Annotated in this window: 59 protein-coding genes, 1 tRNA gene, 1 other RNA gene, 1 pseudogene and 1 riboswitch (2 of these 63 running past the window's edge); of the genes and pseudogenes, 35 read left to right on the plus strand and 27 right to left on the minus strand. The window is 66.9% G+C overall.

The window, feature by feature from the left end:
* From purN to nadC, 6 genes are all read left to right on the plus strand, one after another.
* Positions 1-268, plus strand: the end of a protein-coding gene (gene purN, locus CFB34_RS27565) for a phosphoribosylglycinamide formyltransferase (RefSeq protein ID WP_089440844.1). The gene continues 395 nt to the left of window position 1, outside the view; 268 of the gene's 663 nt are visible here — the last part of the coding sequence; its start codon lies off the left edge, out of view; the stop codon is at positions 266-268.
* The gene (locus tag CFB34_RS27570; protein WP_089440843.1) at positions 265-1,530 is read left to right on the plus strand and encodes an RsmB/NOP family class I SAM-dependent RNA methyltransferase; all 1,266 of its coding nucleotides are present in this window, start codon (positions 265-267) and stop codon (positions 1,528-1,530) included. Before purN ends, CFB34_RS27570 begins: the two co-directional genes overlap by 4 nt.
* An 18-nt stretch (positions 1,531-1,548) precedes the next feature.
* On the plus strand, positions 1,549-2,913 hold the full coding sequence (locus CFB34_RS27575; RefSeq protein ID WP_089440842.1) for a mechanosensitive ion channel domain-containing protein: 1,365 nt from the start codon (positions 1,549-1,551) through the stop codon (positions 2,911-2,913).
* 221 nt (positions 2,914-3,134) lie between these two features.
* On the plus strand, positions 3,135-4,328 hold the full coding sequence (locus tag CFB34_RS27580) for an acyl-CoA desaturase (protein WP_089426146.1): 1,194 nt from the start codon (positions 3,135-3,137) through the stop codon (positions 4,326-4,328).
* A 353-nt stretch (positions 4,329-4,681) separates the two neighbouring features.
* Positions 4,682-5,818, plus strand: coding sequence for a quinolinate synthase NadA (gene nadA, locus CFB34_RS27585; protein ID WP_071334971.1), 1,137 nt, complete (start codon positions 4,682-4,684; stop codon positions 5,816-5,818).
* Positions 5,818-6,783, plus strand: coding sequence for a carboxylating nicotinate-nucleotide diphosphorylase (nadC, locus tag CFB34_RS27590; protein ID WP_242808707.1), 966 nt, complete (start codon positions 5,818-5,820; stop codon positions 6,781-6,783). Before nadA ends, nadC begins: the two co-directional genes overlap by 1 nt.
* Positions 6,784-6,874: 91 nt before the next feature.
* Here the strand turns inward: nadC and nadB are convergent, their stop codons facing one another.
* The 4 genes from nadB to radC form a co-directional block, all read right to left on the minus strand.
* Positions 6,875-8,461: an L-aspartate oxidase gene (nadB, locus tag CFB34_RS27595; protein ID WP_089440841.1), complete on the minus strand. Its 1,587-nt coding sequence runs from the start codon at positions 8,459-8,461 to the stop codon at positions 6,875-6,877.
* 160 nt (positions 8,462-8,621) lie between these two features.
* Positions 8,622-8,789, minus strand: coding sequence for a 50S ribosomal protein L33 (gene rpmG / locus CFB34_RS27600; protein WP_006478046.1), 168 nt, complete (start codon positions 8,787-8,789; stop codon positions 8,622-8,624).
* Positions 8,790-8,806: 17 nt separating this feature from the next.
* Positions 8,807-9,040, minus strand: coding sequence for a 50S ribosomal protein L28 (gene rpmB, locus CFB34_RS27605; RefSeq protein ID WP_004186391.1), 234 nt, complete (start codon positions 9,038-9,040; stop codon positions 8,807-8,809).
* Positions 9,041-9,277: 237 nt separating this feature from the next.
* Positions 9,278-10,051 (minus strand): DNA repair protein RadC, encoded by a 774-nt coding sequence (radC, locus tag CFB34_RS27610; RefSeq protein WP_089440840.1) that lies wholly within the window; start codon positions 10,049-10,051, stop codon positions 9,278-9,280.
* A gap of 136 nt (positions 10,052-10,187) precedes the next feature.
* Between radC and CFB34_RS27615 the strand changes: the two genes are divergently transcribed.
* The 8 genes from CFB34_RS27615 to CFB34_RS27650 all read left to right on the plus strand — a co-directional run bounded on the left by CFB34_RS27615 (position 10,188) and on the right by CFB34_RS27650 (position 17,386).
* Positions 10,188-10,643 carry a peptidylprolyl isomerase gene (locus CFB34_RS27615; protein ID WP_046544593.1) on the plus strand — a complete coding sequence of 152 codons (456 nt, stop codon included), beginning with the start codon at positions 10,188-10,190 and terminating at the stop codon, positions 10,641-10,643.
* A gap of 2 nt (positions 10,644-10,645) precedes the next feature.
* Positions 10,646-11,626 carry a 4-hydroxy-3-methylbut-2-enyl diphosphate reductase gene (ispH, locus tag CFB34_RS27620; protein ID WP_006488968.1) on the plus strand — a complete coding sequence of 327 codons (981 nt, stop codon included), beginning with the start codon at positions 10,646-10,648 and terminating at the stop codon, positions 11,624-11,626.
* Positions 11,627-11,895: 269 nt separating this feature from the next.
* Positions 11,896-12,573 (plus strand): amino acid-binding protein, encoded by a 678-nt coding sequence (locus CFB34_RS27625; RefSeq protein ID WP_089440839.1) that lies wholly within the window; start codon positions 11,896-11,898, stop codon positions 12,571-12,573.
* Positions 12,574-12,784: 211 nt separating this feature from the next.
* A complete protein-coding gene (locus CFB34_RS27630; RefSeq protein WP_006488946.1) occupies positions 12,785-13,735 on the plus strand; it encodes a branched-chain amino acid ABC transporter permease in 951 nt (316 codons plus the stop codon).
* An 18-nt stretch (positions 13,736-13,753) separates the two neighbouring features.
* On the plus strand, positions 13,754-14,923 hold the full coding sequence (locus CFB34_RS27635; RefSeq protein ID WP_089440838.1) for an ABC transporter ATP-binding protein: 1,170 nt from the start codon (positions 13,754-13,756) through the stop codon (positions 14,921-14,923).
* Positions 14,924-14,947: 24 nt separating this feature from the next.
* Positions 14,948-15,724 carry an ABC transporter ATP-binding protein gene (locus CFB34_RS27640; RefSeq protein ID WP_021160760.1) on the plus strand — a complete coding sequence of 259 codons (777 nt, stop codon included), beginning with the start codon at positions 14,948-14,950 and terminating at the stop codon, positions 15,722-15,724.
* Positions 15,724-16,440 carry an ABC transporter ATP-binding protein gene (locus CFB34_RS27645; RefSeq protein WP_089426143.1) on the plus strand — a complete coding sequence of 239 codons (717 nt, stop codon included), beginning with the start codon at positions 15,724-15,726 and terminating at the stop codon, positions 16,438-16,440. The genes CFB34_RS27640 and CFB34_RS27645 overlap by 1 nt, the downstream gene beginning before the upstream one ends.
* 274 nt (positions 16,441-16,714) lie before the next feature.
* Complete coding sequence (locus CFB34_RS27650) at positions 16,715-17,386, plus strand: DUF2278 family protein (protein ID WP_089440837.1); 672 nt, start codon at positions 16,715-16,717, stop codon at positions 17,384-17,386.
* 24 nt (positions 17,387-17,410) lie between these two features.
* On the opposite strand, the gene CFB34_RS27655 is transcribed toward CFB34_RS27650, so the two are convergent.
* The 3 genes from CFB34_RS27655 to CFB34_RS27665 all read right to left on the minus strand — a co-directional run bounded on the left by CFB34_RS27655 (position 17,411) and on the right by CFB34_RS27665 (position 20,389).
* Positions 17,411-17,866, minus strand: coding sequence for a GNAT family acetyltransferase (locus tag CFB34_RS27655; RefSeq protein ID WP_089440836.1), 456 nt, complete (start codon positions 17,864-17,866; stop codon positions 17,411-17,413).
* Between the two features lie 13 nt (positions 17,867-17,879).
* Positions 17,880-19,064, minus strand: a complete 1,185-nt coding sequence (locus CFB34_RS27660) for an acetylornithine transaminase (RefSeq protein WP_069248649.1) — start codon at positions 19,062-19,064, stop codon at positions 17,880-17,882.
* Positions 19,065-19,357: 293 nt separating this feature from the next.
* On the minus strand, positions 19,358-20,389 hold the full coding sequence (locus CFB34_RS27665; protein ID WP_089440835.1) for a CDP-6-deoxy-delta-3,4-glucoseen reductase: 1,032 nt from the start codon (positions 20,387-20,389) through the stop codon (positions 19,358-19,360).
* Between the two features lie 107 nt (positions 20,390-20,496).
* On the opposite strand from CFB34_RS27665, the gene CFB34_RS27670 reads away from it, so the two are divergent.
* On the plus strand, positions 20,497-21,534 hold the full coding sequence (locus CFB34_RS27670; protein ID WP_089440834.1) for an NAD-dependent epimerase/dehydratase family protein: 1,038 nt from the start codon (positions 20,497-20,499) through the stop codon (positions 21,532-21,534).
* Here CFB34_RS27670 and CFB34_RS27675 read toward each other — a convergent pair.
* Together CFB34_RS27675 and CFB34_RS27680 are read right to left on the minus strand one after the other, a co-directional pair.
* Positions 21,517-21,702, minus strand: coding sequence for a hypothetical protein (locus CFB34_RS27675; RefSeq protein ID WP_011352938.1), 186 nt, complete (start codon positions 21,700-21,702; stop codon positions 21,517-21,519). The genes CFB34_RS27670 and CFB34_RS27675 overlap by 18 nt on opposite strands.
* A 105-nt stretch (positions 21,703-21,807) precedes the next feature.
* Positions 21,808-22,524, minus strand: coding sequence for a 16S rRNA pseudouridine(516) synthase (locus tag CFB34_RS27680; protein WP_089440833.1), 717 nt, complete (start codon positions 22,522-22,524; stop codon positions 21,808-21,810).
* A gap of 114 nt (positions 22,525-22,638) precedes the next feature.
* Here CFB34_RS27680 and copC point away from each other — a divergent pair, with 114 nt between their 5' ends.
* From copC to CFB34_RS27700, 4 genes are all read left to right on the plus strand, one after another.
* Entirely contained in the window at positions 22,639-23,013 is a 375-nt protein-coding gene (gene copC / locus CFB34_RS27685) for a copper homeostasis periplasmic binding protein CopC (protein ID WP_089431593.1), read from the plus strand.
* A gap of 63 nt (positions 23,014-23,076) precedes the next feature.
* On the plus strand, positions 23,077-23,577 hold the full coding sequence (locus CFB34_RS27690) for a DinB family protein (protein ID WP_089440832.1): 501 nt from the start codon (positions 23,077-23,079) through the stop codon (positions 23,575-23,577).
* Positions 23,578-23,763: 186 nt separating this feature from the next.
* Positions 23,764-24,537, plus strand: coding sequence for an SDR family oxidoreductase (locus CFB34_RS27695; protein WP_039368119.1), 774 nt, complete (start codon positions 23,764-23,766; stop codon positions 24,535-24,537).
* Between the two features lie 166 nt (positions 24,538-24,703).
* On the plus strand, positions 24,704-25,633 hold the full coding sequence (locus CFB34_RS27700; RefSeq protein ID WP_089440831.1) for a LysR family transcriptional regulator: 930 nt from the start codon (positions 24,704-24,706) through the stop codon (positions 25,631-25,633).
* Positions 25,634-25,672: 39 nt separating this feature from the next.
* Here the strand turns inward: CFB34_RS27700 and CFB34_RS27705 are convergent, their stop codons facing one another.
* Entirely contained in the window at positions 25,673-26,569 is an 897-nt protein-coding gene (locus CFB34_RS27705; RefSeq protein ID WP_089440830.1) for a LysR family transcriptional regulator, read from the minus strand.
* A gap of 106 nt (positions 26,570-26,675) precedes the next feature.
* Here CFB34_RS27705 and CFB34_RS27710 point away from each other — a divergent pair, with 106 nt between their 5' ends.
* Positions 26,676-27,581, plus strand: a complete 906-nt coding sequence (locus tag CFB34_RS27710; RefSeq protein ID WP_089440829.1) for an alpha/beta hydrolase — start codon at positions 26,676-26,678, stop codon at positions 27,579-27,581.
* 15 nt (positions 27,582-27,596) lie between these two features.
* Here the strand turns inward: CFB34_RS27710 and CFB34_RS39095 are convergent, their stop codons facing one another.
* The 3 genes and pseudogenes from CFB34_RS39095 to CFB34_RS27720 all read right to left on the minus strand — a co-directional run bounded on the left by CFB34_RS39095 (position 27,597) and on the right by CFB34_RS27720 (position 28,622).
* The gene (locus CFB34_RS39095; RefSeq protein WP_256979868.1) at positions 27,597-27,719 is read right to left on the minus strand and encodes a hypothetical protein; all 123 of its coding nucleotides are present in this window, start codon (positions 27,717-27,719) and stop codon (positions 27,597-27,599) included.
* Positions 27,720-27,757: 38 nt separating this feature from the next.
* A pseudogene (locus tag CFB34_RS27715) lies at positions 27,758-27,844 on the minus strand (hypothetical protein); the annotation flags it as partial.
* Between the two features lie 40 nt (positions 27,845-27,884).
* Positions 27,885-28,622, minus strand: a complete 738-nt coding sequence (locus tag CFB34_RS27720) for an SDR family oxidoreductase (protein ID WP_089440828.1) — start codon at positions 28,620-28,622, stop codon at positions 27,885-27,887.
* A 117-nt stretch (positions 28,623-28,739) separates the two neighbouring features.
* On the opposite strand from CFB34_RS27720, the gene CFB34_RS27725 reads away from it, so the two are divergent.
* A complete protein-coding gene (locus tag CFB34_RS27725) occupies positions 28,740-29,642 on the plus strand; it encodes a LysR family transcriptional regulator (RefSeq protein WP_089440827.1) in 903 nt (300 codons plus the stop codon).
* Positions 29,643-29,686: 44 nt separating this feature from the next.
* Here CFB34_RS27725 and CFB34_RS27730 read toward each other — a convergent pair whose 3' ends face one another.
* The 4 genes from CFB34_RS27730 to CFB34_RS27745 all read right to left on the minus strand — a co-directional run bounded on the left by CFB34_RS27730 (position 29,687) and on the right by CFB34_RS27745 (position 32,345).
* A complete protein-coding gene (locus CFB34_RS27730; protein ID WP_179243653.1) occupies positions 29,687-29,854 on the minus strand; it encodes a hypothetical protein in 168 nt (55 codons plus the stop codon).
* Positions 29,855-30,000: 146 nt separating this feature from the next.
* Positions 30,001-30,085: transfer RNA gene (locus CFB34_RS27735), tRNA-Leu, on the minus strand.
* Positions 30,086-30,181: 96 nt separating this feature from the next.
* Positions 30,182-31,339: an ABC transporter substrate-binding protein gene (locus CFB34_RS27740; RefSeq protein ID WP_089440826.1), complete on the minus strand. Its 1,158-nt coding sequence runs from the start codon at positions 31,337-31,339 to the stop codon at positions 30,182-30,184.
* Between the two features lie 64 nt (positions 31,340-31,403).
* The gene (locus tag CFB34_RS27745) at positions 31,404-32,345 is read right to left on the minus strand and encodes a CysB family HTH-type transcriptional regulator (RefSeq protein WP_027785173.1); all 942 of its coding nucleotides are present in this window, start codon (positions 32,343-32,345) and stop codon (positions 31,404-31,406) included.
* Between the two features lie 216 nt (positions 32,346-32,561).
* Here CFB34_RS27745 and CFB34_RS27750 point away from each other — a divergent pair, with 216 nt between their 5' ends.
* The 6 genes from CFB34_RS27750 to cobA all read left to right on the plus strand — a co-directional run bounded on the left by CFB34_RS27750 (position 32,562) and on the right by cobA (position 38,756).
* Positions 32,562-34,241, plus strand: a complete 1,680-nt coding sequence (locus tag CFB34_RS27750; protein WP_089440825.1) for a nitrite/sulfite reductase — start codon at positions 32,562-32,564, stop codon at positions 34,239-34,241.
* A 25-nt stretch (positions 34,242-34,266) separates the two neighbouring features.
* Positions 34,267-34,809, plus strand: coding sequence for a DUF934 domain-containing protein (locus tag CFB34_RS27755; RefSeq protein ID WP_089440824.1), 543 nt, complete (start codon positions 34,267-34,269; stop codon positions 34,807-34,809).
* Complete coding sequence (locus tag CFB34_RS27760) at positions 34,806-35,558, plus strand: phosphoadenylyl-sulfate reductase (RefSeq protein WP_089440823.1); 753 nt, start codon at positions 34,806-34,808, stop codon at positions 35,556-35,558. The genes CFB34_RS27755 and CFB34_RS27760 overlap by 4 nt, the downstream gene beginning before the upstream one ends.
* A 76-nt stretch (positions 35,559-35,634) precedes the next feature.
* Entirely contained in the window at positions 35,635-36,597 is a 963-nt protein-coding gene (gene cysD / locus CFB34_RS27765) for a sulfate adenylyltransferase subunit CysD (protein ID WP_034192618.1), read from the plus strand.
* A gap of 22 nt (positions 36,598-36,619) precedes the next feature.
* Positions 36,620-37,936, plus strand: coding sequence for a sulfate adenylyltransferase subunit 1 (locus CFB34_RS27770; RefSeq protein ID WP_089440822.1), 1,317 nt, complete (start codon positions 36,620-36,622; stop codon positions 37,934-37,936).
* A gap of 70 nt (positions 37,937-38,006) precedes the next feature.
* The gene (gene cobA / locus CFB34_RS27775) at positions 38,007-38,756 is read left to right on the plus strand and encodes a uroporphyrinogen-III C-methyltransferase (protein ID WP_089440821.1); all 750 of its coding nucleotides are present in this window, start codon (positions 38,007-38,009) and stop codon (positions 38,754-38,756) included.
* Positions 38,757-38,835: 79 nt separating this feature from the next.
* Here cobA and CFB34_RS27780 read toward each other — a convergent pair whose 3' ends face one another.
* From CFB34_RS27780 to lptF, 3 genes are read right to left on the minus strand one after another with little or no spacing between them, the layout of a single operon-like run.
* On the minus strand, positions 38,836-39,219 hold the full coding sequence (locus CFB34_RS27780) for a CbiX/SirB N-terminal domain-containing protein (protein WP_089440820.1): 384 nt from the start codon (positions 39,217-39,219) through the stop codon (positions 38,836-38,838).
* A gap of 27 nt (positions 39,220-39,246) precedes the next feature.
* A complete protein-coding gene (gene lptG, locus CFB34_RS27785; protein ID WP_089440819.1) occupies positions 39,247-40,395 on the minus strand; it encodes an LPS export ABC transporter permease LptG in 1,149 nt (382 codons plus the stop codon).
* Between the two features lie 3 nt (positions 40,396-40,398).
* On the minus strand, positions 40,399-41,490 hold the full coding sequence (lptF, locus tag CFB34_RS27790) for an LPS export ABC transporter permease LptF (protein WP_089426121.1): 1,092 nt from the start codon (positions 41,488-41,490) through the stop codon (positions 40,399-40,401).
* Between the two features lie 122 nt (positions 41,491-41,612).
* On the opposite strand from lptF, the gene CFB34_RS27795 reads away from it, so the two are divergent.
* The 3 genes from CFB34_RS27795 to CFB34_RS27805 are packed head-to-tail and all read left to right on the plus strand — an operon-like array spanning position 41,613 to position 44,365.
* Complete coding sequence (locus CFB34_RS27795; RefSeq protein WP_089440818.1) at positions 41,613-43,124, plus strand: leucyl aminopeptidase; 1,512 nt, start codon at positions 41,613-41,615, stop codon at positions 43,122-43,124.
* A 34-nt stretch (positions 43,125-43,158) separates the two neighbouring features.
* Positions 43,159-43,575 carry a DNA polymerase III subunit chi gene (locus CFB34_RS27800; RefSeq protein ID WP_039368072.1) on the plus strand — a complete coding sequence of 139 codons (417 nt, stop codon included), beginning with the start codon at positions 43,159-43,161 and terminating at the stop codon, positions 43,573-43,575.
* 25 nt (positions 43,576-43,600) lie between these two features.
* Positions 43,601-44,365, plus strand: a complete 765-nt coding sequence (locus CFB34_RS27805) for a DUF2486 family protein (RefSeq protein WP_089440817.1) — start codon at positions 43,601-43,603, stop codon at positions 44,363-44,365.
* Between the two features lie 142 nt (positions 44,366-44,507).
* On the opposite strand, the gene CFB34_RS27810 is transcribed toward CFB34_RS27805, so the two are convergent.
* Together CFB34_RS27810 and ilvD are read right to left on the minus strand one after the other, a co-directional pair.
* Positions 44,508-44,834, minus strand: coding sequence for a c-type cytochrome (locus CFB34_RS27810; RefSeq protein ID WP_089426118.1), 327 nt, complete (start codon positions 44,832-44,834; stop codon positions 44,508-44,510).
* A gap of 127 nt (positions 44,835-44,961) precedes the next feature.
* The gene (gene ilvD, locus CFB34_RS27815; protein ID WP_089440816.1) at positions 44,962-46,635 is read right to left on the minus strand and encodes a dihydroxy-acid dehydratase; all 1,674 of its coding nucleotides are present in this window, start codon (positions 46,633-46,635) and stop codon (positions 44,962-44,964) included.
* A 135-nt stretch (positions 46,636-46,770) separates the two neighbouring features.
* Between ilvD and CFB34_RS27820 the strand changes: the two genes are divergently transcribed.
* Both CFB34_RS27820 and lgt read left to right on the plus strand, forming a co-directional pair.
* A complete protein-coding gene (locus tag CFB34_RS27820) occupies positions 46,771-47,685 on the plus strand; it encodes a LysR substrate-binding domain-containing protein (protein ID WP_089440815.1) in 915 nt (304 codons plus the stop codon).
* A gap of 89 nt (positions 47,686-47,774) precedes the next feature.
* Positions 47,775-48,665: a prolipoprotein diacylglyceryl transferase gene (gene lgt, locus CFB34_RS27825; RefSeq protein WP_089440814.1), complete on the plus strand. Its 891-nt coding sequence runs from the start codon at positions 47,775-47,777 to the stop codon at positions 48,663-48,665.
* Positions 48,666-48,774: 109 nt separating this feature from the next.
* On the opposite strand, the gene CFB34_RS27830 is transcribed toward lgt, so the two are convergent.
* From CFB34_RS27830 to CFB34_RS27850, 5 genes are all read right to left on the minus strand, one after another.
* Positions 48,775-49,515: an SIMPL domain-containing protein gene (locus CFB34_RS27830; protein ID WP_089426114.1), complete on the minus strand. Its 741-nt coding sequence runs from the start codon at positions 49,513-49,515 to the stop codon at positions 48,775-48,777.
* Positions 49,516-49,696: 181 nt separating this feature from the next.
* The gene (locus CFB34_RS27835) at positions 49,697-50,158 is read right to left on the minus strand and encodes an EVE domain-containing protein (protein WP_089440813.1); all 462 of its coding nucleotides are present in this window, start codon (positions 50,156-50,158) and stop codon (positions 49,697-49,699) included.
* 71 nt (positions 50,159-50,229) lie between these two features.
* Positions 50,230-50,411: non-coding RNA, 6S RNA (gene ssrS / locus CFB34_RS27840), on the minus strand.
* Between the two features lie 81 nt (positions 50,412-50,492).
* Positions 50,493-50,807 carry a cell division protein ZapA gene (locus CFB34_RS27845; protein ID WP_011352906.1) on the minus strand — a complete coding sequence of 105 codons (315 nt, stop codon included), beginning with the start codon at positions 50,805-50,807 and terminating at the stop codon, positions 50,493-50,495.
* A complete protein-coding gene (locus CFB34_RS27850) occupies positions 50,804-51,154 on the minus strand; it encodes an ATPase (RefSeq protein ID WP_089440812.1) in 351 nt (116 codons plus the stop codon). Before CFB34_RS27850 ends, CFB34_RS27845 begins: the two co-directional genes overlap by 4 nt.
* Before the next feature lie 154 nt (positions 51,155-51,308).
* Positions 51,309-51,560, plus strand: a riboswitch (cobalamin riboswitch).
* Positions 51,561-51,601: 41 nt separating this feature from the next.
* Here CFB34_RS27850 and CFB34_RS27855 point away from each other — a divergent pair.
* The 3 genes in view from CFB34_RS27855 to cobT are tightly spaced (at most 52 nt apart) and all read left to right on the plus strand, a layout consistent with a single transcriptional unit that may run on beyond the window.
* The gene (locus CFB34_RS27855) at positions 51,602-52,717 is read left to right on the plus strand and encodes an iron ABC transporter permease (RefSeq protein ID WP_089440811.1); all 1,116 of its coding nucleotides are present in this window, start codon (positions 51,602-51,604) and stop codon (positions 52,715-52,717) included.
* A complete protein-coding gene (locus CFB34_RS27860) occupies positions 52,714-53,529 on the plus strand; it encodes an ABC transporter ATP-binding protein (protein WP_089440810.1) in 816 nt (271 codons plus the stop codon). The genes CFB34_RS27855 and CFB34_RS27860 overlap by 4 nt, the downstream gene beginning before the upstream one ends.
* Positions 53,530-53,581: 52 nt before the next feature.
* Positions 53,582-53,974 carry the 5' end (the start) of a nicotinate-nucleotide--dimethylbenzimidazole phosphoribosyltransferase gene (gene cobT / locus CFB34_RS27865; RefSeq protein WP_089440809.1) on the plus strand. The gene runs 663 nt beyond the window's last position, so the window shows 393 of its 1,056 coding nt (coding positions 1-393); it begins with the start codon at positions 53,582-53,584; its stop codon lies off the right edge, out of view.

Here is a 53,974-nt window from a genome sequence, read left to right on the forward strand (position 1 = left end):
GCATGGCGCGAGCGTGCATTTCGTGATTCCCGAGCTCGACAGCGGTGCGATCATCGCGCAGGGCGCGGTGCCCGTGCGCGCGGGCGACGACGCGGCCGCGCTCGCGCGGCGGGTGCTGACGGTCGAGCATGTGCTGTATCCGCGCGCGGTGCGCTGGTTCATCGAGGGGCGTCTGCGTCTCGAGAACGGCCGTGCAGTGGTGGCGCCGGAAGAGGCGCGCTGGATTTTCGCGGATCAACCGCATACCGAAACGAGTGAGGGCGTATGAAACTGCACGGATTCCTGATCGGCCAGACCGAGACTTTGTTGGCCGAGGTGCTGAAGTTCGCCGGCCCCGCCGACGCGACGACGAGCCGGTTCTTCCGCGCGCATCCGAAGCTCGGGCATGCCGAGCGCGGCGTGATCGCCGAGGCCGTGTTCGCGGTGCTGCGCCGCAAGATGGAGTTTTCGCATCTCGCCGAGAGCGGCACGGGCACGCCCGCGCGGCGCCTCACGCTGCTCGGCCTGATGCAGACGGCCGGCCGCAATGCGCTGAAGCCGTTCCTGTCCGACACCGAGGCCGCATGGCTCGAGCACGTGTCGAAGATCGATCCGGCGAGCCTGCCGGTGCGCATCCGCACGAACCTGCCCGACTGGATCCACCAGGCCTTGTCGGCCCGGTTCGACGCCGACGAGCTCGCGCAGCTCGCGGCCGCGCTGAACTACCCGGCGCCGCTCGACCTGCGCGCCAACGTGCAGAAGGCCAGCCGTGACCAGGTCATCGACGGGCTGCGCGCGGAAGGCATCGATGCGGGCGCGACGCCGTTTTCCCCGTTCGGCGTGCGCGTGGTCGGCAAGCCGGCGCTGACGCGCCTGAGGCTGTTCGAGGAAGGCGCGATCGAGGTGCAGGACGAAGGCAGCCAGCTGCTGTGTTCGCTGGTCGCGCCGCGCCGCGGCGAGATGGTCGTCGATTTCTGCGCGGGGGCGGGCGGCAAGACGCTCGCGCTGGGCGCGATGATGCGCTCGACCGGGCGCCTCTACGCGTTCGACGTGTCGGAGAAGCGCCTGGCGAAGCTGAAGCCGCGCCTCGCGCGCAGCGGGCTGTCGAACGTGAACCCCGTGCTGATCGACAGCGAACACGATGCGAAGATCAAGCGGCTCGCCGGCAAGATCGACCGCGTGCTGGTCGATGCGCCGTGCAGCGGCCTCGGCACGCTGCGCCGCAACCCGGACCTGAAGTGGCGCCAGACGCGCACCGCGATCGACGAGCTGACGCCGAAGCAGGCGTCGATCCTCGCGAGCGCCGCGCGCCTGGTGAAGAAGGGCGGCCGGCTCGTCTACGCGACCTGCAGCGTGCTCGACGCCGAGAACGAACGTATCGTCGAACAGTTCCTGGCCGACCATCCCGACTTCGTGCTGGTACCGGCGCAGAAGGTGCTGGACGACCAGCGCATCGAGCTCGAGACGGGCGACTACCTGTCGCTGTGGCCGCATCGCCACGCGACCGACGGCTTCTTCGCCGCGGTGCTCGAACGGCGCGCGGCGCAGTAACGGCGGGCTGGACGGACGATGGAGAATCTGCAGAGCCGCCTGCTGTCGCACCGGTTGGCATCGGTCATCCGCGATTTCCACCAGCCGGTGATGATCTGGCAGGCGGCGATCCTCATCGGCGCGCTGTGCTTCGCATGGGTGGCTGCGCGCTTCGTGCACGGCCGGATCGACGCGCGCCGCCGGGCGGCCGGACGTGCGCCCGGCGCGGGTGCGCAAAGCCTGAAGCGCGCGTTGTTCCCGCTGTTCGGCAGCGTATTCGTGGGCGGCGCGCAGCTCGCGTTCGACCCGTTCATGTCGACGTCGCTGCTGTCGCTCGCGCTCGTGCCGTTGTTCGGCATCGGGCTGATCTACGTGCTGTTCTTCTTTGCGCGGCGCGTGTTCGCGCGCGACGGCCACACGCATGCATGGCTGTCGATCGTCGAGAAGATCGTGTCGACCGTCGTGTGGGCCGCGATGGTGCTGACCGTGCTCGGCATCCAGCGTGACGTGCTCGGCTGGCTCGACAGCGTGCAGTTCCGGGTCGCCAATGCGCATCTCACGCTGCTGTCGGTGATCTCCGGCGCGCTGTGGGTGTGCGTGACGCTGATGGTCGCGATGTGGCTCGGCTCGGTGCTCGAGGATCGCCTCACGCGCGCGAGCACGCTCGACGCGAACCTGAAGGTCGTGCTGTCGCGGGTCGGCCGCGCGCTGCTCGTGTTCGCGGCGATCCTGATCGGGCTGTCGCTGGTCGGCATCGACGTGACCGTGCTCGGCGTGTTCGGCGGCGCGGTGGGTGTCGGCCTCGGTTTCGGGCTGCAGAAGATCGCCAGCAACTACGTGTCGGGCTTCATCATCCTGCTCGACCGCTCGCTGCGGCTCGGCGACGCGATCAGCGTCGGCGGCTTGCAGGGCGTCGTCACGCAGATCCGCACGCGCTACACGGTCGTGCGCGGCCTCGACGGCAACGAGACGCTGATCCCGAACGAAAAGCTGATCACCGACGTCGTGCAGAACCAGTCGTCGTACCTGACGCGCGGCTACGCGAAGGTGGCCGTGCAGGTCGCGTACACGAGCGACGTCGAGCGCGCGCTCACGCTGCTCGCCGAGGCGGCCAAGGGTGTGCCGCGCGTGCTGGCGGAGCCTGCTCCGACCCCGTATCTGGTGAGTTTCGGGGCGGACGGGATCGACCTGGAGCTCGGTTTCTGGATCGAGGATTCGGCGAAAGGCACGTCCGGCGTGCGTTCGAGCGTGAACCGGAACATCTGGCGCCTGTTCAGCGAGCACGGGATTTCGATTCCGTTCCCGCAGCGCGAAGTGCGCGTCGTCGGGTTGCCCGACGCCTTTCCCGCCACGGGTGTGACGGCCGGCAACGGCGCCGTGGACGGGCACGCACCGGCGGCATGACGCGCGCCGGTCGTCAATCGTATCGACCCCGCGGCCGGAACCGGATCGCGGGCCTTTCCCAGTCCGCCCATGGACTGGGTTTGTTGCGTCATGGCAAGAAAATGTTCATTTTTTACAAAGACTTGGAACGGTTGAAGTAAAATTCTGGTCTACACGCGGTATGCTTTCATTTTTCTGACGCTCGGCGCGTGCCGACGTCGCTCTCATCACAGGTAACTGCCTTGTTGAATTCCCTGCTCGATTTTCTTTCCCACGGGCTCCTGCATTTTTCGTGGTGGCAGGTCGCGCTGTTCGCGCTCGCCGTCACGCACGTCACGATCATCGGCGTGACGGTCTACCTGCACCGCTGCCAGGCGCACCGCGCGCTTGAGCTGCATCCGATCGCGAGCCACTTCTTCCGCCTCTGGCTGTGGATGACGACCGGCATGCTGACCGGCCAGTGGGCCGCGATTCACCGCAAGCACCACGCGAAGTGCGAGACCGAGGAAGATCCGCACAGCCCGCAGACGCGCGGCATCTGGAAGGTGTTCCTCGAAGGCGCCGAGCTGTATCGCGCGGAAGCGAAGAACGAAGAGACGATGCGCAAGTTCGGTCACGGCACGCCGAGCGACTGGGTCGAGCGCAATGTCTATTCGAAGTACCCGATTCTCGGCATCAGCCTGATGATGGTGATCGACGTCGCGCTGTTCGGCGTGATCGGCCTGACCGTGTGGGCCGTGCAGATGGTCTGGATTCCGTTCTGGGCGGCTGGCGTCGTCAACGGCTTCGGTCACTTCTGGGGCTATCGCAACTTCAACTCGGCCGACGCGAGCACGAACCTGTTCCCGTGGGGCATCGTGATCGGCGGCGAAGAGCTGCACAACAACCACCACACGTTCGCGACGTCGGCGAAGCTGTCGAACAAGTGGTACGAGTTCGACATCGGCTGGATGTACATCCGCATCATGTCGGCGTTCGGTCTCGCGAAGGTGAAGAAGGTCGCGCCCACGCCGCGCCTGAACAAGCCGAAGACGGTGCTCGACCAGGAGACGCTGCAGGCCGTGCTGTCGAACCGCTACGAAGTGATGGCGCGCTACGGCAAGGCCGTGAAGCGTGCGTACCGCCAGGAGCTTGCGCACCTGAAGGAAATCGGCGGCGAGAAGTACCAGATGATGCGCGGCGCGCGCAAGTGGTTCCACAAGGACGCCGACGGCCTCGACGAGCCGCAGAAGAAGCTGCTGCCGGAAATCTTCGCGAACAGCCAGAAGCTGCAAACGTACTTCCAGCTGCGCCAGGATCTTGCCGCGATCTGGGATCGTTCGACCGCATCGCGCGAACAGCTTCTCGCGCAATTGCAGGATTGGTGCCATCGCGCAGAACAAAGCGGCATCAAGGCGCTGCAGGAATTTGCGACGCGCCTGCGCCGCTACGCCTGATTCGAAATCGATTAGAATCTAAGGACGTCAAAAACCCCGCGTTGGCGGGGTTTTTTATTTGGTCCGCCGGTTTTTGAATGGTGATTGGCAGGGCCGGATTGGTATGAGGCTTGGGGCAACGGGGAAGTGTTGCTCCGGGGCGAACGCAGGGGATGGGATCGGAGTGGGCGTTGAAGCGCTAACGCCGATCGACCGCGAAGCATGGGACCCGAGTAAGCACTAAAGCGCTAACTCGGGTCGACCGCGAAGCATGGGATCAGAGTAAGCGCTAAAGCGCTAACGCTGATCGACCGCGAAGCATGGGACCCGAGTAAGCGCTAAAGCGCTAACTCGGGTCGACAGGAGATATGGAGATGCAATCGACGATCAAACCCGTCGAGTACGACCGGCCCGTTGCAGCAGGGACCGTATGCGGCGTGGGGCAGGCCTGGGCCAAGGTGCCCGATGCACCGTCCGCCGAAGAGCGGGCCGCGCTGAAAGCGCGCATCAAGGCATTGCTCGTGCGCGAAAAGGCCGTGCTGGTCGCGCACTACTACGTCGACGCCGAGTTGCAGGAACTCGCCGACGAAACCGGCGGCTGTGTCGCCGATTCGCTCGAAATGGCCCGCTTCGGCCGTGACCACGACGCGCAGACGCTGGTCGTCGCCGGCGTGCGCTTCATGGGCGAAACCGCGAAGATCCTGAGCCCGAACAAACGTATCCTGATGCCCGATCTCGACGCGACCTGCTCGCTCGACCTCGGTTGCCCCGTCGACGAATTCTCGGCGTTCTGCGATGCGCATCCCGACCGTACCGTCGTCGTCTACGCGAATACCAGCGCCGCCGTGAAGGCGCGCGCGGACTGGATGGTCACGTCGTCGATCGGCCTCGAGATCGTGGCCGACCTGCACGCACGTGGCGAGAAGATCATCTGGGCGCCGGATCGCCATCTCGGCAGCTACATCCAGAAGAAAACCGGCGCGGACATGCTGCTGTGGCAAGGCTCGTGCCTCGTTCACGACGAATTCAAGGGCATCGAGCTCGATCTGCTGCGCGCCGAGTATCCGGACGCGAAGGTGCTCGTCCACCCGGAATCGCCAGAAAACGTCGTCGCGCAGGCCGATGTGGTCGGCTCGACCACGCAACTGATCGATGCGGCGGTCAAGCTCGACGCGACGCACTTCATCGTCGCGACCGATCTCGGCATCCTGCACAAGATGCAGCTTGCGGCGCCCGGCAAGACCTTCATCGCCGCACCGACGGCCGGCAACAGCGCCACCTGCAAGAGCTGCGCGCACTGCCCGTGGATGGCGATGAACGGCCTCGCGAACCTTGCCGACGTGCTCGAACGCGGTCACAACGAGATCTTCGTCGATCCCGCGATCGGCGAGCGCGCACGCCTGCCGATCGACCGGATGCTCGATTTCGCAGCCGCGCACAAGAAGCGCGTGCAGGCGAGCGGCGATCTGCAGCGCGATCAGCAATTGTTTGCGAACGTGGGGGCTGCGTAATGAATAGCTCCCACGCTCACATTCGTTCGCTGCCCCCCGAGGGGGCGGCTACCTTCCTTGGGGGCGGCCCGGCGGAAGGCGGCGCGAACTCCGCAGTATCCCCGCTGTTCAACATCGTCCGCGAGCAATACGGCGCGGCATTCGACGATGCGATCGCGCGCAACGTGGCCGATGCGATCGCGGAAGACGTCGGCAGCGGCGACCAGACCGGGCGGCTCGTACCGGCCGGCGGACGTCGCCGTGCACGCATCATCGTGCGCGAGGAAGCCGTGCTGTGCGGCGTGCCGTGGTTCGAGGCCGTGATTGCCCGGATCGATCCGGCGATCGTCGTGCAGTGGCGTTATCGCGAAGGCGATCGTATGTCGCCCGATTCGACCGTCTGCGAACTCGAAGGGCCGGCGCGCGCGCTGCTGACGGCGGAGCGCAACGGGCTGAACTTCCTGCAGTTGCTGTCGGGCGTCGCGACTGCGACGCGTCGTTACGTCGATCGCGTCGAAGGCACGCGCGCGAAGATCCTCGATACGCGCAAGACGCTGCCGGGCCTGCGGCTCGCGCAAAAGTATGCGGTGCGCGTCGGCGGCGGCGAGAACCAGCGTCTCGCGCTGTATGACGGCATCCTGATCAAGGAAAACCACATCGCGGCGGCAGGCGGTGTCGGCGAGGCGCTCGACGCGGCGTTCGCGCTGGACTCGGGCGTGCCCGTGCAGGTCGAAGTCGAGACGCTTGCACAACTCGATACGGCGCTCGCACATCGCGCGCAGTCGGTGCTGCTCGACAACTTCACGCTCGACATGATGCGTGAAGCGGTGCGCGTGGCGAACGGCAAGGCCGTGCTCGAAGTGTCGGGCGGCGTCAATTTCGATACGGTGCGCGCGTTCGCGGAAACGGGGGTCGATCGCATCTCGATCGGCGCGCTGACGAAGGACGTGCGCGCGACGGACTATTCGATGCGGATCGTCGACTGACCGAACGCGTTCGATCAGACAAAAAAGCCGTTGGCGCGCAAACGCCAACGGCTTTTTTCCTGTGCGGCCGCAGCCGGGAAGGGCGTACCGCTCAGCGACGCGCGCGCGGCGTGAGCACGCTCGGGAGCGCCTTCGGCAGCGAGTTCGGCCAGTCGCGGCTGTAGTGCAGCCCGCGGCTTTCGCGGCGCGAGTGCGCGCTCTTCACGATCAGCGTCGCCACGTCGACGAGGTTGCGCAGTTCGAGCAGGTCGCGCGTCACGCGGAAGTTCGCGTAGTACTCCTGGATCTCGTCGCGCAGCAGCGACAGCCGGTGCTTCGCGCGTTCGAGGCGCTTGTCGGTGCGCACGATGCCGACGTAGTTCCACATCAGGCGACGCAGCTCGTCCCAGTTGTGCGCAACGACGACTTCCTCGTCCGCATCCGACACGCGGCTTTCGTCCCACGCGGGCAGCGAAGCCGGCGTTTCGGCATCGAAGCCCGCAGCTTCGATCGCCTCGGCCGCCGCGCGGCCGATCACGAGGCATTCGAGCAGCGAGTTGCTCGCGAGCCGGTTCGCGCCGTGAAGCCCCGTGTACGACGTTTCGCCGACCGCATACAGGCCCGCGAGATCGGTGCGCCCGGCGAGGTCGGTGACGACGCCGCCGCACGTGTAGTGCGCGGCCGGCACGACCGGAATCGGCTCTTTCGCGATGTCGATGCCGAATTCGAGGCAGCGCGCGTGGATCGTCGGGAAGTGTTCGCGCAGGAACGCTTCCGGCTGGTGGCTGATGTCGAGATACACGCAGTCGATCCCGCGCTTCTTGATCTCGAAGTCGATCGCGCGCGCGACGATGTCGCGTGGCGCGAGTTCCGCGCGCGGATCGTGCGCGGGCATGAAGCGCGTGCCGTCGGGCAGCTTCAGCAGGCCGCCTTCGCCGCGTACGGCTTCGGAAATCAGGAACGATTTCGCATACGGATGGAACAGGCAGGTCGGGTGGAACTGGATGAATTCCATGTTCGACACGCGGCAACCTGCGCGCCACGCCATCGCGATGCCGTCGCCGGTCGCGGTGTCGGGGTTCGTCGTGTACAGGTAGACCTTGCCGGCGCCGCCCGTGGCGAGCACCGTATGCGGCGCCTCGATCGTGATCGTGCGGTCGTTGTCGACGTCGAGCGCGTACAGGCCGTGACAGCGGCGGCCGGGCAGGCCGAGCCGATCCGACGTGATCAGGTCGATCGCGTGGTGGTTTTCGAAGAACGTGATGTTCGGATGCTGGCGTGCACGCGCCGACAGCGTGGCGAGCACCGCATGGCCGGTCGCGTCGGCCGCGTGGATGATCCGGCGGTGGCTATGGCCGCCTTCACGCGTGAGGTGGAAGCCGAGCTCGGCCGCGTCGTCCTTCGTGAACGGCACGCCCTGCGAGATCAGCCATTCGATCGCTTCGCGGCCGTGTTCGACGATATAGCGCGTCGCGCCTTCGTCACACAAGCCGCCACCGGCGACCAGCGTGTCGTCGACGTGGTTCTCGATGCTGTCCGCCGAATCGAGGACTGCGGCGATGCCGCCTTGCGCGTTATCGCTCGCGCCCTCCATCATCGACCGCTTCGCGATCAGCGCGACACGTCGCGTGCTGGCCAGGTTGAGTGCGACCGACAGCCCTGCCAGGCCGCTGCCGACGATCGCCACGTCGAATTTCATGCTGCATCTCCATCGTTACGCTTTTGATCTTGTGCGTTCCGGCAGCCGTGGCCGCGGAAAGGGGAGAGCATACCGCGTCGCGCCGGAGCGTGCGCGCAAAACAAAAAGCCCCGCATGTGCGGGGCTTTTCGGTCGCCGTCAGGCTAGCAGAAACCGGAGATTACTTGATCTTGGTTTCTTTGTATTCCACATGCTTGCGGACGACGGGATCGAACTTCTTGATCGCCATCTTTTCCGGCATGTTGCGCTTGTTCTTCGTGGTCGTGTAGAAGTGACCCGTACCAGCGGTCGACTCAAGCTTGATCTTGTCGCGTGCGCCTTTTGCCATGATTGTGCTCCTTGGGCTTAGGCTTCGCCGCGTGCGCGCAGGTCAGCGAGCACGGAATCGATGCCGTTCTTGTCGATCAGGCGCAGGCCGGCGTTCGAGACGCGCAGGCGCACCCAGCGGTTTTCGCTCTCTACCCAGAACCGGCGGTTTTGCAGGTTCGGCAGGAAGCGGCGCTTCGTCTTGTTGTTGGCGTGGGAAACGTTGTTGCCGCTCATCGGCGCTTTCCCAGTTACTTGGCATACGCGTGCCATGAGAGCACTCCTAATACGCTAAATTCGGGGTTCGATCGCCGATGAAGGTTCCATCGTACCGCCACGTGATCCATGGCTGCACTCAGAACGCCGAAGCCCTTACAGACAAGGCCCTTCGATGGCTAGAACTGGTTGGAAAAAAGACAGACGGCGATTCTAGCAGAAAAAGTTCAGAAAAATCAAACCTAATTTCGCATCGCCGTTGCGGCGCCGTTGGGCGGGCCGCAACCGCACAGTCTACATCCAACCGGCCCGCGCGAACGAAAAAGTATCACCCGTGCCGATCACGACGTGATCGAGCAGCCTGACATCGACGAGCGCGAGCGCGTCGTGCAGCACGCGGGTCAGGCGGCGATCTTCCGCGCTCGGCTGCACGGCGCCCGACGGATGGTTGTGGGCGACGATCAGTGCCGCGGCGTTGTATGCCATCGCGCGGCGCACGATCTCGCGCGGGTAGACCGCCATGCGCGTCAGCGAGCCGCGCGTGATTTCCTCCATGTCGATCAGGCCGTGGCGCGCGTCGAGGTAGACCGCGGCGAACACTTCGTACGGACGCGCGCCGATCTTCAGCCGCAGATAGTCCTCGACCGCGCGGGGTGAGTCGATCGGCATCTTCTCGTGCGCTTTCTCCTTGAGCATGCGACGCGCGATCTCGATGACGGCAACCAGCCGCGCGGCGCGCGCGGGGCCGATGCCGGGGTGCGCCTCGAAATCGCCGGTGGTTGCCTCGAGCAGTCCGTGCAACGACTTGAACTGCTTGACCAGTGCGCGGGCGGTGGTGAACACATCGTGCCCGGGCTTGCCCGTGCCGAGCAGCAGGGCGACCAGTTCGTCGTCGGTCAGCGCCGCCGGCCCGCGCTCCAGCAATCGCTCGCGTGGCCGCTCGGGCCGCCAGCCGCGCAGGCGGTGCTTGCGCCGGTGGATCGGGATGACACGGCCGGGCGGATCGGCCGGCAGATCGGTGCTGTCGCGGCATTCGGCGGGCGGCAAGGCTGGGCAGGGTGACAGCATGCTTGAAACTCCATTGGCGGCGGGGCAGTGTGCGCGACGTCGTCGCACTTTCCGCCTTGCGCGCTCAGGTGACTTACAATATTGGTTTTGCGCCGGGCCTTTCGGCCGTATCGGGCGCCGACTGAACGAGTAATTCATGAGCCTCATCGATCTATCCGAAGTGAAGCCCGGTTCCCACGTCACACTGCATTACCGGCTGGCACTCGCCGACGGCGCCGATATCGTCAACACCTTCACCGACAAGCCGGCCACGCTGCTGCTCGGCGCGGGGCAACTGGCGCCGTCGCTGGAACAGATTCTGATCGGCCTCAGGGTCGGCGACCATTCGACTTTTCAGCTAGCCCCCGAACAGGGGTTCGGTCCCCGGAATCCCGACATGCTCCAGCGCGTGACGCTGTCGACGCTGCGCGAGAACGGGATGGTCGGCGACGATTTCACGCCGGGCGAACTGATCGAGTTCAACGCGCCGGACGGCGGCCGATACGCGGGGGTGCTGAAGGAAGTCAGCGAAACCTCGGCACTGTTCGACTTCAATCATCCGCTCGCGGGCCAAGCGCTCACGTTCGAAGTGAAAATCATCGGAATCCTGTAATCATGAGCACCACCGATACGCTGTCCGGGCAGACCGTCGCCGCCGATGCCGAAATCCTGCTGGCCCAGCCGCGCGGTTTCTGCGCGGGCGTCGATCGCGCGATCGAGATCGTCGAGCGCGCCATCGCGATGCACGGTGCGCCGATCTACGTCCGTCACGAGATCGTCCACAACAAGTACGTGGTCGAGGATCTGAAGAAGAAAGGCGCGATCTTCGTCGAGGAGCTCGAGGAAGTGCCGGCCGGCAATACCGTGATCTTCAGCGCGCACGGCGTGTCGAAGGCCGTGCGCGACGAGGCCGACGTGCGCGGGTTGCGCATTTACGACGCAACCTGCCCGCTCGTCACGAAGGTGCACGTCGAAGTGGCGAAGATGCGCCAGGACGGCGTCGACATCGTCATGATCGGGCACAAGGGCCATCCGGAAGTCGAAGGCACGATGGGGCAGGTCGAGCGCGGCATGCATCTCGTCGAGAGCGTCGAGGACGTGCAGAAGCTCGAGCTCGCCGATCCCGAACGCATCGCGCTCGTCACGCAGACGACGCTGTCCGTCGACGACGCGGCCGAGATCATCGGCGCGCTGAAGGCCAAGTATCCGAAGATCCGCGAGCCGAAGAAGCAGGACATCTGCTACGCGACGCAGAACCGCCAGGACGCCGTGAAGTTCATGGCGCCGCAGTGCGATGTCGTGATCGTCGTCGGCAGCCCGAACAGCTCGAATTCGAGCCGCCTGCGTGAAGTGGCCGAGAAGCGCGGCGTGGCCGCCTACATGGTCGATGCCCCCGACCAGATCGATCCGGCATGGGTCGCGGGCAAGCGCCGCATCGGCGTGACGGCCGGCGCGTCGGCTCCCGAAGTGCTCGCCCAGGCCGTGATCGCGCGGCTGCGCGAACTCGGTGTGCGCAATGTGCGCGCGCTCGACGGCATCGAGGAAAACGTGTCGTTTCCGCTGCCGCGCGGGTTGAACCTGCCGCCCGCCGCCTGATTGCCGCATTGCACCCGCGGAACACCGAAGCGCGCCTGACGGCGCGCTTTTTTTTGCCTGTCGAATTCGCAATCGCAACCAATATTCGGATGAATGGTGCAACCGGGTTGCTCTGCGTGCTTTCAAGCGTCTCTCAAAATTGGTTGCAATGCAGGAAAACCCCATCGAATCAGGATTATTGGCGTCCTATAAATGGAGTTACAATGCGCCCGTTTTCAGGCCTGAATGGCTTTGAAATCGGATTTTGGCAAGGCGCGGGAGACCACTCAATGCATGTGAAGTTGGCTTACGCCATGTCCGTCGCCGCACCGGTTGCAATGCTTGCCGGCTGCAGCAAAAAGAGCGACGACGAGGCGGGGAGGGAGGCTGCGGTGTCCGCGGCACCGCCGGCCAGCGGCGTGCGCGTCGCCGGAACCGGTCGTGCGGCACCCTTTGCGGGCCGCATCGCGCAATTGGGCAAGGACAAGGAAAACGGGGCACGTTTGGCGATCGAGGAAATCAACGCGCTTGGCCTGGCGAACGGCCAGGCAGCGGGCACGCAGGGTGCAGCACAGCAGGCCGCCGGTCGTGGCGTGACAGCGACCGTGCGCGCCGATCGACGCAGGCCGGCCCGGGTGCCCGGCGATGCGGGCAGCGTGCCGATGTCGCCGGTCCCCTTTCATTTCGATTCGACGAAACAGCGCGTTGCCGCGAGCAATGATGTCGCGGCGCGCGGTCTGGTTCGTACGATGGATTCCGACGTAGTCCTGACGAATGTCGGGCGCGGCGTTCGCGGTGCCTTGCGAGGCAGCGCGGCACGGAATCCGATCCGCCCGGGTGCGGGGCTCGCCTCGCACCGGACGGGAAAAGGCACGGATGCCGGGCAACCGGACGATGGCCGTCTCGGCATGCTGCCCTACGACTTCAAGGAGGCCACGAACACCGTCCTCGATGTCGTGACGATTTAGCGACGGGACTCATGACGGCACCGGAACAGTGCGGTGCCGTTTTTGTATCCGCTCCGGCGGCAGGTCCGGCCGTACAGGCCGGGCGGCGCGCGCCGGGACGATCCACCCTTACCGGTATCGACTAGTACCCGCAGTGTCGCCGAGAAGGCGCGATTCCTCGCTTACCCGCGGGGCGCAACGTCCTCCGGCAGCACGGGCCAAGGAGCTTTAAATGGATATTTTCGTCCAGCAGGTTCTCAACGGGCTGGTGCTCGGCAGTGTCTACGCCATCATCGCGTTGGGCTACACGATGGTGTACGGCATTCTCGGCATCATCAACTTCGCGCACGGCGACGTGCTGATGATCGGCGCGATGGTCGCCCTGTCGGCCATTACCGTGCTGCAGAACCATTTCCCCGGACTCGGCAACGTCGCGACGCTGACGATCGGCCTGGGCATCGCCGCAGTCGTCTGTGCATTCGTCGGCTTCACGATCGAACGGGTCGCCTACCGGCCGCTGCGTCGCGCACCGCGCCTCGCCCCGCTGATCACCGCGATCGGCGTGTCGATCCTGCTGCAGACCGCCGCGATGATCATCTGGTCGCGCAACCCGCTGCCGTTCCCGCAATTGCTGCCGACCGATCCGATCAACGTGATCAAGGCCACCGACACGACGCCCGGCGCCGTGATCTCGGTGACTGAAATCGTGATCATCGCGGTCGCGTTCATCGTGATGGGCGGCCTGCTGCTGCTCGTGCACAAGACCAAGCTCGGCCGCGCGATGCGCGCGATCGCCGAAAGCCCGAACACCGCGAGCCTGATGGGCGTGAACCCGAACTTCGTGATCTCCGCGACGTTCATGATCGGCTCCGCGCTCGCCGCGCTGGCCGGCGTGATGATCGCATCCGAATACGGCAACGTGCACTTCTACATGGGCTTCATCCCCGGCATGAAGGCATTCACGGCCGCGGTGCTGGGCGGGATCGGCAACCTCGGCGGTGCGATGGTCGGCGGCGTGCTGCTCGGCCTGATCGAGCAGCTCGGGGCCGGCTACATCGGCAACCTCACGGGCGGCGTATTCGGCAGTAACTACCAGGACGTGTTCGCCTTCATCGTGCTGATCATCGTGCTGGTGTTCCGTCCGTCCGGCCTGCTGGGCGAACGTGTCGCGGATCGCGCGTAACGGAAGGGAGCAAACAACATGACATCCATTCAACCGATCGAATCCTCGACGTCGCTCGTCGAAGAGCGCAACACCACCAAGACGGTCATCATCGGCCTCCTGACCGCGGTCTTCGTGATCGCCGCGCCGATCATCATCGGCTCGGCCGGCGGCAACTACTGGGTCCGCGTGCTCGACTTCGCGATGCTGTACGTGATGCTCGCGCTGGGCCTGAACGTGGTGGTCGGCTTTGCCGGCCTGCTCGACCTGGGTTACATCGCGTTCTACGCGGTGGGTGCGTACACGGCGGCATTGTTGAGCTCGCCGCACCTGAGCTCGCAATTCGAGTGGATTGCGGCGCTCGCGCCGAACGGGCTGCACATCCCGTTCCTGATCATCGTGCCGATCGCGATGGCGCTGGCGGCGACCTTCGGGATCCTGCTCGGCGCGCCGACGCTGCGCCTGCGCGGCGACTACCTGGCGATCGTGACGCTCGGCTTCGGTGAAATCGTCCGGATCTTCATGAACAACCTCGACCGTCCGGTGAACATCACCAACGGCCCGAAGGGGATCACGGGCATCGATCCGGTGCACATCGGCGACTTCAGCCTCGCGCAGACGCACTCGCTGTTCGGGATCCAGCTGCCGTCGGTCTACATGTACTACTACCTGTTCGTGCTGTGCTCGCTGCTGGTGATCTGGGTGTGTACGCGCCTGCAGCACTCGCGGATCGGCCGCGCATGGGCGGCGATCCGCGAAGACGAGATCGCGGCGAAGGCGATGGGCATCAACACCCGCAACGTGAAGCTGCTCGCGTTCGCGATGGGCGCGTCGTTCGGCGGCCTGTCGGGTGCGATGTTCGGTTCGTTCCAGGGCTTCGTGTCGCCGGAATCGTTCACGTTCTGGGAATCGATCGTCGTGCTGGCCTGCGTGGTGCTCGGCGGCATGGGCCACATCCCGGGCGTGATCCTGGGCGCGGTGCTGCTCGCGATCTTCCCGGAATTCCTGCGCTCGACGATGAGCCCGCTGCAGCACGCGCTGTTCGGCCACGACGTCGTCGATACGGAAGTGATCCGTCAGGCGCTGTACGGCCTCGCGATGGTGGTCATCATGCTGTATCGCTCGGAAGGCCTGTGGCCCGCGCCGAAGCATGAGGACAAGATCGCGAAACTGGCGAAGCGCAACAGCAAGAAGCCGGTTCGTGCTTAATCGACGGACACTGGGGATATACACATGAGCGACAAACAAATCCGACTGTCCGTCAAAGGCGTGAACAAGCGCTTCGGTGGCCTGCAGGCGCTGTCCGACGTCGGCCTCGAAATCAAGGAAGGCGAGATCTACGGCCTGATCGGCCCGAACGGCGCCGGCAAGACGACGTTCTTCAACGTGATCACGGGCCTCTACACGCCGGACTCCGGCGAGTTCAAGCTCGACGGCTCGGAATACAAGCCGACCGCGGTGCATCAGGTCGCGAAGACGGGCATCGCGCGCACGTTCCAGAACATCCGCCTGTTCGGCGGGATGACGGCGCTCGAGAACGTGATGGTGGGCCGCCACGTGCGCACCAAGCACGGGCTGCTCGGCGCGGTGTTCCAGACGCCGGCCGAACGCCAGGAAGAGCGCGAGATCAAGGAGCGCGCGATCGAGCTGCTCGAATACGTCGGCGTGCTGCAGTACGCCGACTACACGTCGCGCAACCTGTCGTACGGCCACCAGCGCCGTCTCGAGATCGCGCGCGCACTGGCCACCGACCCGAAGCTGCTCGCGCTCGACGAGCCGGCGGCCGGGATGAACGCGACCGAGAAGGTCGAACTCACGCGCCTGCTCGACAAGATCCGCTCGGACGGCCGCACGATTCTCCTGATCGAGCACGACGTGAAGCTCGTGATGGGGCTGTGCAACCGGATGACGGTGCTCGATTACGGCAAGGTGATCGCCGAGGGTCTGCCGCAGGACGTGCAGAAGAATCCGAAGGTGATTGAGGCATATCTCGGCGCAGGGGTGCACTGATGGCAGCGGCAATGTTGAAAATCAAGGGCTTGCAGGTCAACTACGGCGGCATCCAGGCCGTCAAGGGCGTTGACATGGAAGTCCGTCAGGGCGAGCTCGTGACGCTGATCGGCGCGAACGGCGCGGGCAAGACCACGACGATGAAGGCGATCACGGGTCTGAAGGCGTATTCGGCCGGCGACATCGAGTACGAGGGCAAGTCGATCAAGGGCATCCCGACGCACGAGCTGCTCAAGCGCGGCCTCGCGATGGTGCCGGAAGGCCGCGGGATCTTCGCGCGGATGTCGATCGTCGAGAACATGCAGATGGGCGCGTACCTGCGCAACGACGGCGAGCAGATCAAGAAGGACGTCGATCGCATGTTCGGCTTCTTCCCGCGCCTGAAGGAGCGTGCGACGCAGCTCGCGGGCACGCTGTCGGGCGGCGAGCAGCAGATGCTGGCGATGTCGCGCGCGATCCTGTCGAAGCCGAAGCTGCTGCTGCTCGACGAGCCGTCGATGGGCTTGTCGCCGATCATGGTCGAGAAGATCTTCGAAGTGGTGCGTGAAATCTCGAAGGAGGGCATCACGGTGCTGCTCGTCGAGCAGAATGCACGCCTCGCGCTGCAGGCGGCCGACCGTGGTTACGTGATGGATTCGGGCACGGTCACGATGGAAGGCGATGCGAAGCAGATGCTCGACGATCCGAAGGTGCGGGCTGCGTACCTGGGTGAATGAGTGAGTGATTGAGCGAGCCCGGTGGCGCGCGACGGCAGATGCCGGCCGCGTCGCACACGGGCTTTCGAAAGGCTGTCACGGGATGCCGTGACAGCCTTTTTTTTCGTGTCATGCGATTCCGGTCGAACTTGTGTGGGCGGGCGCGACTCCATTCGACTGTTGCGCCGCGCACGCGGCGCGGGAACGATGGGGGCGGCCGCTCGTTGCCGGTCGCCTGCAAACCGACACATGGGCCGTGTAGCATCGGCGGCCCATCGGCACACGGAGAGCGCGCATGAGTCTGGACTACGGTTTCGTGAAGGCGAAGGTGACATCGGTGGCGAAGCTGAAGGGCTCGCCGCATGGCAGCGAGATCCAGTACCACATCCACCTGACGCTGGCATTGCCCGGCGGCGACTGGGACGTCGCGATCAACGTCGGCACCAACGACGCAGACGACCTGCTGAACTACAAGCTCGTCTACGATTTCCACCACCCGATCACGCAGACGCTCGCGGCCGCGGCCGAAGGCTATACGGACCTGACGGGGCAGGCAGCGTTGCCCGCGCTCGACTACCTGCGCAGCGACATCCTGAACGAAACGGGCGCATGGCGCCCGAGCGCCGTGATGGACGGCACGGAGAACCAGGAGCCGATCCCGTCGCTGCTGCGGCTGGTGAACGCCGCGCAGTCGCAGGGGCTCGACGTCATCGTGTTCGGCCGCACGTATTCGGAAGGCAACGGCATCCACGACACGCACATGAACCAGGGGTCGACCGGCTCGAACTACCTGCATCGCGCGGGCGACGACCACAACGATCACAACGACATCTGGCAGGACGGCGCGCTGATCGTGCGCGTGAGCGATACGCAGTGGGCCGCGTATTTCGCCGCGTTCGAGCAGCAGGCCGTGCCGACCGACGCGCTCGGCAATCCGCTGCCGGGCGCGGGGCCGATCACGCGCTGACGTAGCGGGCGGCCGGCCTCTGCTTCACGCGGCCGGCAGTGTCTTGCCGAACGAGATGCGTTCCTCGACACGATAGCCGAGCGCCGCGTAGAAGCGGCATGCATCGTCGTTGCCGGGCAGCACCTGCAGGTTGATCTTCAGGCAGCCGCGCGCGGCGAGCGCGCATTCCGCGTGCGCGATCAGTGCGCGGCCGATGCCGAGCCGGCGTGCGTCGTTCGATACGCCGAACGAGTAGAGCCAGCCGCGATGCCCGTCGAAACCCGCCATCAGCGTGCCGACCACGCGTGCGTGGCTGGTCGCGACGAAGAACAGTTCCGGCTGCGTCGCGAGCTTCAGCTCGATCGATCGCAGCGGATCGCGGTGCGGCGGCGCATCCGCGTCTTCGTACTGCGGGAACGCGTCGCGCCATACCGCGAGCACGGCATCGGTGTCGGCGCGTTCGAACGGGCGGATTACAACGGCATCGGCGGCGGCATCCATCGGCGGGCTCTCCTTAGAGCGTGTCGAGTACCGACCGCAGCATCGCCATCATCTGGTCGATTTCTTCGGTCGTCACGTTCAGTGCGGGCATGAAGCGCAGCAGGTTCGGCCGCGCGGCGTTCAGCAGCAGGCCGTCGGGCTGCATGTCGCGGGCCTTCTCGACGATCTGCGGGCCGATGTCCTTGCCGAGCAGCAGCGCGCGCAGCAGGCCTTCGCCGCGTTCGCCTTCGAAGCCGCGCTCTTCCGACAGCTCGAGCAGCTTGCGCTTCAGGTATTCGCTGCGCGCACGCACACCTTCGAGGAAGCCCGGTGCGACGAGCTGCGAGATCACCGAATAGCCGACCGCCGTCATCAGCGGGTTGCCGTTGTACGTGCCGCCCTGGTCGCCGGCCTCGAACACCGCGAACTCGGCCTTCGACAGCAGCGCGCCGAGCGGGGCGCCGCCGCCGATGCCTTTCGCGAGCGTCATGACGTCCGGCTCGATGCCGGACAGCTCGTACGCGAACAGCGTGCCTGCGCGGCCGCAGCCGCTTTGCACTTCGTCGACGATCAGCAGCAGGTCGTGCTGCTTCGTCAGCGCGCGCAGCGCCTGCATGAATTCACGCGTGGCCGGAATCACGCCGCCTTCGCCCTGGATCGGCTCGAGCATCACGGCGACGGTCTTGTCGGTGATCAGCTTCTCGACCGAGTTGATGTCGTTCAGCTCGGCCTTCGGGAAGCCCGGCACTTGCGGCGCGTAGATCGTGTCCCAGCCCGGCTTGCCGCTGGCCGACATCGTCGCGAGCGTGCGGCCGTGGAAGCTGTGGTCGAACGTGATGATCTCGTACGCGCCGTTCTTGAACTTGCGGCCCCACTTGCGCGCGAGCTTGATCGCGCCTTCGTTCGCTTCCGCGCCGCTGTTCGTGAAGAACACCTTGTCGAACACGCTGTGCTGCGTGAGCAGGCCCGCGAGCTTCGCCATCGGTTCGTTGTAGAACGCGGGCGACGGGTTCAGCAGCTTTTCCGCCTGCGTCTTCAGCGCGTCGACGATGCCTTCGTTGCAATGGCCGAGGCTGTTGACGGCCCAGCCCTGGATGAAGTCCAGATAGCGCTTGCCCGTGTGATCGTAGAGCCACGAACCCTTGCCGTGCGTAAACACGATGTCGGGGCGGTTCGTGATGTACATCAGCGAGTCGATCGGATAATCGTTCAGGGGCATGGCAGCAGACTCCAGCGGACGTTGAAAGGGAAACAGGCAATAAAAAAGCCACGGAAGGCCGTGGCTGGTGGGTCGAACAGCTTGTGCGTAACCGGTGAAGCAGTGTGGGGGTTACGCGCGAGTCCGTGACGAGCCTGCGGCATCCGGGCGGAGCGGCGAGCGGCGACGTCGAAGGGCGGACAGGAAGCAGTTCATGTGCGCAAGCATAAGGCATCCCGCGCGTCACTGTAAACCGCCGCGATGCCACGGATGTGACATCGCGGCGCGCAGTGCCGCACGCGGGTGCGCGGGCCTCAGACCGGATGCGCGAGATCGGCGGCGCTCGTGAACGAGTCCGCGTAGAACTCGTCGGCCGGCAGCGCGTGGTGCTGCGTGAAGTCGCGCTGCGCGGATTCGACCATCACCGGCGCGCCGCATGCGTACACCTGGTAGCCCGACAGGTCGGGCAGATCCTCGATCACCGCGCGATGGACGAAGCCGGTGCGGCCCGTCCACTGATCGCCGGCGTCCGGCTCGGAGAGCACCGGCACGTACTTGAAGTTCGGGATCTCGCGTGCCCACTGCTCGGCCAGTTCGCCGAGGTAGATGTCCTTCTTGCGGCGTGCGCCCCAATAGAGCGTCATCGGGCGCGTGATGCCCGTGTGCTTCACGTGCTCGATGATCGCCTTGATCGGCGCGAAGCCGGTGCCCGATGCGAGCAGCACGATCGGCTTGTCGGAATCCTCGCGCAGGAAGAACGTGCCGAGCGGGCCTTCGAAGCGAAGGATGTCGCGCTCCTTCATCGCGCCGAACACGTGGTCGGTGAACTTGCCGCCCGGCATGTGGCGGATGTGCAGCTCGACCGGGCCTTCCTCGTGCGGTGCGCTCGCCATCGAGTAGCTGCGGCGCGAGCCGTCCTTCAGGATGAACTCGACGTACTGGCCCGCGAGATACTGCAGGCGTTCGTTGGCGGGGAGCTGCAGCTTCACGACCATCACGTCGTCGGCCTTGCGCTCGAGCGCGGCGATCCGGCACGGCAGCTTCTTGACCTGCACGCCGTCGACGCCGGCGATTTCACGCACGTCGATTTCGAGATCGCACTGCGCCTTCGAGCAGCACAGCAGCGCGAGGCCGCGGGTGCGTTCGTCGTTGGACAGCGCCGACGCGGCATGCGGGCCCTGTTCGATCTGGCCCGACACGATCTGGCCCTTGCAGGAGCCGCACGCGCCGTTCTTGCAGCCGTACGGCAGATGGACGTTCTGGCGCAGCGCGGCCGCCAGCACGGTTTCATCCGACTCGACCTGGAATTGCCGGCCGCTTTGCTTGAGAGTGACGTTGAATGCCATAGAACCAAACTAGAACAAAATGGGGGGACCGTGCATGTCGGGCACGGCAGCTACAATGCAAACCCGTTGCGCGTCGCGCAACGGTGGCTACTGATTTCGCAACCAACATGATCGCGACTCGAATCCTGCGCCGGCCGCGCGCACTGATCGTCGGCTGCGGCGACGTCGGCATGCGCTGCGTCGCGCAATGGCGCGACACGCGCCGCAACCTGCGGATCTTCGCGCTGACGAGCCATCCGGCCCGTCGCGACGAACTGCGCGCCGCGGGCGCAACACCGATCGTCGGCGACCTCGATCGCCGGGCGACGCTTGGCCGCCTCGCGGGTCTTGCCCGCACGATCCTGCATCTCGCACCGCCGCAGTCCGATGGCCGCGACGACCGGCGCACGCGTGCGCTGATCGCCGCAACGACCGTGCCTGCGCGACGGCCGCCGGTGCCGCCGGCCTCGGCGGTCGGCCGGCTCCGAACGCTGCGCACCGCGGCCCGACAGGCCAGCGCGCCCGTTCGGGCAGCGCGTATTGTACCCGACGGCCTTCGTGCGCCGAGGCTCGTCTACGCCAGTACGACGGGCGTTTACGGCGATTGCGGCGGCGCACGTATCGACGAGACGCAGCCGCTGCGCCCCGCGAATCCGCGGGCGTTCCGGCGCGTGTCGGCCGAGCGGCAGTTGCGTGCGGCGACGGTGCGCGGCGTGCTGTCCGCGCGCGTCGTGCGGATTCCCGGGATCTACGCGGCGAACCGTCTGCCGGTCGCGCGGCTCGAGCGCGGCACGCCGGCGCTCGAACCGGCCGACGACGTCTACACGAACCACATCCACGCGGACGATCTCGCGGCGATCCTGCGCCGTGCGGCCGAACGCGGCAAGCCGGCGCGCGCCGTGCACGCGTCGGACGACAGCGAACTGCGGATGGGGGAGTATTTCGACCGGGTCGCGCAGGCGCTCGGCCTGCCGAGGCCGCCGCGCGTCAGCCGCGCGGACGCCGAGCGTCAGCTCGAACCGACACTGCTGTCGTTCATGCGCGAGTCGCGACGCCTGTCCAACGCACGGCTCAAGGCCGAATTGTGCGTGACGTTGCGCTATCCGACCGTAGACGATTTCCTTCAAACGCTCGCGCCGGGCAGCGCGTCAGGTGAGCGCCGGTAACGCCTCGATCAGCAGGAAGCACAGCAACGCGCCGATCAGCGCGCCAATCAGGTTCGGATGATATTTGTGCTTCATGTGCATCGCGGCCAGCAGCCCGCCGATCACGATGACACCGATGACCGCGAACGCGATCATCACGTACGACAGTTCGAAAGTATGGTTGTTCATGACGTCTCCCCTGCATCGCTGCTCGTACAGCTTGTGATTTCAGTATAGCGGGGGAACACGCGGCAGAGGCGCGGCCGGACGTCGAACGGTCGTGCGGATTTTCCCTTACAGGGTTTTGACGGTATTGCGCAGCGCCGCAAGGTCGGCGTCATCGAGCCAACGCCACGCGCCGGGCGCGAGGTCGCCCGGCAGCGTGAAGCCGCCGATGCTTTCGCGATGCAGCGCTTCGACGCGATTGCTCGCCGCCGCGACCATCCGTTTGACCTGGTGATACTTGCCTTCGAGGACGGTCAGCGCGAGCGCGTGCGGGGCGCGCGCGTCGGCGGCGACCGCCGCGATCGGCTTCGGCTCGCCGTGCAACTGCACGCCGGTGCGCAGCGTGTCGAGCTGCGTGTCGTCGAGCGGGTGGCGCACGGTTGCCACGTAGGTCTTCGGCACCTTGCGTTTCGGCGACGTGTACGCGTGCACGAACTGGCCGTCGTCGGACAGCAGCAGCAGGCCCGTCGTATCCTGGTCGAGACGCCCGACGCACTGCACGCCGCGCGCGACGAGCGGCGCAGGCAGCAGGCTGAACACGCTCGCGTGGTGTTGCGGGTCGCGCGAACACTCGTAGCCGGCCGGCTTGTTGAGTGCGAGATAGGCGCGTGCGTGGAACGGCCACGCCGTATCGTCGACCAAGAACACGAGGCCGTCGGTATCGAACGCGGCGTCGGGGTCGGTCGCGCGGGCTCCCGCCACGGTGACGCGGCCCGCTTCGATCAGGCCGCGGCACTGGCGGCGCGAGCCGAAGCCCTGGGTGTAGAGAATGCTTTCGAGATCCATAGCGCGCGCATTCTATCAAGCGATGGCGCGCGACCGGCATGAACGCACATGCGCTGGTAAGCTGCCGGTACGCCGCGCGGGGCGCGGCGCCCGTTCATTCTTCACGGAAAGCACATGCCTTTTGCTTCGTTCCCGTTCGGCCGCCACGCCGCGGCCGTCATCGTTGCCGCGACCGTCTCGTCGGCCGCGTTCGCGCACGCGCACCTCGCGAAGAGCGATCCGGCGGCGGGCGCGTCGGTGGCTGCCGCACCGGCCGCCGTCACGATCGACTTCACCGAGCCGCTGGAGCCGGCGTTCAGCTCGATCGTCGTCGTCGACGGCGACGGCAAGACGGTGTCGGACGGCCGTGCGCGCATCGACGCGTCGAATCGCAAGCGGATGTCGGTGCCGCTCACGGCGGTCGGCACCGGCGCCTATACGGTGAAATGGGTGGCCGTCGCGACCGACGGGCACCGCACGCAGGGCGCGTACGGCTTCAGCGTGAAGTGACGCAACGGCGACGGCAGGCCCGTGCCAGGGTTGCCGTCGCGCCTATCCGACAGGGAGTCCCGCATGAATCCGACGACGCTCGACGCACTCGCCGATTTCCCCCGTCAGCTCGAAGCGCATTTCGCGGCCGTGCCCGACGGCTACGCGCGCTGGACGCCCGATGACTGGGCCGGGATCCCGAGCGAGCATTTCTCGCCGCTCGGGCAGCTCTGCCACGTACGCGACATCGAGATCGACGGCTATCACGTGCGGCTGCGGCGGATGCTCGACGAAGACCGGCCGCTGCTCGTGTCGATCGACGGCGACGCGCTCGCGATCGAACGCCGCTACAACGACGCGTACGCGTCCGACGTGCTCGCGGCGATCCGCGAAGCGCGGCGCGAGACGCTGGACCTCGTGTCGCGTCTCACGCCCGAACAGCTCGCGCGCACCGGGGAATTCGAAGGCTACGGGTCGCTGACCGTGCGCGGACTCGTCCACTACCTGTGCAGCCACGACCAGCAGCACCTGGCCGGCATGCAGTGGCTGCTCGGCAAGATCGACGCGGCGTTGTACGCGCGCTGAGCGGGCGCCGGGACGGGCGCCACTCGATCGAGGACAGATTCCGGCGCGGTTGTCGGTGCGGCAGGCTGCACTGCCGCGCTTCGATTGGAGCGTTTTTCTGGATAATCCATCCAGCCGTGCCCGGCTGACCGGTGCGTCGCGCATGCCTACACTCCTAACTTCGTTCAACGAAAAAAGGAGTCAGCCGTGGCAACTCATACGCTCGCAGACAAGGTCGTCCTGATCGCAGGTGGCGCAAAGAATCTCGGCGGCCTGATCGCGCGGGATCTGGCGAGCCACGGCGCGAAGGCCGTGGCGATTCACTACAACAGCGCCGCGTCGCAGGCGCAGGCCGAGGAGACGGCCGCCGCGGTGCGTGCGGCCGGCGCGGAAGCGGCCACGTTCCAGGGCGACCTGACGACGGCCGCCGCGGTCGAGAAGCTGTTCGACGACGCGAAGCAGCGCTTCGGCAAGATCGACATCGCGATCAACACGGTCGGCAAGGTGCTGAAGAAGCCGTTCACCGAGATCAGCGAGGCCGAGTACGACGAGATGTTCGCGGTCAACAGCAAGTCGGCGTTCTTCTTCATCAAGGAAGCGGGGCGGCACCTCGAGGATCACGGCAAGCTCGTCACGCTCGTGACGTCGCTGCTCGGCGCGTTCACGCCGTTCTACGCGGCGTACGAAGGGTCGAAGGCGCCGGTCGAGCATTTCACGCGCGCGGCGTCGAAGGAATACGGCGCGCGCGGGATCTCGGTGACGGCCGTCGGGCCGGGCCCGATGGACACGCCGTTCTTCTACCCGGCCGAGGGCGCCGATGCGGTCGCGTATCACAAGACGGCGGCCGCGCTGTCGCCGTTCAGCAAGACGGGCCTGACCGACATCGAGGACGTCGTGCCGTTCATCCGCCATCTCGTCACCGACGGCTGGTGGATCACGGGCCAGACGATCCTGATCAACGGCGGCTACACGACCAAGTAACCGGCCCGGCAACGGGCCGCGCGGCGCACCGCAATGGCGCGTTTGCGTGGACAATGGACGGGCGCGCAGCCTCGTGGCTGCGTGCCCGTTTTCTCTGTGCCGCCGGACCCGGCCGCGATGCGCGACGGCTGGCGGCGGCGTTCGTCCGAACCTACGTTCCCTGCCGATGGACAAGCTGGATCAGGTCAGAATCTTCCTGCAGGTTGCCGAGATGGGCAGCTTCATCAAGGCCGCGCATGCGCTCGACGTGCCGCGCGCGACCGTGTCGGCGGCCGTCCAGCAACTGGAGACGGCGCTCGGCACGCGTCTCTTGCACCGCACGACACGCCAGGTGCAGCTGACCGCCGACGGCGCGCTGCTGCTCGAACGCGGCCGGCGCCTGCTCGCAGAGGCCGACGAGCTCGACCGCCTGTTCCGCCGCCGCGACCGCGACGTGATCGGCCGGCTGAACGTCGACGTGCCGAGCCGGATCGCGCGCCGCATGGTGGCGCCCGCGCTGCCGTCGCTGTTTCACCGTTATCCGAAGCTGCAACTGTCGCTCGGCTCGACCGATCGTTCGATCGACCTGGTGCAGGAGGGCGTCGACTGCGCGATTCGCGTCGGGCGGCTTGCCGACAGCAGCCTCGTCGTGCGGCCGCTCGGGCAGTTCACGCTGATCAACTGCGCGAGCCCCGACTACCTGCGCGAATGCGGCGTGCCCGAGCATCCGGATGCGCTCGCGCACGGACACTGGGCGATCGGCTATGCGTCGCCGACGACCGGGCGCGAACTCGACTGGGAATACTGCACGGACGGCCAGCGGCACACGCTCATGCTGCCGAGCCGGGTGATCGTCAACAATGCCGAAACCTATATCGCCAGCTGCATCGCCGGGATGGGGCTGATCCAGATTCCGCGCTTCGACGTCCAGCATCTGCTCGACAGCGGCGCACTCGTCGACGTGATGCCCGCCCACCGCGCCGCACCGATGGACGTGTCGGCCGTGTACCCGCACCGGCGCCATCGTTCGCGCCGGCTCAATGCCTTCATCGAATGGTTCGGGGAACTGATGGAGAGCGCGCTGACGCATGGCAGGGAGGGGGCGGAGGGCGACTGACCGGCACGGCCGGTTGTGCTGCGTGCCGTCGTGCCTGTTTCAGCCGGGCAGCGCCGCGAACTGCCGGTTGCGCCCGGTTTCCCGCACAGCGTCGATCAACGCCGCACCGGCGCCGTCCGGTTTCGCCGCGAACGCGTAGAAACGCGCGGCCGGGAGCGCCGGCAGGCCGTCCTGCGGGCCGCATTCGCGCAGGCCGTCGCGCAACTGGCTGCGCGCCAGCGCGGTGACCGCGAAGCCCGCGAGCGCGGCCGACACGCAGCCGGCCATGCTGCTGCTCTCGAACAGCACGCGGAACGGCCGCAGCGCAGCGGCGAGTGCCGCGACGGCGGCTTCGCGATAGACGCACGGCTGCGGAAACAGCGCGAGCGGCACGTCGCCGCTGGCGTCGAGCGTGCGATCCGACGCGAACGCCCACACGAGCGGTTCTTCCCACAGCAGTTCGCCCGGCGTGTCGACCTGCCGGCATTGCTTGCCGAACACGACGTCGAGCCGTCCGAGCGTCTGCTCGCGCAGCAGCGACGCGGTGATCCCGACCTTCAGCTCGATCGACGTGCGCGGGTGGCGGTCGCGAAACGTGCGCAGCACGTGCGGCAGCCACGCACCCGCGAAATCCTCCGATGCGCCGACCCGCAGCGGCCCGTGCGCCGGCGCGCCGCGCAGCCTCGCGCGCACTTCGCGCTCCATGTCGACGATGTTGCGTGCATAGGCGTACAGCGTGTCGCCGGCCGGCGTGAGCGCGATGCGACGGGTGGTGCGCGCGAGCAGCACCGTGCCGGCTGCCTGTTCGAGCCGCTTGATGTGGCCGCTGACGGCGGACGGCGTCAGCGCGAGCCGTTCCGCGGCCGGCGCGAACCCGCGGCTGTCGACGACTTCGAGGAAGGTACGCAGCAGCGTGATGTCGAGCGAGGTCGACGCAGGATCGGTCAGCGGTTCCATGGATCAATTCAACGTGATACTCGAAGAATGAATCATGATACTCCGTGAATCGTGATGAAATGGCGGCCTACCATCGTGCACTCGGATCGACCCAACGGAGTGCACGATGACGACCTATGCGCATGCGACGACCGCGTCGCTCGACGTTGCCTACCTCGAATGGAATCCGCGCGGCGAGCGCGTGGCCGTGCTGCTGCATGGCTGGCCGGACAGCCCGGTCGGCTGGGAGGCGGTTGCGGCGAGGCTCGCCGCGCACGGCTGCCGCGTGCTCGCGCCCGCGCTGCGCGGTTTTGCCCCGACCCGCTTTCGCGATGCGTCCGTGCCGCGCAGCGGCCAACTCGCGGCGCTCGGGCGCGACCTGCTCGACTTCGTCGATGCGCTCGGCCTCGAGCGGCCCGTGCTGGTCGGGCACGACTGGGGTGCGCGGGCGGCCGCGAACGCGTGCGGGCTGCGTGAAGGCGCCGCATCGCATCTCGTGATGCTGTCGGTCGGGTACGGCACCAACGATCCCGGGCAGCCGCTGTCGCTGCAGCAGGCGCGCAACTACTGGTATCACTGGTTCATGGCGACGCCGCGCGGCGAGCAGGCGTTGCGCGACGATCGCCGCGCGTTTGCCCGCCTGATGTGGGACACGTGGTCGCCGCCAGGCTGGTATCGCGACAGCGATTTCGAGGCGGCCGCCGCCGCGTTCGACGGGCCCGACTGGATCGACGTCGTCCTGCATTCGTACCGGCATCGATGGGGATTCGCACCGGGCACGCCGGCCCATGCCGACGACGATGCGCGGCTGAATCCCGCACCGGTGCTGGCGCTGCCGACGCTCGTACTGCACGGCGGCGCGGACACCTGCAATCATCCGGACAGCTCGGCCGGCCGCGAGAGGTTCTTTGCGGGGCGCTACGCGCGCCAGGTGCTGGACGGTGTCGGCCACTTTCCGCAGCGCGAGGCGCCGGCGGCGGTCGCCGACGCGATCCTCGGGTTCTGCGAGCCAGGCCGAGGCGCGCTGGCGTGACCGGCGCACGGTGGATCAGCCGCCGACGCGGGACGCGAGCAGGTCGGCGAGGCCGATGTTCCTGAACATCTCGCGGCGAATGCGATCGCCGACGCGGAACACTTCCTCCGCACCGTCCTGCGACGGATCGACGAACACGCGGTACGGGCGCTTGCCGGCCGGGGCGGCGACGCGTAGACGGTATGGCCGGCGCGGGCGAGCGCCTGGGCCGTCAGCAGGCCGAAGCCGCTGGACGCGCCCGTGACGAGAATGACTTCCTTCATGGACGCTCTCCGCTAAGCGGTGGGCGTGGCAGGCGGCCGGTCAGCACATGCCGCCGTTGGCACGCAGGACCTGGCCGTTGACCCATGCGCCGTCCGGGCCGGCGAGGAAGGCGACCACGCGCGCGATGTCGTCGGGCTGGCCGAGTCGCTCGAGTGGATTCAGCTTTGCGAGCCGGTCGACGAGTTCGGGGCTCTTGCCCTGCAGGAACAACTCGGTCGCGACCGGCCCCGGCGCGACGGCGTTCACGCTGATGCCGCGGCCGCGCATCTCCTGCGCGAGCACCTGCGTCAGGCTTTCGACCGCCGCCTTGCTGGCGACGTACACACCGTAAGTCGGCATGCGCATGCCGATCACGCTGGTCGACAGGTTGATGATGCGTCCGCCGTCGCGCACCCGCCTGGCCGCTTCGCGGCAGACGTTGAACGTGCCTTTCACGTTGATGGTGATCGTTTCGTCGAAGAGCGCATCGTCGCAGTCGGCGATGGTCGCCAGCTTCATCACGCCCGCGGAGTTGACCACCACATCCAGACCGCCGAATGCTTGTTGTGCGGCGTCGAACAGCGCGGCCACGGCCGCCGGATCGGCGACGTTCGCCTGCACCGCGATAGCATGGCCGCCGCCGGCGACGATCGCGTCGACCACTTCCTGCGCGGGGCCGGCGCCGCCCGCATAGTTCACGACGACCCTGAAACCGTCGCGGGCGAGACGGCGGGCGATTTCCGCACCGATGCCGCGCGACGAGCCCGTGACGAGGGCGACCTGTTCCGATGTACTCATGTCCTGCTCCTTGGTTCGTGAGTGCCGTGCGATCCGGCGACAGGACTAATGTAGGCTTCCTCGATCAATAAAAATAATGAATAATGATCAGATCAAGAATGACTAAAAGTATGTCTCATGGCATTCGACAGCAGGCTGTTGAGCGGGATCGGCGTGCTCTCGGCGGTGATCGAGGCCGGCACCTTCGCGCGCGCCGGCGAGGCGATGGGGTTGACGCAGCCGGCGGTGAGCCGTGCCGTGGCCCGGCTGGAGGAGCGCGTCGGCATCCGGATCTTCAACCGCACGGCCCGTGCGATCACGCTGACCGACGAAGGGCGGCGCTTCTATGAAGCGGTCGCGCCGCTGCTGGCCGGCATCGAGGACGCGGCGATCGACGCCGGCCAGTCGAAGGCGCGTGTCAGGGGGCGGCTGCGCGTCAACGTCGACGCGACTTTCGGCCACTACGTGCTGGCCCCGAAGATGGCCGAGTTTCTCGACCGCTTTCCCGACCTGTCCGTCGAGATCAACGTGCGCGACCGGATGGGGGACCTCGTCGCCGACGGGTTCGACTTGGCGGTGCGGTTCGGCATTCCGGAGCCTTCGTCATACCGTGCGCGGCTGCTGCTGGAAACGCGCGTGCTGACCTGCGCGTCGGCGGCCTATGTCGCGCGTCACGGCCAACCGCGGCACCCGCGGGATCTCGCGAGCGGGCATCGCTGCGTGCTGATCCGCGATCCGGTGACGGGGCGCCCGTTCGAATGGGCGTTTCATCGCGGCAAGGAGGTGGTGCCGTTCGATGCCGCCGGCCGGCTGATGGTCAACGATACGGGCATGCTGCTCGGCGCGTGCCTGGGCGGCGCGGGAATTGCCCAGCTGCTGGAACTCTACGCGCGCGACATCCTTGCCGACGGGCGGCTGGTGCTGCTGCTGCCGGAATGGGCGGACGAGACGTTTCCGCTCTACGCATATCACCACGCGTCCAATCTCGTTTCCGCGAAGGTGCGCGTGTTTCTCGACTTCGTGCGGGCGTTGATGGCCTGAGCCTGAACTCGGCTCGACGTGCCGACGATGGCCTTCCCGTCGATTCATTCGGTGCGATGCGGAATGCTGTCCGGGAACGGATAGGGCGCGTGCGGGCCCGGCCAGTCGGGCACCGGCGGCGCGGTCAGGATGTCGCAGCCGGCCAGCATGATCGACAGCACCAGGGCGAGCGCGCGGCGGCAGAGCGGAGATGAAATCGGGCGCATGGACATGGCGAGCCTCCGTGCCGCGCATCCTCATGACGCTTGGACTGTTGCACGGGGGCACGCGTTGCGGTGCGCGGCAAAAACAAAAAACCCGCGAAGCGGCGAGCTTGCGCGGGTTTCGGAAGGCGCAGCGCTTCACGCTGCGAGAATGCTGGTGCCCAGGGCCGGAATCGAACCGGCACGCCTTGCGGCGGGGGATTTTGAGTCCCCTGCGTCTACCAATTTCACCACCTGGGCTTGATCCTGGCCGCGCATGCGATGGTGCGCGGCGAAACGCGGATTATGTCCGAAATCCTGCCGCCGGGCAAGCTGCCCGGTTGGGGGCCGCATAGGTCACTGACTGAGGTAGACGAACCGGCCCTGCTTGACGATCCCCATCACGCTCGCACGCTGGTCGAGCCCCACATGATCCTTGTCGCTCGTGTTGACGACGCCGTTCGGCACGACCAGCTCGTGCGCGCGTTCCAGCTCGCGCCGCAGCGCCGCGCGGAACGCGGGTGTGCCGGGCTGGGCGGCCTTCAGCGCGCGGCCGACCGCGTCGGCGAGGCGCGGGTAGACGCCCGCCGCGTCGCCCGCGAACTGCGTGACCGTGCCGGCGCCGTACTTCGCTTCGTACGCGTCGACGAACGCGAGCGCGGCCTTGCGGGCCGGGTGATCGGCCGGCAGCGTGCGCGCGACGACCACCGGCTGGGTCGGGAACAGCGTTCCGTCGACGTCCTTGCCGCCCAGCTTGATGAATTCCGGTGTCGCGATCCCGTGCGTCTGGTAGACCGGGCCCTTGTAGCCGCGCTCGATCAGCGTGCGCTGCGGCAGCACGGCCGGCGTGCCCGAGCCCGCGATCAGGATCGCGTCGGGTTTCGCCGCGATCAGCTTCAGCGCCTGGCCCGTGACGCTCGCGTCGGTGCGGTTGAAGCGCTCGGTCGCGACCACGCGGATCTTGCGCAGGTCCGCGAAGCGCGTGAACTCGTTCAGCCAGCTGTCACCGTAGCTGTCCGCGAAGCCGATGAAGCCGACCGTTTTCACGCCGTGGTTCGCCATATGGCGCGTCATCACGTCGGCCATCGCGCGGTCGCTCTGCGCCATCTTGAACGCCCAGGTCCGCGCGCCTTCCTGCGGCTCGACGATCGCGCCGGAGCCGACCAGCGTGATCATCGGCGTCTGCCCGGCGGCCACCGCATCGAGCGCCGCGAGCGCGGCCGGCGTGATGTTCGGCCCGACCACGACGTCGACATGATCCTCGTCGACCAGCTTGCGGATGTTTCGCACCGCGGTGCCCGGGTCGGACGCATCGTCGAGCACCGTCACCTGCACCGGCTGCCCTGCGATCGTCTTCGGCCACATCAGGATCGCATTCTTGCTCGTGATGCCGATCGCGGCGGCCGGGCCGGTCGACGACAGGTCGACGCCGACCTTCAGGTCGGCATGCGCGGCGGCGCAGGCCAGCACGAGGGCGCCGGCAGTGGCGCGGCGCAACAGGGCGGGAAGCGTCATGCGGAATTCTCCGTCGGACAGCAAAAAGGGGCGCGATGTGCGCCCCCGTGTTTATACACGCCGCTCAGAGTTCGTACGATTCGGATTCGCCCTTGAGCGCCTGCTCGATCAGCTTGCGGTTCAGCGTCGGCGACAGCAGTTCGACCAGCGTATACACGTAGCTGCGCAGGTAGGCGCCCTGCTTGAGCGCGACGCGCGTCACGTTGCTGCCGAACAGGTGGCCGACCGGGATCAGCCGCAGGCCGCGGTCGCGCTCGGGATTGAACGCGATGTCGGCCATGATGCCGACGCCGAGGCCGAGCTCGACGTAGGTCTTGATCACGTCGGCGTCGATCGCCTCGAGCACGATGTCCGGCGACAGCCCGCGCAGCGCGAACGCATGGTTGATCTTCTTGCGGCCCGCGAACGCGTCGTCGTACGTGATCAGCGGGTACTGCGCGAGATCGTCGAGCGTGACCGGCTTGCGCTCGAGCAGCGGATGGTCGGCCGGTACGACGGCCGCGTGGTGCCACTGGAAGCAGGGCAGCGACACGAGTTCCTTGTAGTCGGAGATCGCCTCGGTCGCGATCGCGAGATCGGCCTGGTCGTGGATCACCATCTCGGCCACCTGCGTCGGGCTGCCCTGCAGGATCGACAGGTGCACCTTCGGGAAGCGCTTCTTGAACTCGGCGATCGCGGCCGGCAACGAGTAGCGGGCCTGCGTATGGGTCGCGGCGATGGTCAGGTTGCCCTGATCCTGCGCGGCATAATCCTTCCCGACCCTTTTAAGGCTTTCAACCTCCTGGAGAATCCGCTCGACCGACGCGAGGATGATCCGGCCCGGCTCGGTGAGCGAGCGCACGCGCTTGCCGTGCCGCGTGAAGATCTCGACGCCCAGCTCGTCCTCGAGCTCGATGATCGCCTTCGATACCCCCGGTTGCGACGTGTAGAGCGCCTTGGCGGCTTCGGTGAGGTTGAAATTCTGCCGGACGGCCTCGCGCACGAAGCGAAATTGGTGCAGGTTCATTTATAACCCTTCCGCATATCAACAGAATTTTTTAGTCGTTTGAAATATAAGGCGAGTTTATTACGATTCACCGGAGTTTTTCAAATATGGATATCTGTTTTCGTCATTAGCAATCCAGCCGGGCAGCGGAAGGCCGGCGATAGCGGCGGAACGGAGATTCGGGCGCGACGTGGCTAGGACGTCGCGCGGTCACCACGAAAACCCTGGGGTCCCCGAATGTATCAGTACGACCAATACGACCAGACGATCGTCGACGAGCGTGTCGCGCAGTACCGCGATCAGGTGCGCCGCCGGCTGTCGGGCGAGTTGAGCGAAGACGAGTTCCGTCCGCTGCGCCTGCAGAACGGCCTGTACATGCAGCGCCACGCGTACATGCACCGTATCGCGATTCCGTACGGCAACCTGCGCAGCGACCAGCTCCGGATGCTGGCGCGCATTGCCCGCGAACACGACCGCGGCTACGGTCACTTCTCGACCCGCTCGAACATCCAGTTCAACTGGATCAAGCTGGAAGAAACGCCCGAGATCCTCGCGAAGCTCGCGTCGGTGCAGATGCACGGCATCCAGACGTCGGGCAACTGCATCCGCAACATCACGGCCGACCAGTTCGCCGGCGTCGCGCAGGACGAGGAGATCGATCCGCGTCCGTGGTCGGAAATCCTGCGTCAGTGGTCGACGTTCCATCCCGAATTCGCCTGGCTGCCGCGCAAGTTCAAGATCGCGGTGTCGGGCTCGAAGGACGACCGTGCGGCCGTGCAGATCCACGACCTCGGCGTGTACCTGAAGAAGAACGCGCAGGGCGAAGTGGTCGCGAGCATCCTCGCGGGCGGCGGCCTCGGCCGTACGCCGATCATCGGCGCGGTGATCAAGGAAGACCTGCCGTGGCAGCACCTGCTCACCTATTGCGAAGCCGTGCTGCGCGTGTACAACCGTTACGGCCGCCGCGACAACCTGTACAAGGCGCGCATCAAGATCCTCGTGAAGGCGTTGTCGCCCGCGAAGTTCGCGCAGCAGGTCGAGGAAGAGTGGCAGCACCTGAAGGACGGCCCGTCGACGCTCACGCAGGCGGAAGTCGACCGCGTGTCGCAGTACTTCCAGCCGCCCGTCTACGAGAAGCTGCCCGATACCGACGCGTCGTTCGAACAGCACCTGCTCGAGAACAAGGCGTTCGCGCGCTGGGTCGAGCGTAATGTCGCCCCACACAAGGTGGCCGGCTATGCCGCCGTCACGCTGTCGCTGAAGGATCACCGTGTCGCGCCGGGTGACGCGACCGACCAGCAGATGGAGCTGGTGGCCGACTGGGCCGACGCTTACTCGTTCGGCGAGCTGCGCGTGTCGCACGAGCAGAACCTGATTCTCGCGAACGTGAAGAAGCGCGACCTGTTCGCCCTGTGGGAAAAGGCGAAGGCAGCCGGTTTCGCGACGCCGAACATCGGCCTGCTGACCGACATCATCGCGTGCCCGGGCGGCGACTTCTGCTCGCTCGCGAACGCGAAGTCGATCCCGATCGCGCTGGCGATCCAGCAGCGCTTCGACGATCTCGACTATGTGTACGACCTCGGCGACCTGTCGCTGAACATTTCCGGTTGCATGAACTCGTGCGGTCACCACCACGTCGGCAACATCGGCATCCTCGGCGTCGACAAGGACGGCGCCGAGTGGTACCAGGTGTCGCTCGGCGGCGAGCAGGGCACGGGCCGGAACGGCGCGCGCCTCGGCCGCGTGATCGGGCCGTCGTTCTCGGCGGAGGAAGTGCCCGACGTGATCGCGAAGCTGATCGACACGTTCGTCGAATCGCGCATCGACGGCGAGCGCTTCGTCGACACGTACGACCGCATCGGCATCGCGCCGTTCAAGGAGCGCGTGTATGCGGCGCGCCAGGCAGTGAACGCGTAAACAACCGGGTAGAAGGAATTAGCAGATGGCTTCGATTATCAAGAACCGCGCAGTGATCGACGATGCATGGCAGGTCGTGCGCGCGGCGGAAGACGGTGCACTGCCCGCGGTCGACGCGTTGCCGGCCGGCAAGGTGCTGGTGCCGTTCGCGTTGTGGCAGGCCGAGCGCGCGGCGCTCGTCGCCGCGAAGACGAAGGACGAGCTCGGCGTGTGGCTCGCACCGGACAGCGAGCCGGCCGATCTCGTGGCCGATTTCGGCGCGATTGCGCTGATCGCGGTCGATTTCCCGCGCTTCGCGGACGGCCGCGGCTACAGCATCGCGCGCCTGCTGCGCGAGCGCCACGGCTGGACGGGTGAACTGCGCGCGATCGGCGACGTGCTGCGCGACCAGTTGCTGTACATGTCGCGTTGCGGCTTCGACGCCTACGCGGTGCGTGCCGACAAGGACATCCACGACGCGCTGAATGCGTTCACGGAATTCACGCAGCGTTACCAGGGCGCGTTCGACCAGCCCGAACCGCTGTTCCGCCGCCGCGCGGCGGCGGCACAAGCGAAGGTGAACGCATGAGCACCGCGACCGCCACCGCGCTGACGCCGGAACTCGCCGCGAAGGTCGAGCGCCTCGATGCGCTGCTCGCGCAGATCGGTGCCCGTCACGAGAAGGTGAAGTTCGCGAGCAGCCTCGCGGCGGAAGACATGCTGCTGACGCATGCGATCCTGTCGAAGGGCGTGCGGATCGGCATCTTCTCGCTGAACACGGGCCGCCTGCACGCGGAAACGCTCGGCATGATCGACCGTGTGCGCGAGCGCTACGGCTACGAGATCGAGCAGTTCCATCCGCAGCAGGACGCGGTCGACCAGTATGTCGCCGAGCACGGCCTGAATGCGTTCTACGAGAGCGTCGAGCTGCGCAAGTCGTGCTGCCACATCCGCAAGGTCGAGCCGTTGAACCGCGCGCTGTCGGACGTCGGCGCATGGGTCACCGGCCAGCGCCGCGAGCAGTCGGTCACGCGTGCGGAGCTGCACGAGGAAGAGCAGGACGAAGCGCGCGGGATCGCGAAGTACAACCCGCTCGCCGACTGGACGGAAAGCGACGTGTGGGCGTACCTTAATGCGTTTGACGTGCCGGTGAATCCGCTGCATGCGCGCGGCTACCCGAGCATCGGATGCGAGCCGTGTACGCGGGCGATCCGTCCCGGCGAGGACAGCCGCGCGGGCCGCTGGTGGTGGGAGTCGCGCGATACGAAGGAATGCGGCTTGCACATCACGACGATCACGCCGATTCCCGCGGACGCCGCTGCCGGCGCCACGCACTGAAAGCCTGACAAGAAACTGAATATTGCGCCGCCTGCGACAGCGGGCGGCACGAACCCAGAAGAGAAGGACTGAAATCATGAGCACGACGCTCGAGCAATCCGCCTTTGCCCCGCCCGCCGGTGCCGACAACCGCATGGGCCACCTCGACTGGCTCGAAGCCGAGTCGATCCACATCCTGCGCGAACTGGTCGCTGAATGCAGCAAGCCGGCGCTGTTGTTCTCGGGCGGCAAGGATTCGGTCGTCGTGCTGCATCTGGCGCTGAAGGCATTCGGCCTCGGCGCGAACCGCAAGACGACGCTGCCGTTCCCGCTCGTGCACATCGATACGGGCCACAACTACGAAGAAGTGATCGACTTCCGCGATCGCCGCGCGCAAGAGCTCGGCGCCGAGCTGGTCGTCGGCCACGTCGAGGATTCGATCAAGCGCGGCACGGTCGTGCTGCGCCGCGAAACCGATTCGCGCAATGCCGCGCAGGCCGTCACGCTGCTCGAGACGATCGAGCAGCACGGCTACACGGCGCTGATCGGCGGCGCGCGCCGCGACGAAGAGAAGGCGCGTGCGAAGGAACGCATCTTCTCGTTCCGCGACGAATTCGGCCAGTGGGATCCGAAGGCGCAGCGCCCGGAACTGTGGAGCCTGTACAACGCCCGCCTGCACAAGGGCGAGCACCTGCGCGTGTTCCCGATCTCGAACTGGACCGAGCTCGACGTGTGGCAGTACATCGCGCGCGAGAACCTCGAATTGCCGTCGATCTATTACGCGCACCAGCGCGAGATCGTGCGCCGCAACGGGCTGCTCGTGCCCGTCACGCCGCTCACGCCGATGCGTGACGGCGAGACGAGCGAGCTCGCGCAGGTGCGCTTCCGCACGGTCGGTGACATCTCCTGCACGTGCCCGGTCGAGAGCGACGCGGACGACGTCGAGAAGATCATCGCCGAGACGGCGGTGACCGAGATCACCGAGCGCGGCGCGACCCGGATGGACGACCAGGCCTCCGAAGCCGCGATGGAACAGCGCAAGAAGCAAGGTTATTTCTGAAGCACACGAGGACATTCACATCATGAGCATCATCGAGAACACCGAAGACCTCGGCGTGCTGCGCTTCATTACCGCAGGCAGCGTCGACGACGGCAAGAGCACGCTGATCGGCCGCCTGCTGTACGACAGCAAGGCCGTGCTGTCCGACCAGCTGTCCGCGCTGTCGCGTGCGAAGAACAAGCGCACGGTCGGCGACGAGCTCGACCTCGCGCTGCTGACCGACGGCCTCGAAGCCGAGCGCGAGCAGGGCATCACGATCGACGTCGCGTACCGCTACTTCGCGACCGCGAAGCGCAAGTTCATCATCGCCGATACGCCGGGCCACGAGCAGTACACGCGCAACATGGTGACGGGCGCATCGACCGCGCACGCGGCAATCGTGTTGATCGACGCGACGCGCATCACGGTCGAGAACGGTGTCGTGCAACTCCTGCCGCAGACCAAGCGCCACAGCGCGATCGTCAAGCTGCTCGGGCTGCAGCACGTGATCGTCGCGATCAACAAGATGGACCTGGTCGACTACAGCGAAGCGCGCTTCAACGAGATCCGCGACGCGTACGTCACGCTCGCGAAGCAGCTCGGCCTGAATGACGTGCGCTTCGTGCCGGTGTCGGCGCTGAAGGGCGACAACATCGTCGGCGCGAGCGAGCGCATGCCGTGGTACGCGGGCGAACCGCTGCTCGACGTGCTTGAATCGCTGCCGGTCGAGACGCAGGCGCATGACGCGCTGCGCTTCCCGGTGCAATGGGTCGCGCGCCAGGACGGCAGCTCGGCCGACGATTTCCGCGGCTATATGGGCCGGATCGAGTCGGGCGAAGTGAAGGTCGGCGACGAGATCGTCGTGCTGCCGTCGAACCGCACGGCGACGGTCGCCGAGATCGTCGCGCCGGTGCCGGGCGGCACCGCGTCCGTGCCGCACGCATTCGCGGGCCAGACCGTGACGATCCGCCTCGCGGAAGACGTCGACGTGTCGCGCGGCGACATGTTCGTCACGTCCGGCGAGCCGGTCGAGCCGGCGAAGAAGCTCGAAGCCGATCTGTGCTGGTTCGACGAGACGCCGCTGTCGCCGCAGCGCAAATACCTGCTGAAGCAGACCACCAGCACGGTGTTCGCGAAGATCGGCGGCGTCAAGCAGGTGCTCGACGTGCACACGCTGTCGCACGCGACCGACCGTCACGATCTGAAGATGAACGACATCGGCCGCGTCGCGCTGACGCTGCAGAAGCCGATCGTGTGCGACACGTACGACGCGCATCCGGGTACCGGTGCGTTCGTGCTGATCGACGAGGCGACGCATCACACGGTCGCCGCAGGGATGATCCGGGCGTTCTCGGCATGACCGGGCAACCGCGCCGCTTCGCGGCGGCGCGGGCCGGAGCCGACGCCCGCTGGAAGGCGAAGCGACAAACATGGGCAAGGTGTATCTGATCGGAGCAGGGCCGGGCGCGGCCGACCTCATCACGGTGCGCGGCGCGCGGCTGCTCGAGCAGGCGGACGTCGTGCTGCACGACGCGCTCGTCGAGCCCGCGATGCTCGACTACGCGCCGAATGCGCGCCGGATCGCCGTCGGCAAGCGCTGCGGGCAGCGCTCGACCGCGCAGCACTTCATCAACAAGCAGATCGTCGATGCGGCACGCGAGCATGCGTGCGTCGTGCGGCTGAAGGGCGGCGACCCGATGCTGTTCGGTCGCGCCGAAGAGGAGATGCGCGCGCTGGAAGCGGCCGGCATCGACTACGAGGTCGTGCCGGGCATCACCGCGGCGCTGGCCGGCGCGGCGACGCTGAAGCGTTCGCTGACGTTGCGCGGCGTGTCGCGCAGCGTCGCGTTCGCGACGCACAGCCGCGCGCCGGGCAGCGACGAGATTCGCGAAGCCGCGCGCGCCGATTCGATCGTCTATTACATGGGCCGCGACAGCGCGCCCGGCATCGCGCAGGAACTGATCGACGCGGGCCGTGCGCCGGCGACGCCGGTGGCGATCGTCGAGGCGTGCAGCACCGCGCGCGAACGCACGCTGACGCTGACGCTTGGGCAGATGGCGGCGGGCGACGCGCAGGCGTGGCTCGATCCTGCGGAACCGAGCCTGCTGATGATCGGCGATGCGTTCGCCGAGCGCGCGGGGCAGGCGAAAGCGGGCGATGCGCTGCGAAATGCGGCCTGAGCGGAATCCGGCTGGAGTCCCAAATGAAAAGCGCTGGCGGAAGCCGGCGCTTTTTCTTTGTGGGCCGTGACGGCGTGATTTACGCGTCGTCGCCGATCTGGCCGATGCAGTAGCGCGCGATCGCGTCGAGCACGCCGTCGTCTTCGCCGACGGCCGTCGCGCAGCGGATCTCGACACCCGGATGCACGGCGCGGCACGCGTCGACGAGCTGCGGCAGGTCGCGGCGGACATGGCCGCCCTGGCCGAAGAACACGGGCACCACGGTGATGTGCGTGCAGCCGGCCGCGACCTGCTCGGCGACCGCGTCACCAAGCGACGGCGTCATCAGTTCGAGAAACGCGAGCGACACATGCGCGGCGGGGGAGGGGGCGCCGCGCAGCCGCGCGGCGAGCCGTTCGAACGGCTCGGCCCAGCGCGGGTCACGCGCGCCGTGGCCGAACAGGATGATGCCGTGCGAACTCATGTCGAACCCTCCGTCGTGACGCGGCGCTCAGTGCCGGTCGACCCACTTGAGCGCGAACAGGCCGAGCGCGAGATAGATCAGGCCCGGCGTCGCCGCGGTGAGCGGCGCGGGCCACGTGTTCAGCGTGCCGATGTGCGAGAACAGCGTGTTGAGGAGCTGGAAGCTCATGCCGAGCATGATGCCGCCGAACACCTTCACGCCGACCACGCCGGCACGCGTGTGCAGGTACGCGAACGGCAGCGACAGCACGAGCATCACGAACACCGCGAACGGATACAGCAGCTTGCGCCACAGCGCGATGTCGTAGCGCTGCGTGTCCTGCTGGTTCTCGCGCAAATGCTGGATGTAGCGGAACAGGTTGATGATCGACATGCGATCGGGCGACACGAGCAGCACCGACAGGATCTGTGGCGTCAGGTCCGAGCGCAGCCGGTATTCGGGCAGCGATACCTGCTGCGACCGGTACACGGGGTTCAGCGCGTCGGCCGGCTGGCCGGCGATCGGCTTGATCGGCGTCAGCTCGGTTTCGTTGACGCCCTTCAGCAGCCAGTGGCCGGGCGGCTCGTAGCGGCCCGTCTGCGCGATCCGCACGTTGCGCAGCTGGAATTTCGAATCGAATTCGTAGATGCGCACGTTGCTGATCGTCGAGTCGGGCGACAGGCTGCCGACGTTGACGAAGCGCGTGACCTGCTCGCCGTTTTCACGGGCCGCGAGCGTGTCCTTCACCCACACGCCCGACTGGAAGTTCGACGACACCGATGCACCGAGCGCCTGCAGCCGCACGCGTTCGGACAGCTGGTCGGCGTACGGGCCGACGAATTCGCCGATCAGGTAGGTGACGATCACGAGCGGCACGCCGATCTTCAGCAGCGAGCGCAGCGCCTGGTTGGTCGCGAGGCCCGACACGCGGAAGATCGTGAATTCCGAGTTCGCGGCCATCTGCGCGAACACGTAGATCGCGCTGATCAGCGCGGCGACCGGGATGATTTCGTAGAAGCGCGACGGGGTCTGCAGCGCGACGCGCAGCACCGCGTAGCCGAACTTGTAGTTGCCGTGCCCGACCGAGTTCAGTTCGCTGATCAGGTCGAAGAAGAAGAACAGGCCCGAGAACGCGAACAGGATGAAGACGAACGTGACGTAGATCTGTCGCGCGAAGTACTTTTCATAGAGCCGCATCGATCATGCTCCCGAGCGGCCGAACAGCGCGCGTGTAAACAGCGGACGATTGCGCACGCGCAACCAGAAGATGAACGCGACGATCGCCGCGACGACCAGATGCAGGCCGACGAGACCGACGCCGAACGACATCTTGCCCTGCTCGATCTGCGACTGCACGACGTTCAGCAGGTTCGAGTACGTGAGGTAGATCAGCACGGCCATCACGAGGTTGATCGTGCGGCTGCGGCGCGGGTTCTGGTACGACAGCGGGATGCCGAGCACCATCAGGTTGATCGCGATCAGCGGCAGCCCCGCGCGCCACGCGAATTCCGCGAGGTTGTCGTTCGTCGGGTTGCGCAGCAGGTCCGGGGTCGGCGTGCTGTTGGTGGTCTGCACGTTGGTGACCGGGGTGCTCGTGATCTTCACGCCATAGCGCTCGAACTCCATGATCTTGAAGTTCGGCTGGCCGGGCGTGCCGTCGTAGCGGCGGCCGTCCTCCAGGACGACGAAGCGGCTGCCGTCGCGCGTTTCCGTGTGCCCCGTCTGCGACACGACCACGTTGACCTTGCCGTTCTCGGTCGAGGTCACGAACACGTTCTGCACCTTGCTCTGGTCGGGCGTCATCTTCTCGATGAAGAACACGCGGTGGTTCGACGCCGATTCGCGGAACTGGCCCGGCGCGAGCAGCGAGATCTCGTCGCGCTGCTGGAAGCGCGCCTTGATCATCTTGCTTTGCTGGTTCGACCACGGCCAGCCGACGAACGCGAAGAAGGCGATCAGCAGGATGATCGGCGTGGCGAACACGCCGATCGGCTTGATGAGGCGCGTGAGGCTCACGCCGGACGCGAGCCACACGACCATTTCGGAGTCCCGGTACCACCGGGTCAGCACGAACAGGATCGACACGAACAGCGTGACGACGAGCATCACGGCGAGGTAGCCGATCACCGTGAGGCCGATCAGCACGAGGACGTCCCGCGGATCGATTTCACCGGACGCGGCGTAGCCGACGATGCGGATCATCATCGTCGTGAGCATGATCGTGAGCAGCACCATGAACACGGCGCCAGCCGTATACGCAAGCTCGCGCTGGAGGGAGCGTTCGAAGATCATTCTTGATGAGAAGAGGGCGGGAGGCTGCGCACGCGTGGTGGAGCGCTCGCGCCGCCACGGGAAAAATAGCGGATAATTGCGGCTTTCATCCTTAGCCCAGATTTTATCCGAGGACAAGCGCGATGGACTTTAGCATAAAAGGCTGTGATTGGAGCAAAGGCGAGGCGAAGGGGTTCCTGACCGGGAAGTCCGACTGCATCGTGCTCGGCATCTTCGAGGCGCAGACCCTGTCGGGCGCGGCGCTCGATATCGACACGGCCACCAAGGGGCTGATTTCGCGCGTGATCAAGGCCGGCGACATGGACGGCAAGCGCGGCAAGACGCTGTTCCTGCACGAAGTGTCGGGCATCGGCGCGTCGCGCGTGCTGCTCGTCGGCCTCGGCAAGCAGGATGCTTTCAATCAGAAAGCCTATAACGATGCCGTGACGGCCGCATGGCGCGCGCTGCTGGCGACCAAGGTCGTCCAGGTCACGTTCACGCTCGCGCAACTGCCGGTCGACGAGCGCAGCTCCGACTGGGGCGTGCGCGCGGCAATCCTCGCGCTGCGCAACGAGACCTACCGCTTCACGCAGATGAAGAGCAAGCCGGAGCCGGCGTCGCACACGCTCAAGCGTGTCGTGTTCAGCGTCGATCCGTCCGACGAAAAGGCCGCGAAGGTCGCGGTCAAGCAGGCCGTCGCGCTCGCGAACGGGATGGATCTCACCCGCGACCTCGGCAACCTGCCGGGCAACGTCTGCACGCCGACCTACCTCGGCAACACCGCGAAGAAGATCGCGAAGGATTGGGGCCTGAAGGCGGAAGTGCTCGGCCTCAAGCAGATCCAGGCGCTGAAGATGGGCTCGTTCCTGTCGGTCGCGCGCGCGTCGGTCGAGCCGCCGCAGTTCATCGTGCTGCACTACCAGGGCGCCGCCGCGAAGGCCGCGCCGGTCGTGCTGGTCGGCAAGGGCATCACGTTCGACACGGGCGGCATCTCGCTGAAGCCGGGCGAGGGCATGGACGAGATGAAGTACGACATGTGCGGCGCGGGTTCCGTGCTGGGCACGATGCGTGCGGTCGCCGAGATGGGCCTGAAGATCAACGTCGTCGCGATCGTGCCGACCTGCGAGAACATGCCGGGCGGCAACGCGACGAAGCCGGGCGACATCGTCACCAGCATGAAGGGCCTGACGATCGAGGTGCTGAACACCGACGCCGAAGGCCGTCTGATCCTGTGCGACGCGCTCACGTATGCCGAGCGCTTCAAGCCGGCTGCGGTGATCGACGTTGCCACGCTGACGGGCGCGTGCGTGATCGCGCTGGGCGGCCACAACAGCGGTCTGTTCTCGACGAACGACGCGCTCGCGGGCGAACTGCTCGACGCATCGCGCGAAGCGAACGACCCGGCATGGCGCATGCCGCTCGACGACGAGTACCAGGATCAGCTGAAGTCGAACTTCGCGGATCTCGCGAACATCGGCGGGCGCCCGGCCGGCGCCGTGACGGCCGCGTGCTTCCTGTCGCGCTTCACCGAGAGCTATCCGTGGGCCCACCTCGACATCGCGGGCACCGCATGGAAGGGTGGTGCGGCGAAGGGTGCGACGGGCCGTCCGGTGCCGCTGCTCGCGCAGTTCCTGATCGACCGCGCCGGCCAGTGATGGCGGTGTTGACGACGCTGCGGGTACGCGGGCAATGACGCGGATCGATTTCCACTCGAACGTCGGCGATTCGCTCGCGTACGCGTGCCGGCTGCTGCGCAAGGCCTACCTGGCCGGGCAGCCGGTCGTCGTGCTCGCCGAGCCCGCGCGCCTGCGCGCGCTCGACGAGCGGCTCTGGACGTTCTCGCCGCTCGATTTCATCCCGCATTGCGGTGTCGACAGCGAGCACGCAGCGGGCACGCCGATCGTGCTGGCCGCGGATCTCGACCGCGCGCCGCATCATCACGTGCTGCTGAACCTCGGCGCGGCCGTGCCCGCGCAGTTCGCCCGCTTCGAGCGCCTGCTCGAAGTGGTCGGCAATGCGCCGGACGAGCTGGCCGCGGGCCGCGACCGCTACCGGTTCTACCGCGACCGCGGCTACGCGCTGAACAACTACAAGCAGGGCAGCTAGCCGCAACCGTCAACGGAGTGTTCCCGTGACCGAAGCCGATTCATCCTCGATCCCGACGCTGACCGACGTGCTGGTGCCGGGCAAGCCGGTGCCGGCGCGCTCGCCCGCGCCCGACGCGCCGCAGCCGCCCGCCCGCGCGGCGATTCCGGTGCTCACCGACGTGGTCGCGCCGCCCGCCGTAGATGCGGCGCCGGCCGATTCCATCCAAAGTGAACGTGACCCCGATTCCGTCGTGGTCGAACGCGTGCCGACGCCGCACGTGCCGGCGGTCGAACTGCCGGGCGACGTGGCGACGGCTGCCGCGGCAGCGATGGGCGAGACCGATGCGCCGGCCGAACCCGGCGCCGCGGAGCACGTGGTCGCCGAAGATTCGGCGGCCATGCGTGCGCCGCTGCAATCGTCGCTGGCCGATAGCGATGCGACGCAACATGCGTTCGCTGCGGTGGCGCATGAGTCAGTGGGGCACGCCCGTGAAGCCCACATGCCGGAGGCCGTCGTACCAGTCGCTGCGCTGCAGCCTGAAGTGCCGGCTGCCGCAGCCGGGCTGACGCCGGAAGATGCGCAGCACATCGCCGAGCGCCTGCGCAATCGCCTGACGAACTATCTGACCGGGGAAGGGCGCGACGCGATCGAAGCCCGCTGTCGCGATGCGCTGCATGAGCACTCGGCCTGGCTGGTCGGCCAGATCACGCGCGAAGTGGCGTTGGCGCTGGAAACCGAGGTGATGGGCTGGGTCCGCGACGCGGTCGACGAAGAGATCGCACGGCGCCGCGCCGGTCATTCCGGCTAAGCAACGGGCGTTTCGCTGAAAAGCGGGGTGCGATCTCAGTAAAGGCCGGTGAGGCTACCGGCGGGGTACTGCGCGGGTGAGCCGGGCATGCCCGCCAGTCGGCGGAATCCGGCAGGTTGGCTAGTCGGCCCGGGCGTGCCGGTCAGCGCACCGACAGCACCCATTGCGCGAGCGTGTGGGCTTCGCTGTTCGTCAGTTGCGTATTGGCGGGCATCGGCACGCCGCCCCATACGCCGACGCTGCCTTTCACGATCGACTGGGCAAGGTAATCGACGGCGTCGCCGCGCGGCGCATACTTGCCGGCGATGTCGTGGAACGACGGGCCCATCAGCGGCTTGCCGATCGCGTGGCAGGCCATGCAGTTCTTGCGCTGAGCCAGCGCGAGCCCGTCGGCCTGGTCGGCGCGCGCCGCTGCCCCGCTGCCGATCAGCAGTGTGGCGAGCAGGACGCGCAATATCGAGTGTTTCATGCGGTTCTCCGCCGGCGGGGACGGCCGGCTACATGGTCCGCGCATTATAGAAGCAAAGGGAAAGCGCGTTTTGCGCGTTCCCCCGGCGGCCATGTTTATCGGGGTCGCATGTCTCGACGTGCCCGGATCAACCGGTGACGGCGCCCTGGTTCGCCGGGCGGGCGAGCGCCGCGAATTTCGCGAGCACGCCGCGCGTGTAGCGGGGCGCCGGCTGTTGCCATGCGGCGCGACGGCGCGCGAGTTCCGCGTCGTCGACGTTCAGTTGCAGCAGCAGTTGGTGCGCGTCGATCGTGATCGAGTCACCCTCTTGCACGAGCGCGATCGTGCCGCCGACGAACGCCTCGGGCGCGACGTGGCCGACCACCATCCCCCAGGTGCCGCCCGAGAAGCGGCCGTCGGTGATGAAGCCGACCGATTCGCCGAGCCCCTTGCCGATGATCGCCGACGTCGGCGCGAGCATTTCCGGCATGCCGGGGCCGCCCTTCGGGCCGAGGTAGCGCAGCACGAGGATGTCGCCGGCGCGGATCCGGTCGCCGAGAATCGCATCCATCGCGCTCTGCTCGTCGTCGAACACGCGTGCCGGGCCCGTGATCACCGGGTTCTTCAGGCCGGTGATCTTCGCGACCGCGCCGTCTTCCGCGAGATTGCCCTTCAGGATGGCGAGGTGGCCTTCCTTGTACAGCGCGCGGTTGATTGTGAAGATCACGTCCTGGTCCGCGCGCGGCACGCTCGGCACGTCCTTCAGTTCGTCGGCGAGCGTGCGGCCGGTGATCGTCATGCAGTCGCCGTGCAGCAGGCCCGCGTCGAGCAGGATCTTCAGCACCTGCGGAATCCCGCCGGCCCGGTGCAGGTCGGTCGCGACGTACTTCCCCGACGGCTTCAGGTCGCAGATCACGGGCACGCGCTTGCGGATGCGCTCGAAGTCCTCGATCGTCCAGTCGACCTCGGCCGCGTGCGCGATCGCGAGGTAGTGCAGCACCGCGTTGGTCGAGCCGCCCGTCGCCATGATCACCGACACCGCGTTCTCGATCGATTTCTTCGTGATGATGTCGCGCGGCTTCAGGTCGCGCTTCACGGCTTCGACGAGCACGCGCGCCGATTCGGCAGCCGAATCGACCTTCTCCTGGTCGGGGTTCGCCATCGTCGACGAGTACAGCAGCGACATCCCGAGCGCCTCGAACGACGAGCTCATCGTGTTCGCGGTGTACATTCCGCCGCACGACCCCGACGTCGGGCAGGCGTTCTGCTCGACGCCCTCGAAATCCTCCTGCGACATCCGGCCCGCGGTGAACTCGCCGACTGCCTCGAACGACGACACGATCGTCAGGTCCCGGCCTTTCCAGTTGCCGGGGCGGATCGTGCCGCCGTACACGTAGATGCCCGGCACGTTCAGGCGCGCGAGCGCGATCATCCCGCCCGGCATGTTCTTGTCGCACCCGCCGACGACCACCACGCCGTCCATCCATTGCCCCTGCACGCAGGTCTCGATGCAGTCGGCGATCACCTCGCGCGACACGAGCGAGTACTTCATGCCTTCGGTGCCCATCGACATGCCGTCCGAAATCGTCGGCGTGCCGAAGATCTGCGGGTTCGCATCGGCCGCCTTCACGGCCGCGACGGCCGCGTCCGACAGGCGCTGCAGGCCGGAATTGCACGGCGTGATCGTCGAATGGCCGTTCGCGATGCCGATCATCGGCTTGTCGAAATCGTCCTTCTGGTAGCCGAGGGCGTAATACATCGAGCGGTTCGGCGAGCGGGCCACGCCTTGCGTGATGTGCTTCGAGCGACGGTTGTAAGCCATGGGGGACTCCATCGTTGTCGGGGCAACGCCGTCGAGCGGCGCGCCGGTTCGGATCAATCAAGCATGGAGTGTCCGGATTGGGATGTCCAATATATTATTTGTCGCTTATTAAGTCGTTCTTCGAATGAGAAAGCCATGGCCGATCCGACTCCCGACCTGCGCCAGTGGCGCTATTTCGTGACCGTCGCCGACGAGCGCCATTTCGGCCGCGCGGCCGAACGCCTGTCGATGACGCAGCCGCCGCTGTCGCAGGCGATCCGTGCGCTCGAGGATGCGCTCGGCGTCGCGCTGTTCTCGCGCACCAAGCGCTCGGTGGCGCTGACGGCGGTCGGGGCGGCGCTGCTGCCGGACGTGCGCCGGCTGCTTGCAGCGGCCGATGCGTTGCCGCCGCTGGCGCGACGGCTCGCGCGCGGCGAGGCCGGCTCGCTGTCGCTCGCGTTCGTGTCGACCGCCGATTACGGGCTGCTGCCCGCGCTGCTGCGGGCGTTCGGCGCGCGCTATCCACAGGTGCGGCTGCAACTCACTGAGGCGACGAGCGACGTGCAGATCGACGAGCTCGTCGCGGGCCGCATCGACGCGGGGCTCGTCATTCCGCCCGTGCCGCCGCGCCACGCGGCCGGGCTGTCGTACCTGCCCGTCATGCGCGAGCCGCTGGTGGTGGCGATGCCGGCCGCGGCGAGCGAGGCGCCGGAAGACGTGCCCGTTCGTCTCGCCGAGGTTGCCGCGTTGCCGCTCGTGATCTTTCCGCGTCGTCTGGCGCCCGGCTTTTATGACATCATTACGGGCTGCTACGGCGCGGCGGGGGCAACGCCGCACATCGGCCAGGAGGCGATCCAGATGCAGACGATCGTCAGCCTCGTGTCGGCCGGCATGGGCGTCGCACTGGTGCCGCAATCGCTGCGTAACCTGCGGCGCACCGGCGTGGTCTACCGGCCGCTTGCCGATCACGCGCCGGTCGTCGAGACAGGCCTCGTGTGGCGCACCGGTGACGTGAGCCCCGTGCTGGCCGGCTTCATCGACGTCGTGCGCGCGCAGGGCCTCGCCTCGTGACGTGAACGATGACGCGCCGGTGCCGTCCAACGCGCGGTGCGGCGCGTTTGCGACGGCCGTACCGCATTCGAAAACTTCTTCGCTAACCCATGATCATTCACCCGAATTTCGACCCCGTTGCGATCCATCTCGGGCCGCTGGCCGTGCGCTGGTACGGGCTCATGTATCTCGTCGGCTTCATCGCGGCGATCGTCGTCGGCCGGATCCGGCTGAAGCTGCCGCACGTCGCGGCGCAGGGCTGGACCGCGAAGGACATCGACGACATGATGTTCTACGGCGTGCTCGGCACCGTGCTCGGCGGCCGGCTCGGCTATGTGCTGTTCTACAAGGCCGATTTCTACTTCTCGCATCCGCTCGACGTATTCAAGGTGTGGGAAGGCGGCATGTCGTTTCACGGCGGCTTCCTCGGCGTGACGCTCGCGATGATGCTGTTCGCGTGGCAGCGCAAGCGCCACTGGCTGCAGGTCACCGACTTCGTCGCGCCGATGGTGCCGACGGGGCTCGCGGCCGGCCGGCTCGGCAACTTCATCAACGGTGAGCTGTGGGGCCGCGTGACCGACCCTTCGGCACCGTGGGCGATGCTGTTCCCGGGCGCGATGCGCGACGATGCGGCATGGTTGCCGAAGCATCCGGAGCTCGTCGAAAAGTGGCATCTTGCCGACGTATTCATGCAATACCAGATGCTGCCGCGCCATCCTTCGCAGCTCTATGAAATCGCGCTCGAAGGCATCGCGCTGTTCTTCGCGCTGTTCTTCTTCGCGCGCAAGTCGCGGCCGATGGGCGCCGTGTCCGCGCTGTTCCTGATCGGCTACGGCCTCGCACGCTTCACGGTAGAGTTCGCACGCGAGCCCGACGACTTCCTCGGCCTGCTCGCGCTCGGCCTGTCGATGGGGCAGTGGCTGTCGTTGCCGATGATCCTCGCGGGCGTCGCGCTGATGGTCTGGGCGTATCGCCGCCGCGCGGCAAATGCCGCTGCGTGATGCGATGCCGATGCACGTGCGATCGGCGCGTGCATCGATACCCTGCAGGTAAACAAAACGCCGGCCCTCGGGCCGGCGTTTTTCATTTCGGACTGCCGTGCGCTGCGCGTTACTTCATCTGCACGGAGCCGTTGACGGTGACCGACACGGTGGCCTTGCCGCCTTCGACCGCGATCGGTGCGCTCATCTTCGCGCTGTCCATCGGCGCCGCGGCCATCGCCATCATGCGCGGGTACGGCTGTACGTTGCGGCCGCCGCCGACGTTCACGTCGCGGATCGTGTAGCTGCCGTAACCGAATGCCTTCGCGGCTTCGTCGGCGCGGGCGCGGAACGACTTGATCGCTTCGGTCGTCAGCTTCTGCTCGGCCGCGCGCTGCGCTTCGGGCGACAGCGAGAACTCGACGTTCGCGACCTGCATCAGGTTCGACAATTGACCCGCAAGCTTCGATGCGGCAGCGAAATCGCGCGATTCGAGCGCGACTTCAGTACGACCGCGCCATGCGGAGATCTTGCCGTCACGATCGGTGCTCGGGTACACGGAGAAGGCGCCCGTGTGGGCGGTGACGCCCGATACGCCCTTCGCCTGCGACAGCGCCGCATCGGCGCGCTGGTTCAATTGCGCGGTGAGGCTGCCCGGGTCCTTCGCCTGCTGCTCGTAGAACAGCGTGATGTGGATGATGTCCTGCGGCACGTCCGCGCTGGCCTGCGACGACAGCGACAGCACGCCTGCCGGCTCCGGAAAGTGCGGGTTCGCGGTTTGCGCGTGCGCGGCGGTCGACGCGAGCGTCAGCGCGGCGGGAACGGCGGCGGCAAGGGCGAGCGACAGCGCGAGTGCGGATTTCTTGGTCATTGTTGGACTCCTGGTGCGAGGGCGTGCACGCGGATTGCGCGTGCACGACGCGGGCGTACCGCGCGACGAAAAAAACGACAGCCGGCCGGATCGGCCGACAGCGGTTGCTTAGGCCACGCGAAAGTGCCGCGAGTTCCGTTGCGGCAGTGCATCCTGACCAGATTTGACCTTTGGCGTGCGCCTACTTCATCAGCTTTTCGGTGATGAAGCGCCATTCGGCGCGCGTGACCGGCGTGATCGACAGCCGGTTGCCGCGCGCGAGCACGCGCATGTCGGCGAGTTCGTCGTGTTCGCGCAGCGCCGCAAGCGGCACGAGCGGCGATTTTTTCACGAAGCGCACGTCGACGAGCAGCCAGCGCGGTGCTTCCCGAGTCGACTTCGGGTCGTAATAGGGGCTTGTCGGATCGAACTGCGTGGGGTCGGGGTAGGGCGTCGACGATACTTCGGCGATGCCCGCGATGCCCGGCTCGGGGCAGCTCGAGTGATAGAACAGCACGCCATCGCCGATCTTCATCGTGTCGCGCATGAAATTGCGCGCCTGATAGTTGCGCACGCCGGTCCACGGCAGCGAGCGCTGCGGTGCGTTGGCGAGATCGTCGATGCTTGCTTCGTCCGGTTCGGACTTCATCAGCCAGTATTGCATGGATCGTGATCGACGCAGAAAGAGGCTGCTACAAAAGAAAACGGCACCGGGCTTCGCCCGATGCCGTTGGATAGGCCCCCGCCTTGGCCGCTAGGCCGGCATCCTGAACCTGAGGTTCAGAATTGGTCGCAGTTAGCAGCACTTCGGGTACATCAGACAGAGTGACGCGCGCGCCCGTGCTACAAATTTCCGCAACCGTGCACATGGCATTGGTTCAAGGAATATATGACCTTGGCGAACCAGGCAGGGAAGCTGACTGAACTGTGATTCGATGCGCCAATTTGACCACCGTTGATCGCCGAGATCAAGGGGAATCGACGCATCGATTAAAACGTTACTGCGTCTCGTGCTGTGCGAGCACCGCGCCGAGCTGTTCGTTCATCTGGTGCATTGTACGACGGATTTCCTCCGCGGGAAATGCTTCACCGTGCCGCACGCTCGTTTGCAGCCGCAGCAATTCGGACGCGAGCGACAGCGCCGCCATCACGGCGATGCGATCGGTGCCGCGTACCGAGCTGTTCGAGCGGATTTTCGACATTTCGGCGTCGACGCGCGCGACCGCTTCGAGCAGCGCCGCTTCGGTCTCGGCCGAGCAGGCGAGCCGATAGGCCTGACCGAGAATCGAGACTTCGATCTGCTTGGTGCTCATGCATGTTCTCCATGGCTGGCCGCGTCATCGCCATCCGTACGCGCCTGCGCATCCAGCAGGTCGAGCTGGTTGTCGGCTTGCTCCGCATTTTTCGAGCGCGGCAGCTTTTCGAGAATCGCGTTCAGTTTCACCTGGGCGTCGTCGATCTTTGCCGACAGCGTGTCACGCTCGGCCGCAAGTGCATTGCGTTCATCGCGCAGTTGCGCGAGTTCCGCGCGGACAGCGTCCGCATCCGCGCGCAATTGCGCGACCTGCTCCTCGAGCGCGAGCCGTTCCGAGTGATAGCGCTTGTTCAGCGAAATCAGACGGCCAATATTTTGAGATAGGGTTTCGAGTTCGTTGAGCATTTGCTGCGTCCTCTAAAGACCCAGCATTTTAGCGCGGAATAACGCGCAATCCGACATCTGTAACGTTTCCAGTCGTAACACCCCTGCTTCTTGCCGCGAATCAGCGCGTCCCGTGCGTGTCCGGACGCTTCCTTGACGCTCGCGCGACCCGCTCCTAAACTGGCGCCGCCTCGGTGCTCGCGCGTGGAACGCGCGGTTAAACGGGAAGCAGGGCGCGGGCGCCGCAAGCCCGCCAACCTGCGCTGCCCCCGCAACGGTAAGCGGCCGCGTCTCGTGACGCAGGCCGGCTCGGGCGCGTTTCGCGTGCAGCTCCTGCATGCGGACGCGGGCCACTGCGCGTCATCGCGCGGGAAGGCGAGCCGGACCGCCGCCAGCCCGGATACCGGCCGAGACGGGGAGCCCGCACGGGCTTCGTGACGCGCGGCCTGCGGGGAAGCGGGGCGCGCAATGCTTCACGGAATCTTCTTCGATGCTGACCCCAATCGTCCGCGCGGCGCTCACGTCACGACCGGCCCGCTGCCGCCAGCGGATGCGCCGCATGTCGTGCGCGGCGCCGTGCGCGGCATGAGCGCCGCGCGCGCCAGCGCGATCTGGGCCGCGCTGGCCGCGGCGGTCGCGCTGCTGTTCGTCGCGTCGCTGTCGATCGGCAGCGTGCCGATGTCGCCATGGCAGGCGCTCGCGTCGCTCGTGCCGCATGGCGGCGACGCGCTGCTCGCCGATATCGTCCGCACGCTGCGCCTGCCGCGCGCGTTCGCCGGCTTCGCATGCGGCGCGCTGCTCGCGCTGGCCGGTGCACTGCTGCAGGTGCTGTTGCGCAATCCGCTCGCGGAGCCGTACGTGCTCGGCGTGTCGGGTGGCGCGGCCGGCTTCGCGCTCGTCGCGATGATCGCGGGCGGCGCGTGGTGGCTCGTCGATGCGTCGGCGTTCGCCGGCTCGCTCGTGTCGGTCGCGCTCGTGCTCGGTCTCGCGCGCCGCGAGCTGGGGCGCGGCGATTCGCGCGACGCGTCGCCGCGTTTGCTGCTCACGGGCGTCGTGATCGCGGCCGGGTGGGGCGCGCTCGTCACGCTGCTGCTGTCGCTCGCGCCCGATGCCCGGCTGCGCGGGATCATCTTCTGGCTGACCGGCGACCTGAACGGCGTGACCGCGCCGTGGTTCGCGTGGGGGGCGCTGTTGCTGGCCGCCTGCGTCGCGCTGCCGGCCGCGCCGCAACTGAACGTGCTGCTGCGCGGCGACGCGACCGCGCTCGCGCTCGGCGTGCCCGTTGCGCGCCTGCGCGTGCGGATCTATCTCGTCGCGTCGCTGGCCGCCGCGGCTGCCGTGACGACGGCCGGCACGATCGGCTTCGTCGGCCTCGTCGTGCCGCATGCGCTGCGGCTCGCCTTCGGCAACGACCAGCGCATGCTGCTGCCCGCCGCGATGCTCGCGGGCGGCGGCGGCGTGATGGCGGCCGACCTGCTCGCCCGCACCGTGATCGCGCCTGCGCAACTGCCGGTCGGCGTGATGACCGCGCTGATCGGCGTGCCGGTGTTCCTGTGGATGTTGTTGAGGAGACCGATGCGATGACGGGGGCCGCACTGCACGCCACGGCCGGCGACATGCACTACGCGGCCGTCGGCCTGACGCTGAAGGCCGGCGCGCGTACGCTGCTCGACGGCTTCACCCAGGTGTTTCGTCCCGGCGAGATCTGGTGCGTCGCCGGGCCGAACGGCGCGGGCAAGACGACGCTGCTCGCGACCCTCGCGGGTCTGCAGCCGCCGGCCGGCGGAAACGTCGAGATCGACGGCCGGCCGCTCGCCGCATGGCGACCCGAGCAGCTCGCGCAGCGCCGCGCGCTGATGCCGCAGCAACTGCACGACGCATTCAGCGCGACCGTGTTCGACACGGTGCTGCTCAACCGCTTTCCGTATCTCGGCGGCTGGGGCTGGGAGCGCGATGGCGACCACGCGGCCGCGCGCGACGCGCTGGCGACGTTCGATCTCACGGCGCTCGCGTCGCGTGACGTGCTGTCGCTGTCGGGGGGCGAGCGGCAGCGCGTCGCGCTGGCCGCGACGCTGTGCCAGGATGCGCCGTCGATGCTGCTCGACGAGCCGCTCGCGCATCTCGACCTGCATCACCAGATCGATTGCCTGACCGCGCTGGCCGCATGGGTCGACGCGGGCCCGCGCACGGTGCTGTTCTCGTGCCATGATCTGAATCTCGCGCGGCGTTTCGCGACACATGCGCTGTTGCTCGACGGCCGCGGCCACGCGTGGGCCGGCCCCGTACACGACGTGCTGACGCCCGAGCGCGCGAGCGACGCGTTCGGTTATCCGCTCGTGCTGATCCGCGAGAACGGCCGCGATGCGCTGCTGCCGGCGTGGCCCGAGCGACAATGACCCTTTCTTTTCCGATGCGCGGCGCACACCGCGCCAACGACACGGCTTTTCGATGACGACCCCGACCTCCTTCCCGCCTGCGATCGCGCCGCTCGACGAGGTGCTGCGCAAGCGCCTGCAGCACGTGATTGACCACAAGACCAAGCCGCCCGGCAGCCTCGGCCAGCTCGAGGCGATCGCGCTGCAGATCGGCCTGATCCAGCACACCGAGTGGCCGGTCGTGCAGCGCCCCGTGATGATCGTATTTGCCGGCGATCACGGGATCGCCGCCGAGGGCGTGAGTCCTTATCCGCAAGCGGTGACCGCGCAGATGGTCGCGAACTTCCTCGCCGGGGGCGCGGCGATCAACGCGTTCTCGGGCGTGGCGCAAAGCACGCTCGAGATCGTCGATGCGGGGGTTGCGTCGCCGCTGCCGCTGTCCGACCGGCTCGTGTCGCTGCCGGTC

Source organism: Burkholderia sp. HI4860 (assembly GCF_002223045.2).
Classification (GTDB): Bacteria; Pseudomonadota; Gammaproteobacteria; order Burkholderiales; family Burkholderiaceae; genus Burkholderia.

Excerpts from the sequence above, each read along its gene's own strand:
- CFB34_RS27575 (WP_089440842.1), top strand. The coding sequence starts at position 1,549 with ATGGAGAATCTGCAGAGCCGCCTGCTGTCGCACCGGTTGGCATCGGTC.
- CFB34_RS27655 (WP_089440836.1), bottom strand. The coding sequence starts at position 17,866 with ATGGATGCCGCCGCCGATGCCGTTGTAATCCGCCCGTTCGAACGCGCC.
- copC (WP_089431593.1), top strand. The coding sequence starts at position 22,639 with ATGCCTTTTGCTTCGTTCCCGTTCGGCCGCCACGCCGCGGCCGTCATC.
- rpmG (WP_006478046.1), bottom strand. The coding sequence starts at position 8,789 with ATGGCAAAAGGCGCACGCGACAAGATCAAGCTTGAGTCGACCGCTGGT.
- CFB34_RS27730 (WP_179243653.1), bottom strand. The coding sequence starts at position 29,854 with ATGTCCATGCGCCCGATTTCATCTCCGCTCTGCCGCCGCGCGCTCGCC.
- CFB34_RS27860 (WP_089440810.1), top strand. The coding sequence starts at position 52,714 with ATGACGGGGGCCGCACTGCACGCCACGGCCGGCGACATGCACTACGCG.
- radC (WP_089440840.1), bottom strand. The coding sequence starts at position 10,051 with ATGCTGTCACCCTGCCCAGCCTTGCCGCCCGCCGAATGCCGCGACAGC.
- CFB34_RS27830 (WP_089426114.1), bottom strand. The coding sequence starts at position 49,515 with ATGACCAAGAAATCCGCACTCGCGCTGTCGCTCGCCCTTGCCGCCGCC.
- CFB34_RS27690 (WP_089440832.1), top strand. The coding sequence starts at position 23,077 with ATGAATCCGACGACGCTCGACGCACTCGCCGATTTCCCCCGTCAGCTC.
- rpmB (WP_004186391.1), bottom strand. The coding sequence starts at position 9,040 with ATGGCACGCGTATGCCAAGTAACTGGGAAAGCGCCGATGAGCGGCAAC.
- CFB34_RS27700 (WP_089440831.1), top strand. The coding sequence starts at position 24,704 with ATGGACAAGCTGGATCAGGTCAGAATCTTCCTGCAGGTTGCCGAGATG.
- CFB34_RS27710 (WP_089440829.1), top strand. The coding sequence starts at position 26,676 with ATGACGACCTATGCGCATGCGACGACCGCGTCGCTCGACGTTGCCTAC.
- lgt (WP_089440814.1), top strand. The coding sequence starts at position 47,775 with ATGATCATTCACCCGAATTTCGACCCCGTTGCGATCCATCTCGGGCCG.
- CFB34_RS27650 (WP_089440837.1), top strand. The coding sequence starts at position 16,715 with ATGAGTCTGGACTACGGTTTCGTGAAGGCGAAGGTGACATCGGTGGCG.
- CFB34_RS27675 (WP_011352938.1), bottom strand. The coding sequence starts at position 21,702 with ATGAACAACCATACTTTCGAACTGTCGTACGTGATGATCGCGTTCGCG.
- CFB34_RS27740 (WP_089440826.1), bottom strand. The coding sequence starts at position 31,339 with ATGACGCTTCCCGCCCTGTTGCGCCGCGCCACTGCCGGCGCCCTCGTG.
- lptG (WP_089440819.1), bottom strand. The coding sequence starts at position 40,395 with ATGCGGCTCTATGAAAAGTACTTCGCGCGACAGATCTACGTCACGTTC.
- CFB34_RS27665 (WP_089440835.1), bottom strand. The coding sequence starts at position 20,389 with ATGGCATTCAACGTCACTCTCAAGCAAAGCGGCCGGCAATTCCAGGTC.
- CFB34_RS27745 (WP_027785173.1), bottom strand. The coding sequence starts at position 32,345 with ATGAACCTGCACCAATTTCGCTTCGTGCGCGAGGCCGTCCGGCAGAAT.
- CFB34_RS27720 (WP_089440828.1), bottom strand. The coding sequence starts at position 28,622 with ATGAGTACATCGGAACAGGTCGCCCTCGTCACGGGCTCGTCGCGCGGC.
- cysD (WP_034192618.1), top strand. The coding sequence starts at position 35,635 with ATGAGCACGACGCTCGAGCAATCCGCCTTTGCCCCGCCCGCCGGTGCC.
- ilvD (WP_089440816.1), bottom strand. The coding sequence starts at position 46,635 with ATGGCTTACAACCGTCGCTCGAAGCACATCACGCAAGGCGTGGCCCGC.
- CFB34_RS27800 (WP_039368072.1), top strand. The coding sequence starts at position 43,159 with ATGACGCGGATCGATTTCCACTCGAACGTCGGCGATTCGCTCGCGTAC.
- CFB34_RS27705 (WP_089440830.1), bottom strand. The coding sequence starts at position 26,569 with ATGGAACCGCTGACCGATCCTGCGTCGACCTCGCTCGACATCACGCTG.
- cobA (WP_089440821.1), top strand. The coding sequence starts at position 38,007 with ATGGGCAAGGTGTATCTGATCGGAGCAGGGCCGGGCGCGGCCGACCTC.
- CFB34_RS27725 (WP_089440827.1), top strand. The coding sequence starts at position 28,740 with ATGGCATTCGACAGCAGGCTGTTGAGCGGGATCGGCGTGCTCTCGGCG.
- CFB34_RS27810 (WP_089426118.1), bottom strand. The coding sequence starts at position 44,834 with ATGAAACACTCGATATTGCGCGTCCTGCTCGCCACACTGCTGATCGGC.
- CFB34_RS27760 (WP_089440823.1), top strand. The coding sequence starts at position 34,806 with ATGAGCACCGCGACCGCCACCGCGCTGACGCCGGAACTCGCCGCGAAG.
- CFB34_RS27750 (WP_089440825.1), top strand. The coding sequence starts at position 32,562 with ATGTATCAGTACGACCAATACGACCAGACGATCGTCGACGAGCGTGTC.
- CFB34_RS27680 (WP_089440833.1), bottom strand. The coding sequence starts at position 22,524 with ATGGATCTCGAAAGCATTCTCTACACCCAGGGCTTCGGCTCGCGCCGC.
- nadA (WP_071334971.1), top strand. The coding sequence starts at position 4,682 with ATGCAATCGACGATCAAACCCGTCGAGTACGACCGGCCCGTTGCAGCA.
- CFB34_RS27630 (WP_006488946.1), top strand. The coding sequence starts at position 12,785 with ATGGATATTTTCGTCCAGCAGGTTCTCAACGGGCTGGTGCTCGGCAGT.
- CFB34_RS27660 (WP_069248649.1), bottom strand. The coding sequence starts at position 19,064 with ATGCCCCTGAACGATTATCCGATCGACTCGCTGATGTACATCACGAAC.
- CFB34_RS27615 (WP_046544593.1), top strand. The coding sequence starts at position 10,188 with ATGAGCCTCATCGATCTATCCGAAGTGAAGCCCGGTTCCCACGTCACA.
- CFB34_RS27625 (WP_089440839.1), top strand. The coding sequence starts at position 11,896 with ATGCATGTGAAGTTGGCTTACGCCATGTCCGTCGCCGCACCGGTTGCA.
- lptF (WP_089426121.1), bottom strand. The coding sequence starts at position 41,490 with ATGATCTTCGAACGCTCCCTCCAGCGCGAGCTTGCGTATACGGCTGGC.
- CFB34_RS27770 (WP_089440822.1), top strand. The coding sequence starts at position 36,620 with ATGAGCATCATCGAGAACACCGAAGACCTCGGCGTGCTGCGCTTCATT.
- CFB34_RS27570 (WP_089440843.1), top strand. The coding sequence starts at position 265 with ATGAAACTGCACGGATTCCTGATCGGCCAGACCGAGACTTTGTTGGCC.
- nadC (WP_242808707.1), top strand. The coding sequence starts at position 5,818 with ATGAATAGCTCCCACGCTCACATTCGTTCGCTGCCCCCCGAGGGGGCG.
- CFB34_RS27820 (WP_089440815.1), top strand. The coding sequence starts at position 46,771 with ATGGCCGATCCGACTCCCGACCTGCGCCAGTGGCGCTATTTCGTGACC.
- CFB34_RS27640 (WP_021160760.1), top strand. The coding sequence starts at position 14,948 with ATGAGCGACAAACAAATCCGACTGTCCGTCAAAGGCGTGAACAAGCGC.
- CFB34_RS27845 (WP_011352906.1), bottom strand. The coding sequence starts at position 50,807 with ATGAGCACCAAGCAGATCGAAGTCTCGATTCTCGGTCAGGCCTATCGG.
- CFB34_RS27780 (WP_089440820.1), bottom strand. The coding sequence starts at position 39,219 with ATGAGTTCGCACGGCATCATCCTGTTCGGCCACGGCGCGCGTGACCCG.
- CFB34_RS27645 (WP_089426143.1), top strand. The coding sequence starts at position 15,724 with ATGGCAGCGGCAATGTTGAAAATCAAGGGCTTGCAGGTCAACTACGGC.
- CFB34_RS27855 (WP_089440811.1), top strand. The coding sequence starts at position 51,602 with ATGCTTCACGGAATCTTCTTCGATGCTGACCCCAATCGTCCGCGCGGC.
- CFB34_RS27755 (WP_089440824.1), top strand. The coding sequence starts at position 34,267 with ATGGCTTCGATTATCAAGAACCGCGCAGTGATCGACGATGCATGGCAG.
- CFB34_RS27670 (WP_089440834.1), top strand. The coding sequence starts at position 20,497 with ATGATCGCGACTCGAATCCTGCGCCGGCCGCGCGCACTGATCGTCGGC.
- CFB34_RS27635 (WP_089440838.1), top strand. The coding sequence starts at position 13,754 with ATGACATCCATTCAACCGATCGAATCCTCGACGTCGCTCGTCGAAGAG.
- CFB34_RS27795 (WP_089440818.1), top strand. The coding sequence starts at position 41,613 with ATGGACTTTAGCATAAAAGGCTGTGATTGGAGCAAAGGCGAGGCGAAG.
- nadB (WP_089440841.1), bottom strand. The coding sequence starts at position 8,461 with ATGAAATTCGACGTGGCGATCGTCGGCAGCGGCCTGGCAGGGCTGTCG.
- CFB34_RS27850 (WP_089440812.1), bottom strand. The coding sequence starts at position 51,154 with ATGCTCAACGAACTCGAAACCCTATCTCAAAATATTGGCCGTCTGATT.
- ispH (WP_006488968.1), top strand. The coding sequence starts at position 10,646 with ATGAGCACCACCGATACGCTGTCCGGGCAGACCGTCGCCGCCGATGCC.
- CFB34_RS27835 (WP_089440813.1), bottom strand. The coding sequence starts at position 50,158 with ATGCAATACTGGCTGATGAAGTCCGAACCGGACGAAGCAAGCATCGAC.